Below are 57,172 nucleotides of genomic sequence, written 5' to 3'. Positions count from 1 at the left end.
CTGACGCAGCGGCTGCACAGCTCCGGATGGCGCGGATCGCTGCCGACGCTGGCCTGGTGGTGCCAGCAGCGCACGCACTTGGGCTTGTTGGTCGGCTGCGCGCTGACGAACACCTCATCGGTCGTCGCTGCCCGCACCTGCACGTCGCCGCTGATGAACAGGAAGCGCAGCTCGTCGGCCAGCGGTTGCCAGCGCTCGGCCTGTGCCTGGCTGGCGGCCACGGTGATCTCCGCCTCCAGCGCCGCGCCGATGGCGCCGTTGGCGCGCATCGGTTCGAGTACCTTGGCCACTTGCTCGCGCAGCGCCAGCAGTTGATCGACCTCGGACGCGCTCAGCGGCGCCTCGGCCGGCATCGGCGCCAGACCGTCGTACCAGGTGGTGAACAGCACGTTGCCGGCACGCTCACCCGGCAGATAGCCCCACAGCTCGTCGGCGGTGAAGCTGAGGATCGGCGCGATCCAGCGGGTGAACGCCTCGGCGATGCGGTACATGGCGCTCTGCGCCGAGCGCCGGCCGTGCGAATCGGTCGGCATCGTGTACAGCCGGTCCTTGGTCACGTCCAGGTACAGCGAGCCCAGATCGACGCTGCAGAAGTTCAGCAGCAGCTGAACGATCTCGGCCATGTTGTAGCTGTCGTAGGCCGCCTTGATCTTTTCCTGCAGTTCGAAGGCGCGATGCACGATCCAGCGATCCAGCACCACCATGTCTTCGAGCGGACGCAGGTGCTGCGCCGGATCGAAGCCGTCCAGGTTGCCCAGCAGGAAGCGCGCGGTGTTGCGCAGACGCCGGTAGGCATCGGCATTGCGCTTGAGGATCTCCTGCGACAACGACATCTCGTTGCTGTAGTCGGCCGAGGCGATCCACAGGCGCAGGATGTCTGCGCCCAGGGTCTTCATGATGTCCTGCGGCTCGATGCCATTGCCCAGCGACTTGGACATCTTGCGGCCGTGCTCGTCCACGGTGAAGCCATGGGTGAGGCACTGCTTGTAGGGCGCCGCCTTGTCGATGGCCACGCCGCTGAGCAGCGAGGACTGGAACCAGCCACGGTGCTGATCGGAGCCTTCCAGGTACAGGTCGGCCGGCTTGCCCAGGCCGCGCGCCAGCAGCACGCCCTCGTGGGTGACGCCGGAATCGAACCACACATCGAGCGTGTCGGTGACCTTCTCGTACTGCGTCGCGTCGGCGCCCAGCAGTTCGGCCGGATCCAGCGCATACCAGGCATCGATGCCGCCGGCCTGCACGCGATCGGCCGCCTGTCGCAGCAGCTCCACGCTGCGCGGATGCGGCTCCCCGGTCTCGCGATGGATGAACAGCGCGATCGGCACGCCCCAGGTGCGCTGGCGCGAGATCGTCCAGTCCGGCCGGCCCTCGACCATGCCGGCGATGCGCGCCTTGCCCCAGCCGGGGAACCAGCCCACCGTCTCGATCGCCTGCAAGGCGTCGCGGCGCAGATGCGCCTTTTCCATCGAGATGAACCATTGCGGCGTGGCGCGGAACACCAGCGGGGTCTTCTTGTGCCGCCAGCAGTGCGGATAGCTGTGCTGGATGTCCACCGCCGCCAACAGCGCCCCCTCGGTGCGCAGCAATTCGATGATGGCGTGCTGCGCCTTCCAGATGTGCTGCCCGGCCAACACCAGCTCACCGGCCGGCGGCGTGGACGGCAGATACAGACCAGCGCCGTCGACCGGATTGAGCTGGGCCGCGGTGTAGCGCTCGACCACGCCGTACTTCAGGCTGACCGCATAGTCTTCCTGGCCGTGACCAGGCGCGGTATGCACCGCACCGGTACCTTCGGCATCGGACACGTGTTCGCCATTGAGCAGCGGGATGTCGCGCTCGGGATAGAACGGGTGCGCCAGCAACAGGTTTTCCAGCGCAGCGCCGGTCGCGTGGCCGTGCACCACCAGCGTGTTCACGCCGTAACGGGCCAACGTGCGCTCGGCCAGGGTGGATGCCAGCACCAGCCAGCGCGGCCGGCCTTCATGCACCGGCCCTTCGGCCAGCACGTAGTCGATTTCCGCACCCAGCGACACCGCCAGCGAAGCCGGCAGTGTCCATGGCGTGGTGGTCCAGATCGGCACCGCCACCTCGACACCGTCCGGCAGCGCCACGCCAAAGGCGGACGCCAGTTGGCGGCTGTCGCGCGCAGCGTAGGCCACATCGATCGCCGGCGAGGTCTTGTCGTGGTATTCGATTTCCGCTTCGGCCAGCGCCGAACCGCAATCGAAGCACCAGTACACCGGCTTGGCACCGCGCACCAGGTGACCATTGGCCACGACCTTGGCCAGCGCACGGATCTCGTTGGCCTCGAACTCGAAGCTCAAGGTCTTGTATGGGTTGTCCCAATCGCCGATGACGCCCAGCCGCTTGAAATCGCGGCGCTGCAGATCGATCTGCTCTTCGGCGTATTCGCGGCACTTCTGCCGGAACGCCACCGCGTCCAGCTTGGTGCCGACCTTGCCCCACTGCTTTTCGACCGCGATCTCGATCGGCAGACCGTGGCAGTCCCAGCCTGGGATGTAAGGCGCATCGAAGCCAGCCAGATAGCGCGACTTGACGATGATGTCCTTGAGGATCTTGTTGACCGCATGGCCGAGATGGATCTGGCCATTGGCGTACGGCGGGCCGTCATGCAGCACGAACAACGGACGCCCGGCCGCCTGTGCGCGCAGTTGCGCGTACAGGCCCTCGCGCTCCCAGCGCTCGAGCATCGCCGGCTCGCGCTTGGGCAGGTCGCCGCGCATCGGGAATTCCGTTGCGGGTAGATGGAGGGTGGCTTTGTAATCTTGGGTCACGGGGATCTACCGTTGCGCTGCTGTCGTTGAAACGCCAGCACCCCAGGGTGCGGACGCTTGCGCGGGAGTCGCGCCTTCACCGCCCGTCGAAGACGCGGGCGCGTGCAAAGAATGGCTGACCTGGCGAGCGGTCGCAGCGGCGCGTCCGCCGAGCAGCGCGCGTGCCTGTGCGGCGTCGCGATGCATCTGCGCGGTCAGCGCGTCCAGGCCATCGAATTTTTCCTCGTCGCGCAGCTTGGCGACGAATTCCACTTCGATGTGGCGACCGTAGAGATCGCCCTGAAAATCGAACAAGTGCGCTTCCAGCAAGGGCTCCACACCGGCCACGGTCGGCCGGGTCCCGAAGCTGGAGACCGACGGCCAAGGCTGGTCGGCAACGCCGTGCACCCGCGTCGCATAGATGCCGGACAGCGCCGGTGTGCGCGGGAACCGCAGATTGGCGGTCGGATAGCCCAGCGTGCGACCCAGTTGCTGGCCGCGCACCACCCGTCCACCGATGGCATACGGCCGCCCCAACAGCTCGGCGGCATGCGCGAAGCGGCCAGCCACCAGCGATTCGCGGATGCGGGTGGCGGAAATCCGCTCGCCATGCAGGTGCACCGGTGCAATCTCGTCAGCGACGAAGCCGTGCTGGGCTCCCAACGCACGCAACAAGGCGACATCGCCCGCCCGGCGATGGCCGAAGCGGAACTCCGGTCCGATCCAGACCTCGCGCGCGGCCAGGCGACCGACCAAGGCCAGGCGGACGAAGTCCTCGGCACTGAGCGAGGCCAACCGGCGATCGAAGCGGATCATGCCGACGCTGTCGACGCCGAAGCGGTACAGGCCCTCGACCTTGCTGCGCGCCAGGGTCAACCGCGGCGGCGGTGCGGATGGGGCGAAAAACTCGCGCGGCAAGGGCTCGAAACTGATCGCCACCGCCGGCACATCCAGCGCGCGTGCGCGTGCCACCGCGTGCTGCACCAGCGCGCGGTGGCCCAGGTGCAGGCCGTCGAAGGCACCGATGCAAACCACGCTTCCGCGCGGACACAGCACCTCACCGTCGACGTCTCTAAACAGCCTGCTCATTGCTCGTTCCAAAGCGACACCGGCCCGCGGCCACCCTCATTGATGCGTAACCCCCGAGTATAGCCGGGGCTGTCAAGCCACGAGCCCGCCGCCGGCCAAGCGACGCCGGCCACAGATGCCGGCGTTGGTGCGAGGCAGCGACCACGACTAATGCTCGCGCAGGTGCCGCGGCCGCAATCCAAGCGCCAGCTGCGCTACCAGATAGGTCAGACCACCGCTACCGACCAGCACCGCCAGCCAGCCGATCCGCTGCCACTTGTCCATCGCGGTGAAGGACGGCAGCCACCACAGCAGCCCCAGCAGCACGCAGACCATCGCCAGAGAGGCTAAGAACAGTCGCAGCGCGTAGCCCGCCCACCCGGGACGCCGCTGATAGACCCCGGACTTGCCCAGCCAGTACCACAGCAGGCCGAGATTGAGGTAGCTGGACAGCGCACTGGCCAGGCCCAGCGCCAGATGCAGACCCGGCTGCTTGCCCACGGCTGCCATCACACCCTGCGCGCGCAACTCCGCCGGCACCATCAGGTGGTAGAGCACCGCCAGGAAGGCGAAGTTGAACACCATGTTGGCGACCAATGCCGCCACGCCGGCGCGCACCGGCGTGCGGGTGTCCTGACGCGCGTAGAACGCCGGCAGGAGCACCTTGAGCATGGCGTAAGCCGGCAGGCCGAAGCTCAGGCCATACACCGACAGCGCCGTCATGCGGGTATCGAAGGCAGTGAACTGGCGGTACTGGAACAAGGTGGCCACCAGCGGCTCGGCCAACAACAACAGGCCCAGCATCGCCGGCATCGCGATCAGCAAGGTGGTGCGGAAACCCCAATCCAGCGCCCCGGAGAACGCAGCGCGGTCGGTCTTGACGTGATGGCGCGCCAGCGCCGGCAGAATCACGGTGCCCAGCGCCACCCCGAACACGCCCAACGGCAATTCCAGAAAACGATCGGCCAGCGACAGCCACGATTGCGAGCCGTCGCTCAGGCGCGCGGCGATGACCGTGTCCAGCATCAGATTGATCTGCGCGATCGACGAGCCGAACAAGGTCGGGATCATCAAGGTCAGCACCTTGCGCACATCCGGGTGATGCCAGCCCCAGCGCGGCAGGGTCAGCAGGTCGATGCCCTTCAGCGCCGGCAATTGGAACAGCAACTGCAACGCGCCGGCGACCAACACTGCCCAGCCCAGCGCCAGAATCGGCACCTCCAGCCGTGGCGCCAACCACAGCGCGCCGGCGATCATGCACAGGTTGAGGATCACCGGCGTCAGCGCCGGGATGGCGAAGCGCTGAAAACTGTTGAGCGCCCCGCCGGCCAGCGCAGTCAGCGAAACGAACAGCAGGAACGGAAAGGTCAGCCGCAGCAGATCCATCAGCAAGCCATACTTCGCTGGGTCGGTCGCTGCACCATCAGAGAACACCGAGGCCAGCTGCGGGGCGAAGATCAAGCCCAAGGCGGTCACCAGCAACAACATGCCGCCGAGGGTGCCGGACACGCGCGCCATCAACTCGCGCAGGTCGGCGTGCGGACGGGTCTCCTTGACCTCGGTGAACACCGGCACGAACGCGGTGGCGAAGGAGCCTTCGGCGAACAATCGGCGCAGGAAATTGGGGATGCGGAACGCTACCCAGAACGCATCGGTGACGGCATTGGCCCCGAACGTGGTGGAGATGGCCTGATCGCGCACCAAGCCCAGCACCCGCGAGACCATGGTCATGCTGCTGAACGAGAGCAGCCCCCTCAACATGCGAGGAGCGCTCACTGATAACCCCTCTTGACAACTGACTTGACGTACATATCTGGTTCCATCATACTTTCGCGCTTGCTTTTTCCACTACACCGATTCTTCAGGAAACCACCACCGTGGCCAATATCAAGTCCGCCAAGAAGCGCGCCAAGCAGACCGTCGTGCGCAACGAGCGCAACACCGGTCAGCGTTCGATGCTGCGCACCGCCGTCAAGAAGGTGATCAAGGCCCTTGACGCCAACGATGCTGCCGGCGCCGAAGCCGCTTTCGCCGTCGCCCAGCCGATCCTCGACCGTTTCAGCGCCCGTGGCCTGATCCACAAGAACAAGGCTGCTCGCCACAAGAGCCGCCTGACTGCGCGCATCAAGGCCATCAAGGCCGCCGCCTAAGCGCTCAGCGCCGGCATCGTTGCGCGCCTGGCGCGCAGCGGCACAGAAAAACCCGGCCTTGGCCGGGTTTTTTGCGTGCCCAGCCACCCGCTCAGCCGGCATCGCGCGCCTCCAGCGCCGCTTCGCGCTGACGATCGAAAAAGGCCATCACGTCCTTCATGATCGGGAAGGTACCCTCGCGACCCAAGGCCGACACCAGGTACCAAGGCCCCGTCCAGCCGAGCTCGGCCACGATCGCCTCGGCAGTCGCCCTCGCCTCGTCCTCGAACATCAGATCGGCCTTGTTCAACACCAGCCAGCGCGGCTTGTCCAGCAGCTCCGGGTCGTGACGCTGCAGCTCGCGCTCGATCGTGCGCACCTGATCGGCTGGCGAGACCGCATCTACCCCACCCTCCTCGTAGACGCCGAGCGCCGGCGAGATGTCCACCAGGTGCAACAGCAGGCGGGTGCGCTGCAGATGGCGCAGGAACTGGGTGCCAAGGCCGGCGCCATCGGCAGCCCCCTCGATCAATCCAGGCACGTCGGCAATGACGAAGCTGCGATGCGCCTCGACGCTGACCACGCCCAGATTGGGATACAACGTGGTGAACGGATAGTCGGCCACCTTCGGGGTCGCCGCCGACACCGCACGGATCAGCGTGCTCTTGCCGGCATTGGGGAAACCCAGCAGGCCAACGTCGGCCAACAACTTGAGTTCCAGCTTGAGCAGGCGCTCCTCCCCCTCTTCGCCCGGGGTCGCCTGGCGCGGCGCGCGGTTCACCGAGCTCTTGAAATGCATGTTGCCCAGCCCGCCCTTGCCGCCACGGGCCACCAGCAGGCGGTCGCCATGCTGGGTCAAATCGCCAATGACCTCGTCGGTCTGTACGTTCATCACCACCGTGCCGACCGGCACCGTGATGATGCGGTCCTCGCCCGCCTTGCCGTACATCTGCCGCCCCATGCCGTTCTCGCCGCGCTGCGCCTTGAAGCTGCGCTCATGACGGAAGTCGACCAGGGTATTGAGGTTCTCGTCGGCGATCAGCCAGACGCTACCGCCATTGCCGCCGTCACCACCATCCGGCCCACCCAACGGAATGAACTTCTCGCGGCGGAAGCCGACACAACCGTTGCCGCCATTACCGGCGGTCACCAGGATTTCTGCTTCGTCGACTAACTTCATGGGATTGGCTTTCGTAGTTTGAAATGAATGACAACGCGACAGCGCGGGCCTTGCCGGCATGCCAACAGCAACAGACGAGGGCCTACCGCAGCCGGGATCCGCATGCGCATCCCACTCCGTCATCGCCCCTCGCTGCCGTCAAACGAAAAACCCCGCCGAAGCGGGGCTTTCCGTCGCATCCGCCGGGCAATGCGCCTGACGGAGTCCTGCAGGGCGCGGGCGATTACGCCTCAGCGACCACGCTGACGGTGCGACGCTTCTTCGGGCCCTTGGTGGAGAACTCCACCTTGCCATCGACCAGCGCGAACAGCGTGTGGTCGCGACCCAGGCCAACGCCGGCGCCCGGATGGAACTGGGTGCCACGCTGACGGACGATGATGTTGCCAGCCTCGATGGCCTGGCCGCCGAACATCTTCACGCCCAGGTACTTCGGGTTGGAGTCGCGGCCGTTGCGCGAGGAACCTACGCCTTTTTTGTGTGCCATGACTGCTTCTCCTTACTTCTTGTCGCCACCGGCAATGCCGGTGATCTCGATTTCGGTGTAATGCTGACGGTGTCCCTGACGCTTCATGTGGTGCTTGCGGCGACGGAACTTGATGATGCGCACCTTGTCGGCGCGGCCGTGGGCCACGACCTTGGCGGTGACGGTGGCGCCCTTGAGCGCGTCGCCCACCTTGATGCCATCGCTGTCGCCCAGCATCAGGACGGTGTCGAACGTGATCTCGTTGCCAGCTTCGGCCTCGAGCTTTTCAACGCGGAGCGTTTCGCCCTGCGCGACGCGGTATTGCTTACCGCCGGTTACCAGAACTGCGTACATGACCAGGTGTTCCTCTGTAGTTATTATGGTCGCCTGCCATGCCCGACCCGGGCAGACAGGAGCGGAATCATAGCCCCCTAGCGGGTTTGCGGTCAAGTCGCAAGCCCGTCTGCCGTCCGTGCCGCCCATCCCGCCGATGGAACGGATCATCCAGCCACCACCACCGCCCCGCCAGCCTGGTGTTTGCGGCAATTGCCCTCACCTAGGTCGGCGGGTAGGCTGGTCGATTGCCACCCAATCCCTGCTGAGCACGCTCGCACCACGCCGGTTCGCCGGCCCGACATCGGATCCCCCATGGCGATGGATTTCATCCGCATCCGCGGCGCGCGGACGCACAACCTCAAGAACATCGACCTCGACCTGCCTCGCGACAAACTGATCGTGATCACCGGCCTGTCCGGCTCGGGCAAGTCGTCGCTGGCGTTCGACACCATCTATGCAGAAGGCCAGCGACGCTATGTCGAGTCGCTGTCGGCGTATGCCCGCCAGTTCCTCAGCGTGATGGAAAAGCCCGACCTGGACCACATCGAGGGTCTGTCGCCGGCCATTTCCATCGAGCAGAAGTCCACCTCGCACAACCCGCGCTCCACCGTCGGCACGATCACCGAGATCTACGACTACCTGCGCCTGCTGTACGCACGGGTCGGCCAGCCGCGCTGCCCGGACCACGGCTTCCCGCTGGAAGCGCAGACCGTCAGCCAGATGGTGGACCACGTGCTGGGCCTGGATGCCGAGCAGCGCTACATGCTGCTGGCACCGGTGATCCGCGAGCGCAAGGGCGAGCACGCGCAGGTGTTCGAGCAGTTGCGCGCGCAGGGTTTCGTGCGCGTACGCGTGGACGGCGAGCTGTACGAGATCGACGCGGTGCCGGCGCTGGCACTGCGCCAGAAGCACACCATCGAAGCGGTGATCGATCGCTTCCGCCCGCGCGAAGACATCAAGCAGCGGCTGGCCGAAAGCTTCGAGACCGCGCTCAAGCTCGGCGATGGCATGGTGGCGGTGCAGTCGCTGGACGATGCGACCGCCGGCCCGCACCTGTTTTCGTCCAAGTACAGCTGCCCGGTGTGCGACTACTCGCTGCCGGAGCTGGAACCGCGTCTGTTCTCCTTCAACGCACCGGTCGGCGCCTGCCCCAGCTGCGATGGCCTGGGCGTGGCCGAATTCTTCGACCCCGAGCGGGTGGTGGTGCATCCGGAGCTGTCGCTGTCGGCCGGTGCGGTGCGCGGCTGGGACCGGCGCAACGCCTATTACTTCCAGTTGATCGCCTCGCTGGCCAAGCACTACAAGTTCGACGTCGATGCGGTCTGGAACTCGCTGCCGGCCAAGGTGCGCCAGGCGGTGCTGTACGGTAGCGGCGATGACGTCATCAGCTTCACCTACTTCACCGACGCTGGCGGGCGCACCACCCGCAAGCACCGCTTCGAGGGCATCCTGCCCAACCTGGAACGGCGCTACCGCGAGACCGAATCGCCGGCCGTGCGCGAGGAGCTGACCAAGTACATCAGCCAGCAACCCTGCCCGGCCTGCCAGGGCACCCGCCTCAATCGCGCCGCGCGCAACGTGTTCGTCGCCGATCGCCCGCTGCCGGACCTGGTGGTGCTGCCGGTCAACGAGGCGCTGCGCTTCTTCCGCGAGCTGGCGCTGCCGGGCTGGCGCGGCGAGATCGCTGCCAAGATCGTCAAGGAGATTGCCGAGCGCCTGGGCTTTCTGGTCGATGTCGGCCTGGATTATCTGACCCTGGAGCGCAAGGCCGACACCTTGTCCGGCGGCGAGGCCCAGCGCATCCGCCTGGCCAGCCAGATCGGTGCCGGCCTGGTCGGGGTGATGTACGTGCTCGACGAGCCGTCGATCGGCCTGCACCAGCGCGACAACGAGCGCCTGCTCGGCACGCTGACCCGGCTGCGCGACCTCGGCAACACGGTGATCGTGGTCGAGCATGACGAGGATGCGATCCGGCTGGCCGACCACGTGCTGGACATCGGTCCGGGCGCAGGCGTGCATGGCGGCGAGATCTGCGGCCAGGGCAGCCTGCAGGACATTCTCGATTCGCCGCGCTCGCTGACCGGCCAGTACCTGTCGGGCAAGCGCCGGATCGAAATCCCCAGCCAGCGCCACAAGCCCAATCCGAAGATGATGCTGCATCTGCGCGGGGCGACCGGCAACAACCTCAAGAATGTCGATCTGGACATCCCGGCCGGATTGTTGACCTGCATCACCGGCGTCTCCGGCTCGGGCAAGTCGACCTTGATCAACGACACCTTGTTCTCGCTGGCGGCCAACGAGATCAACGGCGCCTCGCACCCGGTGGCGCCGTACCGCGAGATCGACAACCTGGATCTGTTCGACAAGGTCGTGGACATCGACCAGTCGCCGATCGGACGCACGCCGCGCTCCAACCCGGCCACGTACACCGGCCTGTTCACCCCCCTGCGCGAGTTGTTCGCCCAGGTGCCGGAGTCGCGCGCGCGCGGCTACTCGCCGGGCCGCTTCAGCTTCAACGTGCGCGGCGGACGCTGCGAGGCCTGCCAGGGCGACGGCTTGATCAAGGTGGAGATGCACTTCCTGCCGGACGTGTATGTGCCCTGCGACGTCTGTCATGGCAAGCGCTATAACCGCGAAACCCTGGAGATTCTCTACAAGGGCCACACCATCAACGACGTGCTGGAAATGACCGTCGAAGACGCGCTCAAGCTGTTCGAGCCGGTGCCGGCGATCGCGCGCAAGCTGGAGACCCTGGTCGATGTCGGCTTGAGTTACATCAAGCTGGGTCAAAGCGCGACCACGCTGTCCGGCGGCGAGGCGCAGCGCGTCAAGCTGTCCAAGGAGCTGTCGCGTCGCGATACCGGCCGCACCCTGTACATCCTCGACGAGCCGACCACCGGCCTGCACTTCCACGACATCGAGGCCTTGCTGGGCGTGTTGCACAAGCTGCGCGACGAAGGCAACACGGTGGTGGTGATCGAACACAACCTGGACGTGATCAAGACCGCCGACTGGATCGTCGACCTGGGCCCGGAAGGCGGCCACCGCGGCGGCACCATCCTGGTGTCCGGCACACCGGAACAGGTCGCCGCCGAACCGGCGTCCTATACCGGACAGTTCCTGGCCAAGATGCTGCCGTCGGTGAAGGCGCGCGAGACCCGTCCGGCGGCGATGGCCAACAAGCCCGATGCTCGCCCGCCACGCAAGAGCAAACCCGAGAAGGCGACCAAGGTCGCCAAGTCCGCCAGCAAGAAGACCGCAACGAAAAAGGCAAGCCGATGAGCGAACACAAGACCCTGGCCCGCATTCCGATCAGTGTGCGCTGGCGCGACATGGACAGCATGGGCCATGTCAACAACGCCAAGTACATCTCCTACCTGGAGGAAGCGCGTGTGCGCTGGATGCTGGGCGTGGACGGGGTCGCGATGACCGATCGCATCGCGCCGGTGGTGGCGGCGGCCAACGTCAACTACAAGCAGCCATTGGTGTGGCCCAACGACATCGTGGTAGAGCTGTTCGTCGAACGCCTGGGCACCAGCAGCGTCACCATCGGCCATCGCATCGTCGACCAGCAACGCGCCGAGGTGCTGTATTCGGACGGTAACGTGGTGGTGGTGTGGATCGACACCCAGACCGGCAAGAGCGCGCCGCTGCCAGACGCGGTCCGCAGCGCCTGCGGCTGACGCAGGGGCGGCAACATCGGCACGGCGGCATCCACGGATGCCGCCGTTGTCGTTTCTGCAGTGCGATCTGCGTCATGCGTGCAACCGACGCCAACGATCAGGCGAGCGATACGGCGCGCCGATCAACGGCCGGCGGGCCTGCGCAGCGCTTAGGGCGTGCGCACCTGCAAGGCGCCCTGGATCTTCTGGCCATCGTCCAGCACAAAGCGCACCGGCACGCTCTGACCGGCCTGCACCGGCTTGCCCGGATCCATCAGCATCAGGTGCAGACCGCCCGGCGCCAGCGTCACCGCGCCACCGGGCGGCAGCACCAGCGCCGGCACTGCGCGCATGCGGCTGACGCCATCGACCAGCGTGGTCTCGTGCAACGACACATCGGCGAACGCGCTGCTGCTGACCGAGGTCACCCGCACAGGCTGCTTGCAGCCATTGTGGAAACTGCCGAATCCTGCCGCCATTCCCATGCCGCCCGGTGCCGGCAGGCGAATCCAGCCATCCTTGAACTCGGGCAGGCAGGCCGCCGCCGCGCCCGCACTGACCAACCATGCCACCGCACCCAGCAACGCGATGGCGCCGATACGTCGCCGGCTTTGACTGCCGTCTATCATGATCCGATCTCCAGGAGCCCCGAATGAGCATCCAGATCTTAGACCATGGCCGCGTCCGCGAAATCCGCCTGGCACGCCCGCCGGTCAACGCGCTCGATACCGCGCTCTGCCAGGCACTGACCGCTGCGGTACAGCAGGCTGCCGATGAGACCGACGGCATCGTGCTCTCGGGCAGTGAGCGGATCTTCTCCGGCGGCATGGACGTGCCGCACCTGCTGTCGCACGGCAACGATCGCGTCGCCCTGCTGGCCAGTTGGACCGCCTTCTTCCAGGCGGCGCAAACGCTGGCCAACAGCCCTGTGCCGGTGGTGGCGGCGATCGGAGGCCATGCACCGGCCGGTGGCTGCGTACTGGCATTGTGCTGCGACTACCGGGTGATGGCGCGCAGCGCCGATGCCACCCGTCCCTACGCGATCGGCCTGAACGAAGTACAAGTCGGGCTGGCGGTGCCGGAGGGCGTGCAGCGCCTGCTGCGACGCGTGGTCGGTGCGCACCAGGCCGAGCGCCTGCTGGTGGCGGGCGCGATGGTCCCGGCCGAACAGGCGGTCAAGCTGGGACTGGTCGACGAATTGGTCGACGGCGACCTGGTGACCGCACGCGCGGTCGCCTGGCTGCAGGAACTGCAGCAACTGCCGCGCCAACCGATGCTGGCCACCCGCGAGGTCGCCCGTGCCGACCTGCGTGCCGCGCTGACCGCCGAACTGATCGCACTGGATCGCTTCGTCGACGGATGGTACGCAGCAGACGCGCAGGCCGCCTTGCGGGCGCTGGTGGCACGGCTACAGAAGGCTTGAGGCCGCTGGCAGCGACCGATGGCCCGCTATAATCGCCGTCTGTCGCATCTGTAGGGCTGTCCCTTGTCCGCCTCCGCCGCACCCGTGGTCTCCGAACTGATCAGCCTGCTCTCGCTGGAGCGGCTGGAAGACAACCTGTTCCGCGGGCAGAGCCGCGATATCGGCACCAAGTACGTGTTCGGCGGACAAGTGCTCGGCCAGGCGCTCGCCGCCGCGCAGGCGACGGTGACCAACGGCCGCCAGGCGCATTCGTTGCACGCCTACTTCCTGCGTGCCGGCGACATCGAGCACCCGATCGTCTACGACGTGGATCGCACGCGCGATGGCGGCAGCTTTTCGGTGCGTCGCATCACCGCGATCCAGCACGGCAAGGTGATCTTCTTCTGTGCGGCGTCCTTCCAGCAGCACGAGGACGGCGCCCAGCACCAGTCGGCGATGCCGGTCGTGCCGCCGCCGGAAGACATCGCACCGACCGCGCCGTTGGCGCCGGAAGTCCTGGCCACCTTGCCGGCGAAGGTGCAGCGCTGGCTCTCGCGCGGCGGCCCGTTCGAATTTCGCCACGTGTTCCCACGCGACGAACTCGATCCCCCCAAGCGCCCGCCATTCCAGCAGATGTGGCTACGGTTGAACGACCCGATCGGCGACGACGTCGGCCTGCACCAGGCATTGCTGGCCTACGCTTCGGACTTCCAGTTGCTCGGTACCTCCACCTTTCCGCATGGCATCAGTTACTACACGCCGAACGTGCAGATGGCGTCGCTGGATCATGCGTTGTGGTTCCATCGTCCGTTCCGCACCGACGACTGGTTGCTGTATTCGCTCGACAGTCCGACCGCGCAGGGCTCGCGCGGATTGGCGCGTGGACAATTCTTCACCCGCGACGGTGTGCTGGTCGCCAGCACCACCCAGGAAGGCTTGATCCGGGTCGTGCACGACGGCAGCGCCAGCGCCGTCCCGGCCAAGGACTGAACCATGCGCAAGATCTTCAGCAGCCAGCGCATCGAAACCGCCGAAGGCGTCGCCGAGCTGTTGCGCGATGCCGGCATCGAAGTGCGAATGAGCAATGGCCGCTCCTACCAGAGCAAACGCAGCGGTCAGTTCAGCTATCTCGACCAGGGCAATGGGCAAGCCCATCCCACCGTGTGGATCGTGCATGCCAACGATCAGCCGAAAGCACGCGAATTGCTGCGCGAGGCACGCTTGCTCGACACAACACGTCGCGACCTGCCGCATGCCGAATACACCTTCCGCGACGGCGAGACCGGCTCGAGCACCAGCGCGCGCAGCTGGGCCTGGCGCATTCGCCTGGCCTTGCTGGTGGTGATCGCCGGCGTGGCGATGGTGGTGGTCCTGCGCCATCGCGGCGCGTCGGCGCCCGCCGCCACGCCGCAGGTCGCACCAACCGCCCAGCCGCAGCGACCTCCCCCAGCACAACAGCCACCCGCCGATCAGGACGAGGAACTGCGCGTGCGGATCCAGCCCACGCGCTGAATCCACATCACCAGCGGCCCGTACTCCCACCCGGTGCGCAGCGTCGATCGTCGGCAGGCCACGCAACGGCGACGCGCCATGCGCGATGCCGCCCGACTCTCGCGCACACGGTCGTCGCAACGGCGGCCATCGATGATCGCGCACGGCGCAGGCTATTGCGCAGTCCGAAGCGATGCGCCCGCATCCGATGACAACCGACATCGGGCACGAGCGCCGATGCTATAAGCACCCGGAGTCCACCAGTTCGGGAGCATGGGAGTGAGAGCAAGCATCGTCACCAGTCTGCTGATGATGGTCAGCATGAGCGCCGGCGCGGAGGGGCTGACCAGTTCCCCCGACGGCAAGACCCTGGCGGTCAGCTTTGGAGCACCGACCTTCAAACAGGTGCTGCACTACCGGAAGATGTACGACAAGAAGCCGTTCCCCGATGCGGAGATCTATTACTTCAGCAACGGCCTGTACAAGATCATCTCGCAGGGCGAAAACCACTACGGCGTCTACGTGCTGCAGGGCGCGTTCGAGGACGAGACCTATACGATCCGGTTCATCTCGCTCCCGTCGGAGGACTGGGGCAACAAGACCGCATTCCACCAGCTGACCTTCGTGCGTGGCGGCAAGGAGAATGTGTTCATCCAGAACGCCATCGTCGATACCGGCGAGGCGATCGCCCAGCAGAACGGCACCTACACGCTGGAGAAGAACACCGTCACCAATCCAGTGCCGACGAAGTGGAAGCAGGACTGATACCACCATCGCCCTCGGCCGCCAAACCTAGAGCGTGCGGTGTCCTTTGAGGTGAGTGCGACGCGTCCTGTGGCGCGTGGAGACAATACATGCGGCTTGCATTGGCGCCCGCCAAGCCTGCGCCAGGCAGCACCCGCTCCGCACCGCAGGCGGCCAACGCCTCTCATCTCAAAGTGCATGACGCGCCCTAAGTGCCCTCCCGCGACAGCGGGAGGGCACGGTCGATCGGCGCCTTGTGACGTACAACGTGTTGCCTGCTGCATTGGACCGACGCAGCACCCCTGAAATCCAGGCCGTCGATGACCGGCCTGGACAATGCGCACTCAGCGATTGGTCGCAGGTGCCGGCGGCGGCGCGCCGTTGCCATGGTCGCCGTGCCCCTGCATGCCACCCGGGCCATGGCCGCCGCGCCACTGCGAGGCCGCGTCGAATTCGGCCTTGCTCAACTTGCCGTCCTTGTCGGTGTCGGCCTTGGCGAACCAGGCGTCGCGTTGCTGCTGCATGCGCAGCTGTCGATCGGTGCGATCGACATAGCCGTCCTTGTTGAGATCCATGCGGTCGAAACGCTTGGCAAAAGCAGGATCGGCCTGGGCCTCCTGGCGACTGATGCGACCGTCCTTGTTGACATCGAGCTTGGCGAACCAGGCGTCGGGGCCGCCGCGTCCGTGACCCCAGCGATGGGGACGCTCGTCGGGCGAGAGCTTGCCGTCCTTGTTGGTGTCCAAGGCATCGAAGCGCGCGGCCAGGGCCGGATCGGCAGCGGCCTCGCTGCGGTCGATCATGCCGTCGCCGTTCTTGTCGAGCTTGCTGGGCGGCGGCATATCGCCGGTCGTCTGCGGTGTCGCAGCCAGCACCGAGCCGGTGGACAGGGCGGCCACGATGGCCAGTACGAGAAGCGGTTTGCGGGACGTCATGGGACACTCCTGGAAGATGGGAACCACACGGCCCGTGCATGGGCCGCCGTGCGCAGATGCCAGACCGGGATCGCCCGAGCGCTGTCACCAACACCCTCATCAACGGGCGGACAGCCACTGCGTTGACGCCGGACACGTGCCGATTCATTCGGCGGACAGTCGCCGCCGCTGCGACGCGCAAGCGCTATCCTGCACGCATGGCCATCCATGCCGACGCCCACGACGACCTGCGCCTGTTCCAGACCGGCGAGCACCCCTGCGGCTATTGGGCCGACCGGCAGGCGCGCGACCTGGTGCTCGATCCGCACGATCCTCGTCTGGGCGCGATCTATCCGCAGGCACTGGCCTGGGGCTTCCGCCGCTCCGGGGATCTGGTCTATCGCCCGCATTGCGCGCAGTGCCGCGCCTGTGTGCCGGTGCGCATCGCAGTGGACGCCTTCCATCCGGATCGCAGCCAACGTCGCTGCCTGGCACGCAACCAGGATCTGGTGGTGCGCGTCGTCGCCGCCGAACGCACCGCCGAACAACTGGCGCTGTATCGTCACTATCTCGGTCAACGCCATCCCGGTGGCGGCATGGATACGCATGGTGCCAACGAGTTCGACCAGTTTCTGATCGGCGGCTGGTCGCATGGCCGCTTCCTGGAGATCCGCGCGCCAGCCGTCGATCATGCGCCTGGTCGCTTGCTGGCGGTGGCGGTGACCGACGTGACCGAACACGCCTTGTCGGCGGTCTACACCTTCTACGCACCGGAAGTGGCGCAGCGCAGCCTGGGCACGTTCGCCATCCTGCAACAGATCCAGTGGGCGCGCCGCGAGCGCCGTGCGCACCTGTATCTGGGGTACTGGATCGACGGGCACGCCAAGATGCACTACAAGCGGCGCTTCAGCGCCTTGGAAGCCTACGATGGCCGCCAGTGGCGTGACCTGCCCGCGCCTGCCGCCAATTGAGTCGCCGCCGACCTCGGCATGCCACATTGGCATGCGAGAATGCCGCGATGATCAGACCCCTCTTGTTGCTTGCGCTGGGTGTGCTGTGCACGGCCTGCGCCCATCGCGCCGCCACGCCGGCAACCAGCGCCGATACGCCGGCAGCGGGCACGCTGCGCGTGGCCACCTACAACACCTCGTTGTACTCCGACGAGGCCGGCGGCCTGGTACGTGAGCTCGAAGGCGATAGTGCGCATGCGCGCAAGATTGCCGCGGTGCTGCAACGGGTGCGCCCGGATGTGGTCCTGCTCAACGAGTTCGATTTCGACCCGCAACATCGCGCGGCCGACCTGTTCCAGCAGCGCTATCTGGAAATCGCCCAGGCAGGCGGTGGCGCCGCGTTGCGCTATCCCTACCGCTATCTGGCAGCGGTCAACACCGGCGTGCCGAGCGGCTTGGACCTGGACGGCAACGGCAGCGTCGGCGGCGAAGGTCGCAACCGCGGCAATGATGCCTGGGGTTACGGCTTGCATCCCGGTCAATACGGCATGTTGCTGCTCTCGCGCTATCCGATCGACGCGCAGGCGGTGCGCAGTTTCCAGTTGCTGAAATGGAGCACCCTGCCCGGCGCGCTGCGGCCGGTGGATCCGGCCAGCGGCCGCTCGTTCTACAGCGATGCGGTATGGGCGCAGTTGCGGCTGTCGTCGAAGTCGCATTGGGACGTCCCGGTGCGCACGCCGCTGGGCGTGGTGCATGCACTGGTCTCCCACCCCACCCCTCCGGTCTTCGACGGTGCCGAGAAGCGCAACGCCGCGCGTAACCATGACGAACTGCAGCTCTGGCGCGCGTATCTGGACAATGCTGCCAACGCGCAATGGCTCTGCGACGACCAGGGCCGTTGCGGCGGACTGCCGGCCGACGCGCGCTTCGTGATCCTTGGCGATCTCAATAACGATCCGGTCGATGGCGACGGCCGCCATGCAGCGATCCGCGCCCTGATCGATCACCCACGGGTGCTGCGCTATCCGCCGCCGCGCAGTGCTGGCGGACCGCAGAAGACCGCCGAATACGCCGCCAAGGGCGTGGTGCACATGGGCGATCCACAGCAGGTGACCGGCGACTTCGGCCCGCAGGCGGGCACGATGCGGTTGGACTATGTGCTGCCTTCGCGGCAGTTCACCCTGGTCGGCAGCGGCATCTTCTGGCCGGCCGACGACAGCCCGGATGCGGCGATCGCCGATGGCAGCGATCACCATGCCGTGTGGTTGGACCTGCGCTAAGCGTGGCTGCACCGATCGGTTGAATCCAGCGGCGGCACCGCGCGCCCGCGCATCACTGCGCAGCGTTCATGGCTCCAGGCGTATCTGTAACGCCTCCGCCGCTGCGCGTGCCTTCGCGCGTGCGGTCTCCACGTCCTGCGCCCGTGCCAGGGTGACGCCGACGCGCCGCTGGCCTTCCACACGCGGCTTGCCGAACAGCCGCAGAGCGGTATCCGGGTCGCGCAGCGCGTCGGCGACGTTGTCGAACACCGGCACGCCGCTGCCATGCGCCAACAGCGCGCACGATGCCGACGCGCCGCTGTGGCGAATCGTTCCGCCGGCGTCGGCTCCCACCGGCAAGCCGAGAATGGCACGCGCATGCAGCGCGAATTCGCTCAACTCCTGCGAGACCAGGGTGACCAGGCCGGTGTCGTGCGGGCGCGGCGAGACCTCGCTGAACCACACCTCGTCGCCCTTGACGAACAACTCCACGCCGAACAAGCCCCAGCCACCGAGATCGTCGGTGATGGCCAGGGCAATCGCCTGCGCACGCTGCAACGCGGCATCGGACATCGGCTGCGGCTGCCAGCTCTCGCGATAGTCGCCGTCCTTCTGCCAGTGGCCGATCGGAGCGCAGAACGCGGTGCCGCCGGCATGCCGCACCGTCAGCAAGGTGATCTCGTAATCGAAGTCGATGAAGCCCTCGACGATGCAACGGCCGGCACCGGCACGCCCGCCGGTTTGTGCATACGCCCACGCGGCCTCGACCTGGTCGGCACTGCGCACCGTGCTCTGGCCCTTGCCCGAGGACGACATCACCGGCTTGACCACGCACGGCAGCCCGACCGCAGCGATCGCAGCGCGGTACTCCTCGACGGTATCGACGAAGCGATACGGCGAGGTCGGCAGGCCCAACGTCTCGGCTGCCAAGCGGCGGATGCCTTCGCGGTCCATGGTCAGGCGGGCGGCGCGCGCGGTCGGGATGACCCGCTGGCCCTGCTCGCGCTCCAGCGCGACCAGCGTCTCGGTATGGATCGCCTCGATCTCCGGCACGATCAGGTGCGGACGTTCGTGCGCGATCAACGCGCGCAGCGCCTCGGCGTCGAGCATGTTGAGCACGTGCGAACGATGGGCGACCTGCATCGCCGGCGCATCGGCATACCGATCGGCGGCGATCACCTCCACCCCGAACCGCTGCAATTCGATCGCCACTTCCTTGCCCAGTTCCCCCGAGCCCAGCAGCAGCACACGCGTGGCGGAGGAAGACAGCGGCGTACCGAGCGTGGTCATGGCGATTCCAGCAGCGAAAGGGATCCCGATTCTACCGGCTAGGACCGATCAGGCCGCGCCAGCGCGCTAGTTGGCAGCTGCAGCGGCGCGGCTGCCGCTGGCTGGCCTGGCTCAGGGAGCACGGACGCACCGGCTGGCACAGCCGATCACGGCAGTCCGGCCGACGGACGGCATGCACACCTGATATCAATCTGATATCTTTTTCTCAAACCCCAAGGACGCTCCGCCATGAAAGAGAAGTCGCTCGGTTCGCTCTCCGGCATTCCGGTGATCGCCGTCAGTGTCGTCGTGCTGCTGCTGTGCGCCGCGGCGATGATTGCTGCGGGCATGGACCGCCTGCCCCCGCTGGCGATGCTTCCCGCCATCCTGCTGGCTGCCGTCAACATCTTCATCCTGGTCGGCCTGTACACGCTGGAGCCGAATCAGGCGGCGGTGCTGAGCCTGTTCGGCAAGTACGTCGGCACCGTCAAGGACCCTGGCATGCGCTGGAACAACCCGTTCCTGGCCAAGCGCAAGGTCAGCCAGCGCGTGCGCAACTTCGAGAGCGGCCGGCTCAAGGTCAACGAACTGGATGGCAGCCCGATCGAAATCGCCGCCGTCATCGTCTGGCAGGTGCTGGACGCCTCCGAGGCGGTCTACAACGTCGACGACTACGAGAGCTTCGTGCATATCCAGTCCGAGGCCGCGCTACGCGCGATGGCGACCAGCTACCCCTACGACCAGCACGAACCCGAGCAGATCTCCCTGCGCAGCCACCCGGCCGAGGTCAGCGAGCAGCTCAAGCGGCACCTGGACGAACGTCTGACCCAGGCCGGCGTGGACGTGATCGAGGCGCGCATCAGCCATCTGGCCTACGCCCCGGAGATCGCCCAGGCCATGTTGCAACGCCAGCAGGCCAACGCGGTGATCGCCGCCCGCACCCGTATTGTCGCTGGCGCGGTGGGCATGGTGGAAATGGCGCTGGCCGAACTGCACAAGAGCGGCGTGGTCGCGCTGGACGAGGAACGCAAAGCGCACATGGTCAGCAACCTGCTGACCGTGTTGTGCTCGGACCGCGGCACACAGCCGGTCGTCAACACCGGATCGCTGTACTGAGGCCGGCCGCATGAACATCCTGGTTCCGCTGGCAGTCGCGCTGTCGGCCCTGCCGGCGCTGGCGATCGCCGCTTCCATCGGCGCCGATTCCGACGATCGCGCACGCGGCCTGGGCCTGCGCTGGGCGCTGCTCAGCCTGGTCATCCTGCTGGGTGCCGCCGCCCTCTACTGGGCCGGCGACAACCACCTGGGCGTGATCGCCGTGGTGGTCGGCATGATCGTCGGCGTCAACGCGCTGATCGTCTCGATGGTGCTGCATCTGCGCCGGCATGCCCGTGGCGGGGGACAGCGGTGAGCGAAAAGAAGGCCTATCCGTTACGCATCAACGCCGAGGTCCTGGCCGCGGCGCAACGCTGGGCCGACGACGAACTGCGCAGCCTCAACGCGCAGATTGAATACGTGCTGCGCGACGCGCTGCGCAAGGCTGGGCGGTTGCCCAAACCGCGAGACGACAAGGAGCCCGAACCATGAGCAAGCGCTGGGAATACCTCACCCTGGAGGCCAAGACCAATCTGATGCTGGGCCTGAAAGTGGAAGAGCTGCAGGCCGATCTGAACAAGCACGGCAAGCTCGGCTGGGAGCTGGTCAACGTCGTCGCACTGCCGGGCACCAAACCGCTACTGATGTTCAAGCGGGAGGTCTGACATGCGCCCGCAGCGGCGCCTCGCGCCGGCAATGGTGGCGCTGCTGACACCGCTCGCGGGGCTGGCCGCGGTGCCGCAACAGACCGCCAGCGCGCTGCTGGATCGCCTGCAGGCCGGCGACCTCGCCGCGGTCGAAGCCGAGTTCACCCCGGCGATGGCCAAGGCGGTGCCACCCGACAAGCTGGCCGAGGCCTGGCGCACGCTGTCCGCACAACTGGGCACCTTGAAGCAGCGCGGCCCGGCCAGCGAACGCCAGCAGCACGGGCTGCGCGTCATCGAACAGCGCCTGCAGTTCGAGCGCGGCGCGCTGCTGGCGCATGTCTCGATCGATGCGGACGGCAAGATCGCCGGCCTGCTGTTCACCCCCGCACCGCCGCCGGCGCCTCCACCGCCCGCCGCCGATGCCGGCTTTACCGAACAGGCGTTCGCGGTGGGCCCGCTGCCGGGCACGCTGGCGCTGCCGGCGGGCAAGGGGCCGTTCCCGGCGGTGGTGCTGGTGCATGGCTCGGGCCCGCAGGACCGCGACGCGACGATCGGCCCGAACCATCCGTTTCTCGACGTCGCACGCGACCTGGCCGCACAGGGCATCGCCGTCCTGCGCTACGACAAACGCACCTTCGCCCTGCCGGAGAGCTTTGCCGGGCGCATCGACGAGGGGTTCACCATGGACGAGGAAACCACCGACGACGCCGTCGCCGCGGTGGCGGCGCTGGCGCGCACGCCCGGCATCGACCCTGCGCGCATCGTGGTGATGGGTCACAGCCAGGGCGGCATGCTTGCCGGCCGCATCGCACGCCGCTCCGGCAAGACCGCCGGCATCGTGCTGTGGGCGGCGCCTGCGCGACCATTGCTGGACCTGCTGATCGAGCAGAACCGCTACCTGCTGCGCCAGGAACATCCGCCGTCGCCACAACGGCAGGCGGCGCTGGCCGAGATCGAGCGCCGCGTCGCCAAGGTCCGCGGCAGTGGCGAGGTGGCACGCAGCGATTCGCCCATGGACGTGCCCGCCGGCTACTGGCGCGCGATCGAACAGGTCGATCCGGTCGCCGACGTCCGCGCGCTCGGGCAGCCGGTGCTGTGGCTGCAGGGCGAGCGCGATTTTCAGATCACCGCACCGGACTGGCAGCGTTGGCAGCAGGCATTGGCGCAGGATCCCAAGGCGACCCTGCGGCGCTATCCAGCGCTGAACCATCTGGGTATTGCCGGCAGCGGGCCGCCGGGCCCCGCCGACTATGCACACGCCGGCCACGTCGATGCGGCACTGATCGCCGATGTCGTCGCATGGATCCGTGCCTTGCCCGCCGCCTCCGGAGCATTGCCATGACAGCGCGTCCCGCTTCCATGCACGATCGCGCGTATCCGGTGGTCGCGCCGACGGGGCTGGGTCTGCTGCTTTGGCTGGGGCTGCCGCTCCTATTTGCCGCTCTGCTCATCGGCGGCATGACGCTGCACTCGGCGCATCGCGGCGCCAGCGGCGTCCATATCGGCCTACTGATGCTGATCGCGGTGGTCTGCGGCGCCTCGTGGGCACGGCGACAGGTGTTGCTGCGCGGTGACCGGCTGGAAGTGCGTGCAGGATTCCTGCGCCGCCGCGTCGCGGTGGCCGCGATGCGGCTGGAGGGCGCTCGTGTCATCGACCTGGGCGAACGCATCGAGTTCAAACCCGGACGGAAACTGTTCGGCTTCGGCTATCCGGGCTTCCATGCTGGTTATTTCCGCACCCGTGGCGGCCACAAGGCGTTTTGCCTGCTCACCGCCGAGCGCGCGCTCGCCATCCCGCTGCACGACGGGCGCTGGTTGCTGCTGAGCGTCGAACAACCGCGAAGGCTGCTGGAGGATCTACATGCCACAGCAGCACTGCAGGTGCCGGTGGCGGCTGTCGCTGGCCGTGTGCAGCACCGGCATTGAGCCTGGCCCACGGGCGACACCGAGCGCGGCCCGCTGCCGCGAACAGCGTGACTGGCCGCGCATCGCCATTGGCCCTACCCTGTCGCGATGCGCTCCGTTCCAGCCCTGTTGCTCAACACCGCCCGTATCGAATTGCTGCCGGCCGCATTGCTGCGCGCGCGCAGCAATGCCGACGCCCGCCAACTCGCGCAGGCCACCTGGCTGCTGCGGCGCAAGCGCGATGGTCGCTATCTGGCGACCGCGAGCCGCCATGGCGTGCACGCACTGGTGCCGCGCCTGAGGCACGAAGCCGGCATCGACGCCGCCCTGGATTGTCTCGATCGCCTGCACGGCAGCCCGCGCGCGGCGATGACGGCCGCGATGCCCTTGCCGGTGACCACACTGCAACAGCAGTTGGCCGAGCTTGGGCTGGAAGCTGCAGCGTATGCACGCGCGACCGGGCTGGCATTGCAGGCCGAACCGAGCCTGCTGCATGCGGCCGGCCGCGATCGTTATGCCCGCCCGCTGTGGCTGAGCGCCGGCGCGGCACGCGCATGGCGCGCGCTACGCCATGCCGCTGCCGGCAATGGCGTGGTGCTGGAAGCGATCTCCGGGTATCGCAGCCACGACTATCAACTCGGCATCTTCCAGCGCAAGTTCGCCCGCGGCCTCGCGCTGGCACAGATCCTCGCCGTCAACGCCGCACCGGGCTTCAGCGAGCACCATAGCGGCGATGCACTGGACATCGGCACACCCGGCGAGCCACCTGCCGAAACCTCGTTCGAGGCGACGCCGGCATTCGTCTGGCTGAGTGCTCACGCCGCCCGTTTCGGCTTCCGCTTGAGCTATCCACGCGACAATCCGCACGGCATCGTCTACGAGCCCTGGCATTGGCGTTGGCACGGGTAACACCGCCCGGTGGGCCTGCAACGGCGCAGAGCGCTCAGTCCTGCGAGCGATTGGTCGGCACTGCCGCCGCCGCGAAATCAGCGATCCGCCACAGATACAGGGCCGCATAGCTGCGGTAAGGCGCCCAGCGTTCGCCGCGCGCAGCCAGCTCCAGTGGCGTCGGCAAGCGCGCCTGGTCGTCCACGCGCTGGGCGCCCTTGCGGATACCCAGATCGTCGATCGGCAGCAGGTCCGGGCGACCCAGCCGGAACATCAACATCATCTCCACCGTCCAGCGACCGATGCCGCGTACCGGCAGCAAGGCCTGCACGATGGCCTCGTCATCCATCCAGGCCAGTTTGCGCAGCGACGGGATCTCGCCCTGCAGCTCGCGTCGCGTCAGATCGCGCAACGCCAGCGTCTTGTTGGCCGACACGCCACACGCGCGCAGGGCGACATCGTCGAGACGCCCCAGTGTGTCGGCATGCAGCCGGCGTGCACCGATCGCGGCCTCGACACGTCCGACGATGGTCGCAGCGGCCTTGCCGCTCAACTGCTGGAACAGGATCGCGCGCGCCAATGCGTCGACCGGATCGAAACTGCTGCGCCAGCCGGCAGGCGCAGCCAGCGGCCCGATACGCCGCATCCACACCGCCAGCGCGCGATCGCGCCGCGCCAGATGGGCGTAGGCGCCGGCGACATCGAAACCGCGCGCATGGTGTGGCATTCAGCGCCTCAAGGCAGCGATCGCCAGCACCAGCCAACCGAGCATGAGGCATACGCCCCCGACCGGGGCCAGGCTGGTCGGCCACTGCAACAATGCCGCACCGACCAGGCTGCCAGCGAACAGCACGGTCCCCAGCAACAACAGCGACAAGCCGGCCTTGGCCAGGGTTCGTGTCTGCGCTGGCGCCAGCACCGCCAGCACGGCGCCATGGCCAAAGGCGTAGTACGCCGCCAGTTGCAGCCGCGACTGCACCACGGCATCGCTCACGCCATGCGAAGCGTAGGCAGACAAGCCGATGGCGGTGGCCGCCAACAGGGCGCCAACGCAGGCCAGCAGCGATGGGGGATGCTTGCGACGATCGAGCAGGGACATGGCGGGATCCACGGGCGGAGACGACAGCAAGGGCAAAAAAAAACGCGCCGCAAACATGCGGCGCGTCTTCGTCTGGGTCAAGCCATCCTGGGATGGTTACTTGATCGCCCAGTACACATCGTAGGTGCCGTCCTGGGTGAAGGACTTGTCCACGCCACCCTTCCATGCTTCGTACGGACGGTCGGTCACGTCCTGGCCGGTGGTGGCGGCCCAGGCGCGCAGCGAGTTGCGCACTGCATCCAGGCCCGCCATGTGACCGGCGTAGGTCGCGAAGGCAGAGCGATGCGGCTGGGTACGCTCGTACTTGACCGGCGCATCGGACGGGATGTTGACCTTCAGCGGCTCGCCCACAGCGGCCACAGGAGTCGCATCGACCGGTGCGGCGGGAGCGGCGGGAGCGGCGGCGTCCTTGTCCTTCTTGGCATCATCCTTGGCGGCATCGGCCGGCTTGGACGCACCACCGGCCTTCTTGCGCACCGGCTGCACCACGTCGAAGGCGTACTTGTCGCTCGCGAAGTCGGTGGTGACGATGCGCACCGGACCGGCCGTTTCCAGGCCGTTGGCATCCATCACGCGCTTGATCCATTCCTGGTTGTCCTTGATGGACTTCTTGATGGTCTCGTTGTCGCGATCGATGTTGCCGGCGGTGACCACCAGCAGATCCTCGGCGGGCACGTCGACGATCTTCAGATCGCTCAGCACCGGCTTGCCGTCGAGCTCGGCGCGGTAGTCGAAGTTCGGCACCGTGGCCAGCGTGTTGGCCAGGCGGCTCAGACCCAGCTTCAGGTCGTCGCCGACGTGGCGGCTGACGTAGAGGCCGGCGTAACGACCAAACAGGTTCCAGCCGTACTTGACGCTGTAGTCCTGGGTGATCTTGACGTTACGGTTGTTCTTGCCGGTCGGAGCGAGAACGAAGTGGGTGACCTTGTCGTAGCCCTTGGTGGGATCCTGGATCGCAATCTCCACGCGCTCGTTCTTCACGCTATTGGTGATCTCCCAGCTGCCCTGGCCAATGTAGCCTTCGGTGGAGCTGTAGTCGACGCGTGCACCCTTGCCCTCTTCCGGGCCGGCCAGCTTCAGCTGGATCTTCGGGTCGCGCAACACCAGCGGGTTCCAATCCTTGAAACGACGGAAGCTGTTCACGGTGTCGTAAACGATCGTCATCCTGCGGTTGGTCTCGACACTCTCGGACATCTGCCGTTCCGAGGGCAGCACCAGGCCCACCACGACAAACAAGCCAGCCACGATCCCCAAGGCGATCAGGAACTCGATAATACGGGTCATTCAGGAGGTCTCCGGGGCCGATCCCACGGCCGGGTTGAGTGAAGCGAAGCCACCATCCTAGCAGGCTTCGGGACAGATGTTCAGTTGTGCGACGGGCAGCGCGGTCCTGCGGTGTCATCGCGCCGCACCAGCGCTAGCGCGATCGTGCGCAACGTCAATGACGGCAAGGCTTCCACCGATCGGCCGGGGCTCATCATGCATATGGACGCGTGCGGGCGTGTGAGCACGTGGCCCCTCGTACAGGCGTGTGCCATCGGCCCCGTCCGGCAGCAGACACGGTCGACCGCCGTTTCGATCATTGCCATCGACGGGCAATCACTGGGTGGACCACCGACCGAGTGCAGCGTGAAGGCTTCAGGCCTGTCCTGCGGCGGGCCGTTGCTCGCATGCCCGCCGCAGCGAACGCTCTGACGGACCGGAACGCGCGACCGCGCGCCGGACCACCTCCCCGCCGTTCGGCGCTGCTCGCCGTCGCTAGACGAGTTGCAGTTCGAACGCCTTCAGCACCGCCCGGGTGCGGTCGCGCACGCCGAGCTTGGACAGAATGTTGGACACGTGGTTCTTGATCGTGCCCTCGGCCACGCCCAATGAGTTGGCGATCTCCTTGTTGGAGAAACCGCTGGCCATCAGGCGCAGGATCTCGGTCTCGCGATCGGTCAACGGGTCGGGCCGGTCCAGGCTGACGAATTCGTTGCGCATGTGCTCCAGGCCCGACAGCAGCCGCTGGGTCACCGCCGGTTGCACCAGCGAGCCGCCATCGGCGACGGTGCGGATGGCGCCGACCAATTGCTCCAGCGAGACGTCCTTGAGCAGATACCCCTTGGCCCCGGCCTTGAGCCCGGCCAGCACCAATTGATCGTCGTCGAAGGTGGTCAGGATGATGGTCGGCGGCAGTGTGCCGTTGCGCGAGAGGGTCTGCAGCGCCTCCAGCCCGGACATCACCGGCATGCGCATGTCCATCAGCACCACGTCCGGCTGGATCTGCGGGATCTGCTCGACCGCCTGACGGCCGTCGGCCGCCTCGGCGACCACCTCGATGCCGTCGTCCAGCGCCAACAGCGAGCGGATGCCCTGCCGCACCAGGGTTTGGTCGTCGACCAGGCAGACACGGATCATCAGGACACTCCTTGGGTCACGGCCACCGGCATCAGTGCCGGCGCGCCTGGAACGGAAATGCGCAGGCCAAAGCCCTCGCCCCTCCGGCTTTGAATCTCGAGCTGGCCACCATATTGGCTGAGCCGCTCGCGCATACCGCGCAGTCCGTTGCCGGGCGCCACCGCGTCGGCGCCCTGACCATCGTCGCGGGCCTCGATCAACACGCTGCCGCCATCGCGGCGGACCTGGATCCAGAGGTTGCGCGCACCGGCATGGCGGACGGCATTGGTGATGATTTCCTGGGTGCAGCGCAGCAGCACGTGGGCGCGCTCGGGATCGTCGACGGTGATCGGCTGGGCGATATCCAGGTGAATGTCCAGTGCGGGCACCCGCGTCACCAGCGGCCGCAGCGCCGCCTCCAGGTCGATGGCACCGCTCTCGCGCAACTGACTGACCGCTTCGCGCACATCGGTCAGCAACAGCTTGGCCAGGGTATGCGCCTGGCGCACATGCTCCTGCGCCTGCCCTTCGGTGATGTGCCCAGCCACTTCCAGGTTCAGGCTGAGCGCGGTCAGGTGATGGCCGAGCAGATCGTGCAGCTCGCGCGAGATGCGGGTGCGTTCGTTGACGCGTGCGCTTTCGGCCAAGAGCGCGCGGGTGGCGCGCAACTCGGCGTTGAGCCGGCGTTGCTCGTCGCGGCCCTCGGCCTGCTGCCGTGCGACCAGGCTGGTCACGAAGATGAACATCGAGAAACCGCCGTACAGCAGCGATTGCATGACCGCGGCAAACATCGGGATGCCCAGCAACAGGTAGTAGACCGGCAACACCGCCAGCTGGCTCAGCACCAGCCAGACCACCCCGACCCGCAGCGGCAGCAGCCAGGGAATGACGCCGGCGGCCACCATCATCAGGATGCTGCCGAGCCCGGTCCGGGTCAGATAGCTCACTGCCAACGCGCAGATCGTCAGCAGCAGCAGGATCAAACGGTCGTACCAATGCGCGTGGCCACCGCTGCTCAGCCCACGGGTCAGCCAGAAGTAGCTGGCGCCGAAGCCGACGAAGAACGCCGACATCGCCATCGCCTCGCGCAGACTGCGGTGATCGCCGTCCTCGGCCGGCCCCCAATAGGTGTACACCAGCGGCATGGCGATCATGGCCCAGGTGAACAGGCCGGCGAGGCGCAACACGCGCGTATGACTGAGGTGTCCCAACATGCACGCATCTTAGGTCAGCCCCCCGCGTGCCCCCTCGTCCCGGAAGTCATGGATGGGGCCGGGTCGCCGCTTCAGGCCACGCATGCAATAATCTGCCGCAGATCCGGTTTTCGGGTCGACCGCGTTACCCCACGGAGTCCCAATGTCGATCGTCATCCGCGACGTGCGCGAGCACGAGCTCGATTCCGTCCTGGCCCTGAACAACAATGCCGGACTGGCGATCCTGCCGCTGGATTCAACCAAGCTCCATCGCTTCTACGCACAGGCCGAATACTTCCGCGTCGCCGAGCGCGACGGCAACCTGGCTGGCTTCCTGGTCGGCTTCGGTAGCGGCAGCGCTCACGACAGCAGCAATTTCGCCTGGTTCCGCGACCGCCACCCGGAATTCTTCTATATCGACCGCATCGTCGTGGCCAGCCGCCGGCGCGGCGGCGGTGTCGGACGGGCGTTCTATGCCGACGTCCAGAGCTATACCGAGCTGCGCTACCCGCAGCTGGCCTGCGAAGTCTTCCTGGATCATGGCGCCGATGCCGCCCTGCTGTTCCACGGTAGCTTCGGCTTTCGCGAAGTCGGCCAGAACACCATGCCGGACGTGGATGTGCGCGCCAGCATGCTGATGAAGGACATGTGCAGCTATCCCTGGGTCAAGGAGACCTACGGTGGCAAGCTGCCCGAAGAACTGCCCTGGGTGGGCCGCCCGCGCGCGTTGGTGGCCGACAACCGTTCGACGGGGACCTGAGGCGTGGCGAGCGTAAATCTGGATTTCGAACAGGCCGGCGAGCTGAAGATCGGCCAGGTCGGCATCGCCAACCTGCGCATCCGCACGCTGGACGTGCCGCGGCTGGTCCGCGAGATGCAGGAGCGGGTGAGCCGCGCGCCCAAGCTGTTCGGCCGTGCCGCGGTGATCCTGGACTTCGGTGGGCTTTCGCAAACGCCTGACGCGGCCACCGCGCAGGCCTTGCTGGATGGCTTGCGTGGTGCCGGCGTCCTGCCGGTGGCGCTGGCCTATGGCACCAGCGAGATCGACCTGCTCTCTCAACAGCTCGGGCTGCCGCTGCTGGCCAAGTTCCGTGCCCAGTACGAGACGAGCGCGGCGACCAGTCCACCGCCACCGCCGCCACCGCCCGCGCGGGCCGAACCGCCAGCCCCGGCCGCCCGGCCCTCGCCCGGCCGCATGCAGCGCAATGCGGTGCGCTCGGGCCAGCAGGTGTACGCCGAACATTGCGACCTGACCGTCCTCAATACGGTCGGCGCCGGTGCCGAGGTAATCGCCGACGGCAGCATCCATATCTACGGTACCCTGCGTGGCCGCGCCTTGGCCGGTGCGCAGGGCAATCCCGATGCGCGCATCTTCTGCCGCGACTTCCACGCCGAACTGGTCGCCATCGCCGGCCACTACAAGGTGCTGGACGATGTTCCCATGGACCTGCGTGGCAAGGCCGTCCAGGTCTGGCTGGAGCAGGATCAGATCAAGATCGCTGCGCTTGATTGACGCAGCTCAACCACAGAAATATTCGGAGAGATCCTTTGGCTGAAATCATCGTAGTCACCTCTGGCAAGGGCGGCGTCGGCAAGACCACCACCAGCGCGAGCCTGGCCTGCGGACTGGCACGACGCGGCAAGAAGGTTGCCGTCATCGACTTCGACGTCGGCCTGCGCAACCTGGACCTGATCATGGGCTGCGAGCGCCGCGTGGTGTACGACTTCGTCAATGTCGTGCACGGCGAAGCCACGCTCAAGCAGGCGCTGATCAAGGACAAGCGCTTCGAGAACCTGTACGTGCTGGCCGCCTCGCAGACCCGCGACAAGGATGCACTGACCCAGGACGGCGTGGAGAAGGTGCTCAAGGACCTGGCCGCCGACGGCTTCGACTACATCGTCTGCGATTCGCCGGCCGGTATCGAGAAGGGTGCGTTCCTGGCGATGTATTTCGCCGACCGCGCGGTGGTCGTGGTGAACCCGGAAGTGTCCTCGGTGCGCGACTCCGACCGCATCATCGGCCTGCTCGATTCCAAGACCCGCAAGGCCGAGAACGGCCAGAACGTGCCGGCCTTCCTGCTGCTGACCCGCTACAGCCCGGGCCGGGTGGAAGGCGGCGAGATGCTCAGCATCACCGACGTGGAAGAAGTGCTGGGACTGAAGGCCATCGGCGTGATTCCCGAATCCGGCGATGTGCTCAATGCCTCCAACAAGGGCGAGCCGGTGATCCTGGACACTGAATCCCCGGCTGGCCAGGCCTATGAAGACGCGGTCGCCCGCATCCTGGGCGAAGAGCGCCCGATGCGATTCACATCCGTGGAGAAGAAAGGCTTCTTCAGCAAGCTGTTCGGAGGGTAAGCATGGGCCTGCTCGATTTCTTGAAGAGCAAGAAGAACACCGCCGAGACGGCCAAGAACCGCCTGCAAATCATCATCGCGCAGGAGCGCAACCACCGCGGCGGGCCGGACTACCTGCCGCTGCTGCAACGCGAACTGCTGGAAGTGATCAAGAAGTACGTCAACATCGATGCCGATGCCGTCCGCGTGGACCTGGTCAAGGATGGCGAACACGACGTGCTCGACATCTCCGTGGCCTTGCCCGAGGACAGCGACAAGTAAACCGCGGCGGCAGCGTGTCCGCACGTTGCCGCCGACGCTTGTCCTACTGCTGACACCTGCGACCCCACCGCGTGAACAGCTCCCCTGCTTCTCTCGAAGATCCCGCCGACCGCGTGCTGCGGATTGGCGACATCGGCCTGGACGCTCCCGCGGCCTTGCTCGCCGGCTACGGCCTGCGCCTGCACCGGGTCGCGGACGACGCCGCCATCCCGGGCAGCTTCTGGGGCGAACCGGAGGCCGGCATCATCGGCTGCGATGTCTATGTGCGCGACGACACCCCGGTGCACTCACTGCTGCACGAAGCCGGTCATCTGATCGTATTGCCGGCCGAACGGCGTGCGGCAGTACATACCGATGCCACCGATTCGGTCGAGGAAGAAGACGCGACCTGCTATCTGCAGATCCTGCTCGCCGAGCGCCTGCCCGGCGTCGGCAGCGCGCGGCTGATGGCCGACATGGACGCCTGGGGCTATACCTATCGATTGGGCTCCACCCGTGCCTGGTTCGAGCAGGACGCCGAGGATGCCCGTCGCTGGCTGCAGGAGCGCGGTCTGCTGCCTCGGTGAGGCGCCCCTGCGCGGCGCGCCCATGCTGACCGAACCGTCCCGCGCTGCGAATGCCAGCTTCAGGCGGGCACAGGCGCCGGCAGCTGAATCGACGCGGACAGATCCAGCATGGCCACCGTACCCTGCCCCTCCCTGCCATCCAATTGCAAATGCCAGCCCAGGTGCTCGCACAGCCGGCCGATCAGTTCCAGCCCGATGCCGTCGCCCTGCCGCGCCTTGCGACGCGCCATGCGCGCGTAGATGGCACTGATTTCCTCCGGGCTCATGCCATGGCCGGGATCGGCGATGCGCACCACCCCCGGTGCCGGCAGGGTGATGCTGACCACACCGCGGTCGCTATGTTCGATCGCATTGCGCAACAGGTTACCGATCGCGGTCTGCACGATCGCCAACGGCGCCAGCAAGGTGCAGGGCTGCAGCGCCTGCATCTCCACCCGCAGATCCTTGTCGGCGCACAGATGCGCGTGATCGGCGACGATCTCCGGCAACAACTGCTCCAATGCCACCGCCTGGCTGCTGCGCGCCAGCCGCGCCGGATCCTTGGCCAGGACCAGCAACAGCCCGATCAACTGCTCCACCGCGGCACTGGTCTGCGCGACGCGTTGTAGTTGGTGACGGACGAGGTCCGGCGTATCCGGCTGCTCCAGCGCCAATTCGGCCGCGTTGCCGATCACCGCGATCGGGGTGCGCAGCTCGTGGCTGGCGCTGTCGATAAAGGCGCGTTCGCGCTCGACGAACTGGCCATTGCGCTCCAGATAGTCGTTGAGCGCATCGGCGATGACGTACAACTCTGCGCTGCCCTGCCGGCCGACCGCCACGCGCTGGTCGCGGCGCCCCGGACGCAAGGCACCGATGTCGCGCGCCAACTCGGCCAGCGGGCGCACCAGCCGGTCCATGGCAAAGGTGCCCATCAACACGGTGATGACGATCAGCGCGACGCCGGCCACCAGCATCCAGCGATTCAGGAAGTGCTCCAGCGCCTCGAAGTCGGTGATGTCCAGCGCCAGCACCAGCCGCCCGGCGTGCGGCGTATCGCGCACAACCACTGCGTTCTGTCGGCCCTGGAGCTCCACCCCGTCATGCAGGCCCGGATGCAGGGTCCGCAATTGCGCCGGCACCTCGGCACCGCCCGCGAGGCGATACAGCCGCAAGGTGTCCGAGTCCTGCCAGTGATAGGCCGGATCCCGCGCGCTGCGCTCCAGGATGCTGTCCAGCTCCGAGTTGAGCAGCGCGCGCCACACGCCGTGCTCGGCGCGCTCGTGCAGGTACTGCGCAGTGCTGAACACCGCCAGCACCATCAAAAAACTGTAGCCGAGCAGCCAGACCAGCACGCGCCGCCCCAATGGCCGCCGGCTAGCCATCGGACGACTCGTCGGCGACCGGGGCCAGGCGATAGCCCAGCCGCGGCAGCGTATGGATCAGTTTGTGTGCGAACGGGCCATCGACGCTGCGGCGCAGTTCGTAGATATGCGAGCGCAACATGTCGCCGTCCGGCGGGTCGTCGCCCCACAACGCGTGTTCCAGGCGCTGGCGACTGACGGCTGCCGGGCTGGCCTGCATCAGCAGTTCCAGCAGCTTGCGGCAGGCCGGGTACAGATGCAGCGGCTGGCCGCCACGGGTGGCCGCCAGCGTCGCCAGGTCCAGGCGCAGATCGGCCACCTGCAACAGCTTGCCGCGCCGGCGCCCTTGCGCGCGCGCCAGCAGAGCCTCCAGGCGAACCTCCAATTCGGGCAGTGCGAACGGCTTGGTCAGGTAGTCGTCGGCACCGGCGCGGAAGCCGGCGATCTTGTCCGGCAGTTCGTCGCGGGCAGTGAGCATGATCACCGGCAGCTCGCTGTGGTGTTCCTCGCGCAGCCGCCGCAACACTTCCGGGCCGTCCATGCGCGGCATCATCCAGTCCAGCACCAAGACATCGTAGTGCTGGGTGGTGGCCAGATGCAGGCCGGTGACGCCATCGGGTGCGGCATCGAGCGTATGGCCGCGCGCTTCGAAGTAGTCGAAGAGATTGGCGACCATGTTGCGATTGTCTTCGATGACCAGCAGCCGCATGCGCGGGGTTCCAGAGCGGCCCGACAGGGACGGTGTGCGCATCCTACCCGAGGCCGCCGACCGTGGTCGTCCCTGCCACCTCGCCCGGGTGGCCGGCATCCGACAACTTTCCGACCCGCTTGCCAGTTATCGTGCGGACCTTTTTAATGCGGTCGTGCGTGTGTCGCCTGCCAGCGTTTCCAGCCTATCGCGCACCACCGCGCTGCGCGTCGCATTGTTGCTCATCGTCCTCAGCCTGCTGGCCGGACTGGGCCTGCGCCAGCCCAATCCTCCCGACGAGCCGCGCTTCGTGCTGGCGGCGCGCACCATGGTCGATACCGGCCACTGGCTGCTGCCGCACCGCGGAAGCGAGCTCTACGCGGAAAAGCCGCCGGTGTTCATGTGGTTGCAGGCAGCGACCTACGAGCTCGTACCGCATTGGACGGTCGCCTTCCTGTTGCCCTCGCTGCTGGCCGCGCTGGCCACGCTGTGGCTGACCTGGGACCTGACCCGGCGGCTGTGGAATCGGCGCGTGGCCAGCACTGCGGTGTTGGCGCTGTTCGCAGTGCTGCAATTCGGCCTGATGGCCAAGCGCGCGCAGATCGACATGGTGCTGGTGGCGCTGACCACGCTGTCGCTGTGGGGGATGCTGCGCCACCTGCTGCGCGGCCCGGACTGGCGCGCCTGGACGCTGGGACTGTTTGCGGCCGGCGTGGGCACGGTCACCAAGGGTGTCGGATTCTTGCCGCTGCTGCTGTTGCTGCCGTGGATGGCGCTGCCGCGCCGGCACTGGAGCGTGCTGCCGGCACGCGCCCGGGCCGGGCGCAGCTGGCTGTTGGTGCTGCCGGCGTTCGTGGCCGGTACCGCGGTGTGGCTGGCGCCGCTGGGCATCGCGCTGTTGCACAACGACGATCCGCAGCTGCACGCCTACGCGCACGAGCTGTTGTTCAAGCAGACCGGCACGCGCTATGCGCATGCCTGGCATCACGTCAAACCGTTCTGGTACTACCTGCAGGTGATGGCCACCTTGTGGCTGCCAGGCTGCCTCCTGTTTCCCTGGCTGCTGCCGGCCTGGTGGCGGCGGTTACGGCGCGGCGACCCACGCTATGTCTTGTTGCTGAGCTGGAGCCTGCTGGTGCTGCTGTTCTTCAGCGCCAGCCCGGGCAAGCGCGAGGTCTACATCTTCCCGATGCTGCCGGCGCTGTGCATGGCCGCCGCGCCGCTGTTGGCGGGGTTGCTGCGCCGCCGGGGCGTGCAGGTGCTGCTGACCGGCTATGTCGCCCTGCTGGCACTGGCCGGGCTGCTGCTGGGCGGCGGCATCGCGCTGCATCTGCAATGGGCGCAAAACGTGGCAGTCAAACGCGGAATGGAGCTGGCCTCGCTGCAGGCGGTGGGCGGCTGGTTGATCGGCCTGGGCGTGGTCGGCCTGGCGGCGCTGCTGTGGTCGCGCGGCAAGCGCAGCGGCACCGCGGTGGTGGTGGTGACCGCCGCGTTGTGGGCGGTGTACGGCCTGAGAATGATGCCGGCGCTGGACCCTTATAGTTCGTCGTCGCGGCTGATGCAGCGTGTGGGGCAGCGGATCGGCCCGGACGCGGAGCTGGGCATGCTGGCCTGGCGCGAACAGAACCTGCTGCAGGCCGATCGCCCGGTGACCGACTTCGGCTTCAAGGCCAGTTGGCCGGAACAATGGGCCAAAGCCGGCCCCTGGCTGGCGCAGGCGCCGGACAGGCGCTGGCTGTTCGTGCTCAAACAGGCGGTGCCGGCCTGCATCGACCCGGCGCAACGGATCGATATCGGCGAATCCAACCGCAATCAGTGGCAGCTGCTGCCCGGCACGGCCTGGCACGCCGGTTGCATCGCCACCGCGTCGGACCCCGACAGCAGCAGCGGCGAGAGCGAGGCAGACTGAACGCCCCGTATCGCATTAACGGCTGAGCAACCCAGGTCCGACCGCTTTCCGACATCGCGCTTTTGAAGATGCCGGCCATACCGACGGTCTTGACCCAATCAATGAGTACGTTTCCCGTATTCGCTCCTGCGCAGGAGCGCATTGCCACTGTGACGCAACCACGCTTCCTGGCCCGCCATCTATGGTGGCCGCTGCTCTGCGTGCTGCTGCTCAGCGGGCTGCTGATGGGTGCCGGCGGCGACCAGTGGATTGCCGACAGCCTGTATCGGTTGGAGGGCGGGCACTGGTTGCTGAAGGACTATTGGTTCACCAGCGGCGTGATCCATCACGTCGGCAAGTGGCTGAGCACCGGCGCCGCGATCAGTGTGCTGGTGCTGGCCATCGTCGCTTGGTGCAAGCCAGGCCTGCGGGCGCTGCGCTGGCCGGCGACCTATCTGGTCAGCGCGATCGCGGTCTCGACGTCGCTGGTCTCGCTGCTCAAGTCGTGGACGGGGATGGATTGCCCCTGGGATCTGAGCCGCTACGGCGGCACCCGGGCAATGATCGGGTTGTTCGAATCGCGCCATGGCCTGGCCGCCTCCGGCTGCTTTCCGGCCGGGCATGCCAGCGCCGGCTATGCGTGGGTCGCGCTGTATTTCTTTGCGCTGGCACTCCGTCCTGCATGGCGTTTTGCAGGTTTGTTCGTAGGTTTGGCAGCAGGTCTCATTTTTGGTATTGCACAACAACTGCGCGGCGCGCATTTTCTGTCACACGATCTGTGGTCGCTGGCCGTGTGTTGGCTGACCGCGCTTGCGTTGTACGCCGTGATGCTGGCGCGGCAAGGTCGCGCTGACGATTCGATGTTGCTCTCGGGGGATGCAGCATGAGCACCTGGATACCGGAACCGCGCGGGCGCGACGCCGCGCGCGGGCTGACTTGGAGCATGCGGCCGACCGTGTCGACCGACCTGCTGGTCCTGCTGGCGAGCCTGTTTTTCGCCCTGGCGTGCAATCAGCTGTTCTGGCGCACCGCCATGGCCACACATCCCGGCAGCATTGGGTTTGCCATTTCGTTGATGGCCTTGCTGGTGTCGGTGCATGCCCTGCTGCTTGGCTTGCTGGTGTGGCGCTGGAACGCCAAGCCGCTGCTGACCCTGTTGCTGTTCACCACCGCGCTGGCCGCGCACTACATGGACAGCTACAACGTGTATCTGGATGCGGACATGCTGCGCAATGTGCTGCATACCGATCACAAGGAATCGCGCGAACTGCTCACGCCGGGCCTGATCCTGCCGATGCTGGGCTACTTCCTGATCCCGGCCACGTTGCTGTGGCGCGTCCGCTTGCGTCAACGCAGCGTGGGCAAGGCGCTGCTGCTGCGTGGCGGTTTCCTGCTGGCAGTGGCGGTGGTGGGCGCGGCCGGCACCATGCTGTCGTTCCAGGACATTTCTGCGTTGATGCGCAACCACCGCGAAATCCGCTACCTGGCCACGCCGATCAACTACATCGTCGCGCTGCGGCAGAACTTCAAGTCCGACTCGCCGATCAAGCGCGCACCCAAGCAGCCGATCGAGCACGACGCGATGGCCACGCCGCGGGCCACCGGCAGCCGTCCGCGGCTGCTACTGATCGTGCTCGGCGAGACCGCACGCGCGCAGAACTGGGGCTTGAACGGTTATGCGCGCCAGACCACGCCGGAGCTGGCGCAGGCTGGCGTGATCAATTTCCCCGACATGCATTCCTGCGGCACCAGTACCGAAGTGTCGGTGCCCTGCATGTTCTCGCCGTATGGCCGCCGCGACTACAACGAAGACATGATCCGCGGCCACCAGTCGCTGCTGCATGTGCTGGAACATGCGGGCATCTCGACCCTGTGGCGCGATAACCAGTCCGGCTGCAAGGGGGTCTGCGAAGGCTTGACGCTGCAGCAGCTGGACGATGCCACCACCCCTGGCCTGTGCGCCGACGGCCGCTGCATGGACGAAATCCTGCTCAGCGACCTGGCCGCGCAGGTCCGCGCCAAACCCGGCGATCGGGTCGTGGTGCTGCACCAGCTGGGCAGCCATGGGCCGAGCTACTTCCAGCGCTACCCGGCGCAGTTCGAACGCTTCCAGCCGGTCTGCAAGACCGCCGACCTGGGCAGTTGCAGCCGCCAGGACATCGTCAACGCCTACGACAACTCGATCACCTACACCGATCACTTCCTCAATCAGGCCATCCACACCTTGCGTGGCCTGCAGGACTACGACACCGCGATGATCTACCTGTCCGACCACGGCGAGTCGCTGGGCGAGAAGGGCTTGTACCTGCATGGCGTGCCCTACGCCATCGCGCCGAAGGAGCAGACCCACGTACCGATGGTGATGTGGTTCTCGCCGCAGTTCGCGCAGGACCGCGGCATCGACGAGGCCTGCCTGCGCCATCGTGCCGGCCAATACACCGACCAGGATGCGCTGTTCCCCTCGGTGCTCGGCCTGATGCAGGTGAAGACCAGCGTGTATGCCCGCGAGCGCGATCTGTTCGCGCAGTGCGCCCGCTGACGCGGCAGTAGACGCCCAGGCTTCCGCGGCCGCGCCCTGCGCGGCGGCGCTTGCCCTGAATCCCGGCGCGCTCTAGCCTTCGCCGGAGTTCACCGCAAGGACCACCCGTGCCTCTTCGTCTGTTGTTGCTGGCGGTTGCCGTCGCCGGGACGCTGTCGCTGTCGGCCTGCCGCCGGGATGCGGCGCCGCCCGCCAAGCCTGCCGCCGAGCGGCCGGCCCCGCGCGAAAGCGCCGACCAGTTCGTTGCGCGCATCAGCGCCGAGTACAAGGCGCAGTACCCGGAAACCACCGCCGCGCAATGGCTGTCGTCCACCTATATCGGCGACGACTCGCAGTTGCTGGCGGCCAAGGCCAACGAGCGGGCCCTGGCCCAGCTCGACGGCTGGATCGCCCAGGCCAAACAGTACACCGGCACGCCGATGTCGGCCGATACCGCGCGCGCGCTGCAGTTGTTGAAACTGATGAGCGCGCTGCCGGCACCGCGCGACCCGGCCAAGCTGGCCGAGCTGACCCGCATCGCCGCCAAGATGGAGGGCGACTACGGCGCTGGCCGTTATTGCGTTGGCGAGGGCGAACAGCGGCAATGCCGCCAGCTTGGCGAGCTGGAGCAGGTGCTGGCCAGCAGCCGCGACTACGCCGCGCAACTGGATGCCTGGCAAGGCTGGCACGCCACCGCGCAACCGATGCGCAAGGACTACCAACGCTTCGTCGAACTGGCCAACGAAGGCGCGCGCGGACTGGGATTTGCCGACGTCGGCGCGATGTGGCGCAGCGGCTACGACATGCCGCCAGCGCAACTGGCCAGCGAAACCGACCGGCTGTGGGAGCAGGTCAAACCGCTGTACACGCAGCTGCAGTGCTATGCGCGCGGCAAGCTGGACGCCCAGTACGGCCAGGACAAGGGCGAATTGCCCGGCGGCCTGCTGCCGGCCCACCTGATGGGCAATATGTGGCAGCAGGACTGGAGCAATCTGTGGGATCTGCTGGAGCCCTACCCGCGCGCTGGCGATCTGGACATCACCGCTGCGCTGGAAAAGCAGTACCAGGGCAACCTGAGCGCGGCGCTGGCACGCGCAAATGGCGGCGCTGGCGGCGCCGAGGCGCGCTTCCTGGCCGAGCGCGAGGCGCAGCTGCGCACGGCCCGGCAGATGACCGAGCGGGCGCAGGACTTCTACACCTCGCTGGGGATGCCCAAGCTGCCGGACAGCTATTGGCAGCGCTCGCAGTTCATCAAGCCGCTGGACCGCGACGTGGTCTGTCATGCCAGCGCCTGGGACATGAACCTGGGCGGGGATGCGAGCCGCGGCATCGGCCCGGACGTGCGTACCAAGATGTGCATCAAGCCGACCGAGGAAGACTTCACCACCATCTACCACGAGCTCGGCCATGTCTATTACGACCTGGCCTACAACCCGTTGCCGCCGCTGTTCCAGGGCGGTGCCAACGACGGCTTCCACGAAGCGATCGGCGACACCATCGTCTTGGCGATGACGCCGGCATATCTGCAGTCGATCGGCATGGTCGGCGAACAGCAGGCCGGCCGTGAGGCCTTGATCGATGCGCAGATGCGCATGGCCTTGAGCAAGATCGCGTTCCTGCCGTTCGGCCTGATGATCGACCGTTGGCGCTGGGGGGTGTTCGACGGCTCGATCCCGCCGGAGCGCTACAACCAGGCCTGGTGGGAGTTGAAGGCGCGCTACCAGGGCGTGGCGCCGGTGCAGCCGCGCGACGAGAGCTTCTTCGACCCCGGCGCCAAGTACCACGTGCCGGGCAACACGCCCTACACGCGCTACTTCCTGGCACACATCCTGCAATTCCAGTTCTACAAGGGCCTGTGCGCAGCGGCCGGCCACCAGGGGCCGCTGTATGCCTGCAGCTTCTACGACAACAAGGAGGCCGGGCAGAAGTTCTGGTCGATGCTGCAACGGGGCGCCAGCCAGCCCTGGCAGACCACGCTGAAGGAGCTGACCGGCAGCGATCGCCTGGATGCCGGCCCGATGCTGGAATACTTCGCGCCGATCAATGCCTGGCTGGTCGAACAGAACCACGGGCGGATGTGCGGCTGGCAAACCGACGCACCCGCCACCGCGACAGCGACCGCCCCGGCAATGTCGCCCTCGCCGTCACCCCACTGACGCGCCCCCGGGGTTGGCAGCGCGCCACGTCAGTTGGGCTTGGCGCCCTGGATGCGCTCGCTCAACCGGGTCTTGAACTGCTCGAACTCCATGCCGTCGGCGCGCGCTTCGGCATGGGCGGCGTCCTTGAGCGCGTCCGAGTAGGTCAGCCGCACCGGCGTGCCCTGCCGCTCGTGCAGCTCGGCCGCGCGCATGATCAGCGCCAGCACCTGCGCCGCGCTGGTGCTTTCGCCGGCGATGCGGCCGTCCATGCCCAGCACCCATTCGCCATCGCGGCGCACGATACCGGCCAGCAGCGTGCGCTGCTGGTCGCGCAATTCCGCATGCGGTTCGATCGGCGAGGCCGGCACGGCCTGTGCGGTAGCCTGATTGCGCTCGCGCTCGGCGGTCCGCTTGCGGGCATCACGGCGCAACTTGGAATCGATGGACATGCAGGCTCCAGATAAGGTCAAAGATGGGCGGCCGGCTCGACCGGCATCGCCTCGGCCGCCTGCTGCCGTCGCAGGCGGCGGCCGCTGCGGCGCTCCCACCGCCAGAATAGCCATCCCAACAGAAAAAAACCGGCCATCCCGAGCGCCAGATGGTGGGGGTCGGTGCTGAGCAGCGGCGACAGCACCCCGGCCACCAGCGTATTGGTCATCAACTGCGTGAACGCCTGCAGCGACGACGCCAGACCCCGCTGCTGCGGGTACATGTCCAGCACCGCCAGCGCCAGGATCGGGAAGATCAATGCCATCCCCAGCCCGGCCAGGAAGATCGGCAACACTGCCCACGGCAACGCGATCTGCGTCACCACGAACGTATAGGCCAGATTGACCACTGCGGCCACCCCGCAGCAGATGAAGCCGATGCGGATCTGCCGCACCGGCTCGATGCGCCCGGCCATGCGGCCGGACAGGAACGAGCCCAGGGTCATGCCGCCGATGGTGGGCACGAACAACCAGGCGAAATCGCCCTCGCCCAGCTTTAGATGCCCCATGATCAGCACCGGCGCCGAGGCGATGTAGAGGAAGATCCCGGCGAAGTTGAAGGCGCCGGCGGCGGCCAGCCGCTGGAAGCGCGGGTTGAAGCCGATCCGCACGTAGTCGCGCAACAGCCGGCCTGGGCGCAGCGCCGTGCGCGCCTGCGGCGGGTGGGTTTCCGGCAGCCAGATCAACGTGGTCAGCGTCAGCACGACGGCAAAGCCGGTCAGGAACCAGAAGATCAGCGGCCAGCCAGCACCGGTGAGCAACAGCCAACCGCCGATGATCGGCGCGATGGCCGGGGCGATGCCGAAGATCATCGACACCTGGCTCATCAGCCGCTGCGCATCGTGGCCCTGGAACAGGTCGCGGATCACCGCGCGGCCGACGATCATCCCGACCCCGGCCGACAAGCCCTGCAGCGCGCGAAAGGCCAGTAGCGTGGGCAGATCGCGCGACAGCGCGCAGCCAATCGAGCCGGCAACGAACAGCAACAGCCCGCCCAGGATCACCCGCTTGCGGCCCCAGGCATCCGATAGCGGCCCGTGCGCCAGGCTCATCAGCCCATAGGCGAGCAGGTAGACGCTGATGGTCTGCTGGATCGCCACTTCGTCCACCGCCAACCGACGACTCAGCTGTGAGAACGCCGGGAAGATGGTGTCGATCGAGAAGGGACCGAACATCGACAGGCCTGCCAGCAGCAGCGCCATGCGACGGGTGGAGGGAACAGCAGAAGTCATGCGCAACGGTATCCGGAGGACTCCCCACGCGCTGGCACCGGCAGCGGCGCTCAGGCCAACGACCGCAGCGGCAGGCACGGGGGCAAAGAAGCCGACACTTTACGCCAACTGCCACCGCATGCGCCCAGCGATGGAGCGCATGCGCGGCACGCGGACACGCAATCGCCGTCGCGCCCGCTTCGTCCTAGCACGGCATGGTCATCCTGCCCAGCCGAGCGGCTGCGCATCCGGCAATGACGGCGCCGGCCGTGCTCGGCGCCAGTGGACCAACGCCAGCGATCAGTCGGCTGCAGCGGAGCGCTCCTGCAGCCGCTGCCAATCGGCGATCGGCTGATCGCTCACCACCCGTCCCCGTTCCAGGGTGATGACGCGCGCGGCCATGGCCACGGTTTCGCGCCGATGCGCCACGATGATCCGGGTGACCTGCATGGCCTGGATGGCGCGATTGACGCGCTGCTCATTCATGACGTCCAGATGGCTGGTGGCCTCGTCCAGCACCAGGATGCGCGGCGACCTGTACAGCGCGCGCGCCAGCAGGACGCGCTGCCGCTGCCCGCCCGACAACCCGGTGCCCGCCTCGCTCAACAACGAGGCGTAGCCCAGCGGCATCTGCTCCACCTCCTGGTGCACGCCGGCGATGCGCGCGCAACGTTCGATCTGCGCCTGATCCGGCTCCGGGTCGAAGAAACTGATGTTTTCGCTGACCGATCCGGTGAACAGCAGATCGTCCTGCATCACCGTGCCGACGATGGCGCGATAGTGCGTCAACGCCGCCTCGCTCAGCGGGCGCCCGCCGATCTTCACGTGCCCGGCGCTGGGTTTCAGCAGCCCGAGGATCACCTTGACCAAGGTGGTTTTGCCGCACCCGGACGCGCCGGTGATGGCCACGCATTCCCCGCTGGCGATGCGCACACTGACGTCTTCGAGCACCGCTGGGGTATCGTCGGCGTAGCGGAAGCCGATGCCGCACAGTTCGATGGTGGTGTCATTCCAGACCGGTGCATCGATGCGCTGATCGGCCTCCTCGCGCGGCTGGTGGACGATATCGGCCACCCGCTCCAGATGGACGCGCAACAGGCGGAACTCCACCAGCCGATCGATCAGCTCGGACAAGCGCATGGCGAACTGCTCGCGATAGGCCATGAAGGCCAGCAGCATGCCCAGCGAAAGCTCTGCGCGCAGGATCGCGAACGCGGCGAGCCAGATCACCAGCACCCGCTCGCATCCGAACAGCAGGCGCTTGAGTGACGACTGCCAGACCTCGCCCTGCGCCAGGCGCAGTTGTGCATTGGTCTGTTCGGCCAGCAGATGGGTCCAGTCCATGCGCCGCACCTGCTGGCGACCGAACAGCCGCACGCCTTGGATGCCACGCACGCTCTCCAGCAGGTGGGTGTGCTGGCGCGCATCCCACAACAACTGCTCGGCGGCGGCTTCGCGCATCCGCCGCAGCCACAGCCACCGTGTCGCCGCATACAGCGCGACCGCCACCAGCGTAATCGCGCTGAGGCCGACGCTGTAGACCAGCATCAGGCCGAGGGTGCCGATCACCAGCACGCCATCGACCAGGGTCTGGGTGAATCCGGTGGTCAAGGTGCGTTGCACCTGCGCGATCGAGGCGAAGCGCGACTGGATGCCGCCGAGGTGACGCTTCTCGAAATACGCCAACGGCAGCGCGAGCAGGTGCGCGAACACCTGTCCCATCCATTGAAAGCCGAGCTGGGCCGACACGCTGGCGATCAGCCATCCGCGCAGCAGGGCGATGCAGGATTGCAGGACCACCAGCAACAGGAACCCGGCGCCAAGGACATGGATCAACCCGATGTCGGCCGACGGCAGCGCCTGATCGACGATCCACTGCAGTTGGAACGGCATCCCCAGGCTGAGCACCTCGAGCGCGAATGCCAACGCAAGCACCTGCCACACCGCCCGTCCAAGTCCGTGGACGCGACCGATCAACGAGGACAACGCCACTGCCGGCGCCGCAGCGTGCGGACGGAAGTCCGCGGCCGGGCTGAGTTCCAGCGCGATCCCGGAGAAATGGCGAGCGAATTCGCCCGGCGTCAGGCTCCGTGGCCCGCTGGCCGGATCGTGGATCTGCAGACGACGGGCGCCCACCCGCTTGAGCACGACGAAATGATTGAGATCCCAATGCACGATGCAGGGCAGCTGCAACTCCGGCAGCGCTTCCATTTCCAGCCGCAACGCGCGCGCCTGCAGACCGAGCGCCTGCGCGATCGCGACCAGATTGGCCAGGTTGGTGCCCTGCCGCGACAGCAGGAACCGGCGGCGCAGTTCGGCCAGGCCGATGTGGCAACCGTGATAGTGGGCGATCATGGCCATGGCCGCCAATCCGCATTCGCCGACTTGCCCCTGCAGGATCATCGGCAACGCACGCACGCCGGACGCTCGGCGCAACTGCGCCCACCAGCGGCTCATCGCAGCGTGCCGTGCAAACTGGACAGCGGCTCGAACGCCCACTGCGAGAAACGTCGCCATTCCAATGGCAGCGAGCCCTGCACGCGCATGCCTGGCCGCAGGACCGCGGTGCGTCCTGCACGCAGCGCGGCATCCCCGGCCAGGCGCACCCGCACGCGGTACAACGGTTCGCTCCCCGACGTGGAATCGACACGCGGCGGCTCGGGCGCGGCGGCGATCTCGACCACCCGCCCGGCAAACTGACCGTAGTGCTGGTAGGGCAAGGCATCGAAGCGCAGTTGCACCGGCATCCCGGGCCCAATCAGCCCGGCGGCCCGGGAGGGCGCATACAACACGACCTCGGTCGCCATCGACGTCGGCAGCAGATCGGCCAGGCGTTGCCCCTGCGCGACCGCCTGGCCGATCTGCAGCGGTCGCAGCGCCACCCGCCCGGCACGCGGCGCGCGCACTTCCCAACGCGACGCGGCCGCCTGCTCGATCGCCGCACGCCGATCCTCCTGCAAGCCGGCACCGGCCACCGCCAATTGTTGGCGCAAGCTCGACGGTAATTGCTGCACTTCGGCCTGGGCCTGCGCAAGCGCATCGGCCAAGGCCATGCGCTCGCGCTGCAGCTCCAGGGTATGCGCGCGCTGGTCAAGCACGTCGGCCTGCTTCTCGTCGACGAATTGCTGACTGACCAGGCCGCGCGTCAGCGCGGTGCGGTAACGCTGCTCGATCGATTGGGTCAGCTGCTGCCGATGGCGCAGCAAGTCCAGCTCAGCGTCGATCTGCTGCAGGCGATCGCGCAGGCCGGCCAGCGCCCGCGCAGCCGCCTGCTGCTGCACGCGCCCCTGGTCACGCAGCTGCGCCATCGCCTCGACGGCCAGGCGCTGCTGTTCGGCCAGCACCGCAGCAGCGCGCTGGGTCGGCCGCCCGCGATCGTCGCGATGCTCGGCCGACAACACGAACAGCAGCTGGCCCGCAGCGACGCGCTGGCCCTGCACGGCGCCGACCTGCACCACCACGCCCGACTGCGGTGTGGTGACGGCGATCAGTCCGCCCGCCGGCACGAGCGTGCCATACAAGGTCTCGCTACGGGCGAAGCCCAGGCGGAAGAATCCGACCAGCAGCAGGATCACGGTCGCCATCAGCAGGCCGACGCACCAACGCAGCGCGCCATGCTGGCGCAGCACCACCGGCCCGAGCCGACTGCGCTGCCGGTAGTCCATCGCCTCGCGTCGGAACAGGGTCGTCATCCGCCAGCGGCCACCGACGCCCGCCCCTGCCGCCCATGCTGCCCGCCTGCTCGGTGCCGCCGCTGCCGCGCCGCCGTGCGCTGCCACGCCACGCGCCTGCTCATACCAGCAGGGCTCCCTGCGAGGGCCCGCGTTCCCAGAAGGCCAGCTCCTGCAAGCGTTCGAACAGCGCCGGCGGCAATACGCTGCGCCGGGGGACGTACTGCACCCCGCGACGGACGCGATGCAGGCCCGGCATCTGCAGCGCGGCATCGAAGCGTTCGGCCTCGGCCTGGACATCGGCATAGTCGTGCGCGAACGCCGGCAGTTGCAGGAAGGCGTAGATCTGCTCCATCGCCTGCGCCGGCCGCTGCGCCAGCGTGTCGTAGCGCAACAGCAGCAGGCGATCGGCATGTTCGCCGTAGAACGCCTGGCGCAGCCCATCCAGCGCATAGCCCACCACGCCGCGCGGTGCGGTCAGCAGGTCCGCGCGCAGCGAGACCGAGTCTTCCGGGTCGTAGCCGAACAACGCCGACAAGCGCAGTGGCTGGGTCTGCGCCAGGCGCTCGAAGCTATCGACGACCCAGCCGACATCGCGGACGCAACAGATGACGCGGCTGTGCGGAAACAGCGTCGCCAGACCCGTCAGGCGGCTGCACCAGGCGCGGTTGGTGTCGAACACCGTGCCCAGCCCCTGGCGATCCTGGTAATAGGCGTCGAATACCGAACGCAGCAGCCGCACCCGCTGTGCGTCGTCGATCTGCACGTTGGAGGGATGTTCCTCGCTCATGCCCATCAGCATCGCCGCGTACAGTCGCGCGACCGGCGAGGTGACATCGGCGTGCACGTGCGGGTTCTGTCGCAGCAACGCGGCCAGCAAGGACGAGCCCGCCCGCGGCAGCCCGGAAATGAAATGGTAGTTCACCGCGCGCCTCCCCTGTCCGATGTCGGTCGGCGGCGGCATGCCGGCGAGACGCATCGCCAGCCAAGCCTGCATCGTGCGCCACGGCACATGCAGACACGCTGCGCAAAGGCGCTGCGCTATGCGAATGCCAGCGATCCGCCTGGGCGGTCGGGAGCGCTTGCGGTGACCGGCATCACATCGCCGCGTACCGGCATGGACCTGGCGGATGCGACGTTCGCTACCGCGCACACACCATCGTGCGCCGGCCCTGGGTCGCAACGGCACCCGCGCACGCTGGATCGCATGGTCCTGTGCCCGGCTCTGCGGTCCAGCGACCACTGTCGTCTCACCGGCCACCGGGCAGATGGCCGAGGCGGTCACGCAGTCGTCCCTTCGGGCGGCGTGACGCTGCGTACGAAGGGCACAACCTGAGAGGACGTCAACATGAACCTGTCGAAGAAATCGCCAACCTATGGCGCGCAATCGCTGCAGCGGCCCGCCGGGGCCAAGGGCCGGCTGGAGCCCCTGGACCAGCGTCTGTGGAAGCATGTCGGCGGTGGGGACTATCCCCCGCCGGGCGCGAACGACCGCCACAACCCGCCACCGCCGCCGTCCAACGGCGGACACCACTGAACCGCCTGCGCTTGCAGGAGCGAGCGGGCGCTGCCGTTGCCGGACCACCCGGTAGCGGGGGGACAGCGCCCCCTTAGGACCCGGAGACCGGACGAGGCGCCTCGCCCGGTCTCTGGCGGTTCATGGCGCCGCGCAGCGTTTCGCCAAGCGGCCGGGCGCTGGCTATACTAGCCAGGCAACACGGTGGGAGAAGCGGCACTGCCGCTGCCGAAGGCGCAACAGCCCGTAATCGCTCAGGCCCGATACCATCTTCAACACAACTCTGGAGAGACCGGCCGCGGCCGGCGCCGAAGGGGCACGGAATGCAGGCAGGCCAGGTGCCATGCCGCGTTCCTAAACTCTCAGGCAAAAGGACAGAGGGGCGCGAGGAAGACCGCCGCTGCGGCAGGTCGTGGCGCGCGCATGCGCGTCATACCGGTCGTGGTGCTTCCGACCTTTCGCATGCCCTCTGCTCCGGATGCCCGCCATGTCCCAGACCCCGTCTTCCCTGCGCGACCTCGAACACCACAGCGCGTTCGTCGAACGCCATATCGGCCCCAACGACGCGGAAATCGCCCAGATGCTGGACGTGGTCGGCCACGCCTCGCTGGATGCGCTGACCGATGCCATCGTACCGGGCAACATCAAGTCGCCGGCGCCGCTGGCGCTGCCCGAGGCGATCACCGAAGAAGAAGCGCTGGCCAAGATCCGCGCCATCGCCGACAAGAACACCGTGTTCCGCAACTTCATCGGCCAGGGCTACTACGGCACCCACACCCCGAAGGTGATCCTGCGCAACATCCTGGAAAACCCGGCCTGGTACACCGCCTACACGCCGTACCAGGCGGAAATCTCGCAAGGCCGCATGGAGGCGCTGATCAACTTCCAGACCCTGTGCGCCGACCTCACCGGCATGCAGATCGCCAACGCCTCGCTGCTGGACGAAGCCACTGCCGCGGCCGAAGCGATGACGCTGGCCAAGCGCTCGGCCAAATCCAGGTCCGATACCTTCTTCGTGCACGATGCAGTGCATCCGCAGACGCTCGAACTGCTGCGCACGCGCGCTGAGCCGCTGGACATCGTGCTGCGTGTCGGCACGCCGGAAGAAGCGTTGCAGGCCGAGTGCTTCGGCGTGCTGCTGCAGTACCCGGACAGCTTCGGTCATATCGGCGATCACGCTGCACTGGCAGACGCCGTGCACGCACAAGGCGGACTGGTCGCAGTGGCCACCGATCTGCTGGCGCTGACCTTGATCGCCGCCCCGGGTGAGTGGGGTGCGGACATCGTGGTCGGCAACTCGCAGCGCTTCGGCGTGCCGTTCGGCTTTGGCGGCCCGCATGCCGCCTTCATGGCCTGCCGTGACGCCTACAAGCGCTCGATGCCGGGCCGTTTGATCGGCGTGTCGATCGATGCCGCCGGCAACCCGGCGTATCGCTTGACCTTGCAGACCCGCGAACAACATATCCGCCGCGAAAAGGCCACGTCCAATATCTGCACCGCACAGGTGCTGCTGGCGGTGATGGCCTCGATGTATGCGGTCTACCACGGCCCCGATGGCCTGACCCGGATCGCACGCCGCACCCATCGCCTGGCGACGATCCTGGCGGCGGCACTGCGCAGCGCCGGCGTGACCGTCGGCGAGCGCTTCTTCGACACCTTGCACGTCAAAGGGATCGATGCCGATGCCATCCATGCGCGTGCGCGTGCGGCCGGCATCAACCTGCGCGCCATCGACAGCGAGGCGCTCGGCATCAGCCTGGACGAAACCACCACGCGGGCCGATGTGGTCGCGCTGGCCGGCCTGTTCGGTGCACATGCGGACGTGGATGCACTCGATGCGGCCACCGCCGATGCCTTGCCGCAGGGCCTGCTGCGTACCACCCCGTTCCTGACACACCCGGTATTCAACACCCACCACAGCGAACACGAACTGTTGCGCTACATGCGTTCGCTGGCCGACAAGGACCTGGCGATGGATCGCACCATGATCCCGCTGGGCAGCTGCACCATGAAGCTCAACGCCACCGCCGAGATGATTCCGGTGACCTGGCCGGAGTTCGGCGCCATCCACCCGCTTGCACCGGCCGAGCAATCCGCTGGCTACGCGCAGTTGATTGACGAGCTGGAAGCGATGCTGGTCGAGTGCACCGGCTACGATGCGGTGAGCCTGCAACCCAATTCCGGCGCGCAAGGCGAATACGCCGGCCTGCTGGCGATCCGCGCCTATCACCGCGCACGTGGCGAAGGCCATCGCGACATCTGCCTGATTCCCGAATCGGCGCATGGCACCAACCCGGCGTCGGCGCAGATGTGCGGCATGACCGTGGTGGTGACCAAGTGCGATGCCAACGGCAATGTGGACGTGGATGACATCCGCGCCAAGGCGGAAAAATACTCCGAGCGCCTGGCGGCACTGATGATCACCTACCCGTCCACCCACGGCGTGTTCGAAGAAGACGTGGTGGCGATCTGCGAAGCGGTGCATGCGCATGGCGGCCAGGTCTATACCGACGGCGCCAACATGAATGCCCTGGTCGGCGTCGCCAAGCCCGGCAAGTGGGGCTCGGACGTGTCGCACCTCAACCTGCACAAGACCTTCTGCATCCCGCACGGCGGCGGCGGCCCGGGCGTGGGCCCGTGTGCGGTGAAGTCGCACCTCGCCCCGTACCTGCCTCGTGCCGGCATCCATGGCGGCGGATTCAACTCCGAAAGCGGGAGTGGACACTCCTCGCGCATCGGCGGCATGGTCAGCGCGGCGGCCTACGGTTCTGCCTCGATCCTGCCGATCAGCTGGATGTACGTGACCATGATGGGCAGCGCCGGTCTGCGCAAGGCCACGCAAGTGGCATTGCTCAACGCCAACTACATCGCCAAGCGCCTGGCGCCGCACTACAAGACGCTCTACACCGGCCGCAATGGGCTGGTGGCGCACGAGTGCATTCTCGACGTACGCCCGCTGGAAAAGACCAGCGGCATCGGCGCCGAAGACATCGCCAAGCGGCTGATCGACTTCGGCTTCCATGCCCCGACGCTGAGCTTCCCGGTCGCCGGCACGCTGATGGTGGAGCCGACCGAAAGCGAATCGCAGCACGAGCTGGACCGCTTCATCGACGCGATGATCCAGATCCGCGAGGAGATCCGCGCGATCGAGGACGGGCGGCTGGAGCGCGAGGACAACCCGCTCAAGCACGCCCCGCACACCGCCGCCCAGGTCTCGGCCAGCGAGTGGACGCATGCCTATCCGCGCGAACTGGCGGTGTTCCCACTGCCGTCGCTGAAGCAGCAGAAGTATTGGCCGCCGGTGGCGCGCGTGGACAACGTCTACGGCGACAAGAACGTGATGTGCGCTTGTATCCCGGTGGATGCGTACAAGGACGACGTGGTGGCATAACTGCCGTCATCGCTGGTCGCTCTCGAACCCAGCCGCGCAACCCGCGGCTGGGTTTTTTTGCGCCTGGGATACATCAAGCAATTGCAGGGCCACGACCGCATCCTGTCGATCTCGGTGATCCACGGCTTCATGGCTGGCGACGTTCCCGACATGGGCACGCAACTATTGGTCGTCACCGACGACGCGCAGGCACAGGGACAGCAACTGGCGCAAACATTGGGACGGGGACTGTACGCGCTGCGTGGCCGCACCATGATGCGTCAATACGGCATCGACGCCGGCCTGGACCTGGCACTGCAAGCGGTGGCCGCTGCACCGGACCGACCGGTGGTGGTCGCCGACGTGTGGGACAACCCGGGCGGCGGAGTGGCCGGAGACGGGACCTTGATCCTGCACCGCATGATCGAACGCGGCATCGACAACCTGGCGCTGGCTCCGCTGTGGGACCCGGTCGCAGTCTCGTTCTGCCACGCCGCCGGCGTCGGCGCGCAGTTGGCGCTGCGGTTTGGCGGCAAATGCGGCCCCACCGCTGGTGCACCCATCGATGCGGACGTGCAGGTCCTGGCGCTGTCCGACGACGCCTGGCAGAGCTTCGGCGACAGCCGCGTGCCGTTGGGCAGCTCGGCCACCGTGCGCGTGTGCGGCACCCAGATCGATGTGGTGCTGAGCTCGCACCGCGCCCAGACCTATTCGCCGGACGCCTTCTCCAACCAAGGCGTGGACATTGCCGGCAAGTCGCTGCTGCTGGTCAAGTCGACCAATCACTTCCACGCGGCGTTCGCGCCGATGGCCGCCGACGTGATCTATATCAATGCCGGTGCCCCCTATCCTTCCGATCCGCGCCACACCCGGTATCGCAAGCTGACGCGTCCGATCTGGCCCCGCGCCGAGAATCCGCACCAGCTTGCCGAACCCACGATCGCGCCCAACTGACGGCTACCTGCCTGCGCGCAGTGGTGCATGCGTGCATGCAATGGCGCATGCGCTGGCCAAACGATGCAGCAAGGCCGCGGCTTCTTCGGACGGCCTGGCGTGTATGGCGACACACCGTTGACAGTGTGGCCCGGCAGTATCGGCATGGTGCCGGACGTCGCTGCCGAGCACCGCTGTGCGTTCCGTCGAGCACACATCACGGTAACGCCACGGTCGGCGCATCCGCCGGCACCGCGACCGACATCGCCCACGCAATCAACACCGAGGAGCTGTCCATGTCCACTCCCGCCGCCGCCGTTTGTCCACAGGTGCATTTACGCAACGGCCAACAGGTACCGGCACTGGGCATGGGCTCCTGGAATCTGGGCCAGCAGCGCCACCCGGCAGCGCAGGAAATCGAAGCGCTGCAGACCGGCCAGGCGCTGGGTCTGCGACTGATCGACACCGCCGAGATGTATGGCGATGGCCGCTCGGAACGCTTGATCGCGCAGGCGATCGCCGGGACAGCGCAGCCCTACCTGGTATCCAAGGTGCTGCCCAGCAATGCCAGCGCGCGCGGCATCGCACGCGCCTGCGACGCCAGCCTACAACGGCTCGGCGTGGCGACATTGGACCTGTATCTGCTGCACTGGCGCGGTGGCAGCGATCTTGCCGAAGTGGTGGATGCGTTCGAAGCCTTGCGCGAGGCCGGCAAGATCCGCGACTGGGGCGTGTCCAATTTCGATGTCGACGACATGGAAGACTTATGGGCGATCGACGGCGGCTCGCATTGCCTGGTCAATCAGGTGCTGTATCACGCCGGCAGCCGTGGCATCGAATACGCTCTGCTGCCGTGGTGCGCCGAACATGCGGTCACGGTGATGGCGTATTCGCCGCTGGGCAGCCGCGCCCTGCTCGATCATCCGGTGCTGCACGCCATCGGCGCACGCCACGGCGTCGCCGCCACCGCGGTGGCATTGGCCTGGGCTATTCGCAGCGGCGAAGTGATCGCCATCCCGGAATCGGGAACCCCGGCGCATGTACGCGCCAATGCAGACGCATGCGGCTTGCAATTGGACGCGCGGGATCTCGCCGAGCTGGACCGTGCGTTCCCAGCACCCACGCGCAAGCAGCCGCTGGACCTGCTCTAACCCCGTGCGCGCGTTGCGCCAGCCGCTGGTAGAACTGCCGCATCGCACGCGTTTGGCGACTGCATCTGCATTGCAGGATGTGTGCTTGCACACGCTTTGGCGATAGTGCGCACCGACATGTGAGCATGCGCTTCGCATGCTGACACATCCAGTTAACGGCAATGCTCCCAGGCTCGAGCAGATCGCCCGCATCTCAGCCCGCCAACGTGGAGTCCCCATGGCCAAGTCTTCCGGCAAACCTGCATCCGCCGTCTCCGTCGACCGTTCCGCGAGCGCGCCTGATGCGCGCGGCACAGGCGACGAACTGCACCAGAAGGCAGGCGGCACGCACCCGGCATTGACCACCAATCAGGGCATCCCGATCGGCGACAACCAGAATTCGCTACGTGCCACCCCGCGCGGACCGACCCTGCTGGAAGATTTCATCCTGCGCGAGAAGATCACCCATTTCGACCACGAGCGCATTCCCGAGCGCATCGTGCATGCGCGCGGCAGTGCGGCGCATGGCTATTTCGAGCTGACCAAATCCTTGGCGCAGTACACCACGGCCAAACTGCTCACCGAAGTCGGCGAGAAGACCCCGGTCTTCACCCGCTTTTCCACCGTCGCCGGCGGCGCCGGCTCGGTGGACACGCCGCGCGACGTGCGCGGCTTCGCGGTCAAGTTCTACACCAAGGAAGGCAACTGGGATTTGGTCGGCAACAACATCCCGGTGTTCTTCATCCAGGATGCGATCAAGTTCCCCGACCTGATCCATGCCGTGAAGATGGAACCGGACCGCGGCTTCCCGCAGGCCGCCAGCGCGCACGACACGTTCTGGGACTTCATTTCGCTGACGCCCGAATCGATGCACATGGTGATGTGGGCGATGAGCGACCGCACCATTCCACGCTCGCTGCGGATGATCGAAGGTTTCGGCATCCATAGCTTCCGCCTGCTCAACGACAAGGGCGAAAGCACCTTCGTCAAGTTCCATTGGCGCCCAAAGCTGGGCCTGCAATCCACCATCTGGGACGAAGCGGTGAAGCTGGCTGGCGCCGATCCGGATTTCCAGCGCCGCGATCTGTTCGAGGCCATCCAGAAGGGCGACTTCCCCGAGTGGGAGTTGGGCGTCCAACTGTTCACCGAAGCCGAGGCCGAGGCGTTCCCGTTCGATCACCTGGACGCGACCAAGATCATTCCCGAGGAGCTGGTGCCGTTGCAGATCGTCGGCCGCATGGTACTGGATCGCTGGCCGGACAACTTCTTTGCCGAGACCGAACAGGTCGCCTACTGCCCGGCGAACATCGTGCCGGGCATCGACTTCAGCAACGATCCACTGCTGCAGGGCCGGCTGTTCTCTTACCTGGACACGCAACTGAGCCGGCTCGGTGGGCCCAACTTCCACCAGATCCCGGTCAACGCGCCGAAGTGTCCGTTCGCCAACAACCAACGCGACGGCCATATGCAGATGGGGCGCCCCAAGGGACGTGTCGCCTACGAACCCAGCTCGCTGCAGGCCGATGCACCGCGCGAAGCGCTGCGCGGCTTCCCCAGCCACGCCACCCCGGCCGAGAACGGGAGCAAGGGGCGCGTGCGCGCCGAGAGCTTTGCCGACCACTACAGCCAGGCCCGTCTGTTCTACCGTAGCCAGACGCCGCCCGAGCAGGCGCATCTGGCCTCGGCGCTGGTGTTCGAACTCTCCAAGGTGGACACCGCGCACGTCCGCGAAGCCATCGTGGGCCATCTGCGCCACATCGATCCGCAGCTGGCCCAGCGCGTGGCCGATGGCATGGGCATGCGCACGCTGCCGCCAGCGCCACCGGCGGCCGTTGCGCCGATCGACATGCCACCGTCGCCGGCCATCCAGCTGATCGGCAAGATGAAGGACACCTTGCAGGGCCGTGTGGTCGGCATCCTGATTCACGATGGCTCCGATGCTGCCGCGATCAAGACTATCCGCAAGGCTGCCGAAGCGGCCGGGGCCACGGTGAAGATCGTCGCGCCCAAGCTGGGCGGCGCCACGCTCAGCGACGGCAAGTTGCTGGCAGCCGACGGTCAACTGGCGGGCACACCGTCGATCGTGTTCGATGCGGTGGCGGTGCTGTTGTCTTCGGAGGCGGCCAAGCAACTGACGCGCGAATCGGCCGCGCTGGATTTCGTCAGCAATGCGTGGGCGCATCTGAAGGCGATTGCCTTCGACGAGGGCGCGCAATTGCTGCTGAAGGCCGGCAATGTGGGCAAGGATGCCGGCATCGTGCCAGCGACCGACAGCAAGGCCTTCATCGCCGCGGCCAAGACCCGGCAGTGGGCGCGCGAGCCCAAGGTCCGCATGCTGGCCTGAGTGGGACATGCGACCGGCGCGACCCGAGCGGGGTCGCGCCGGAGCGTGGACAGATCGTATTCCGTGCGCTGCGCGCCAACGTGCTCCAGACGGTCGCTGCGAGCGTCTTGCAGTTGAACCGCCACCGCAGCGAAACACGGCCGTCGCCGACGGCTACGACTCGATCCGGCCAACCACCGCTTCCAGCGCCACTTCCCTGGGCACCCCGCCATTCCTGGCCAGTTGCCGGTAGTCGCGCGGCGTCATGCCGGTGACGCTCTTGAATTGCCGGGTGAACGCGCTCTGGTCGCTGAAGCCGCACGCATGTCCGATCTCGGTCACGCTCTTGTCGCTGTGCAATAGATGCATCGCCATCTGTAGGCGCAACTTGGCCAAGACCTGCTGCGGCGTGAGCTGGAAGACCTTGCGAAACGAGCGCTGCAGCTTGGACATCGAGAAACCGGTGATATCGACCAGTGCCTGCATGCGGACGTTCTGCGCATAGTTGGCGTTGAGATAGGCCAGCGCCAAGCGCAGCTTTTCGTACTGCGATTCCTGGCCATCCTGCGGCCCAAGATCGCGCGAGATGCCGATGATGCCCTGGACCTGGCCATCCACCCGTAACGGCCGTTTGCAGGTCAGGCACCAGCCCGGTTCGCGATTGGCGAACAGATGCAGTTCCAGCAGGTTGTCGATGACCTCGCCGGCCAACACCTGCTCGTCCTGGTTGGCATAGTTGGCGCCCAGACCGCTGGGGTAGACCTCGGCCACGCGCTTGCCGATCAGCTCCTTGCGCGACTTCAGGCCCAAGCGCCGCAGCATGGTCTGGTTGACGTGGGTGTAGCGGCCCTGCCGGTCCTTGACGAAGAACAACACGTCCGGCACCGCGTCGAACAAGGCTTCCAGATCGGCGGGATCGACGTACTTCATGCGGGACGCAGGGCTCGGACGAGGAAAGATGCATCGGCGCCGCTGCGGCAGATCGACCGCAACGACGCACTGCCACGCATGATAGCCGCCGTTGCAGCGGCCAGTGCCGGAATCAGCGCGATTGCTGGGCCGTGGTCACCGGCGTCGATGTCGACGTGCTTGTGGCATTGGACGCCGTGCTGCCACCGAGGCGATCGGCCTGCACCTGCCGCGCACGCCACCCCTGCACCACTGCCGCACCAGCCTGCGACCCGATCTGCACACGCAGACGCGGCCCCGGCGTGGGCGGAAGAAACTCGATTTCGCAATCGCCTGCCGCCATGCAGCTGTCGGCGGCGATCGGGTCGACGACCTGCCAGCCCTGGTCCAGCAAGGTCTGCGCAAATGGGCGATATCCCATGCCGGGCTTGAGCACGCCCGGCAGCACGATCGCAGCGTCGCTGGCGGCGACATCGGTGGCTGCTGCCGCCGGCGCGGACGGCGGCGCAGGCATGGCCTGCCGTGCGGCGCACCAGGCAGTGCTGCTGATCAGGGCGAGCCCCAACAACAAGGAGGGATACAGCGTGCGCATGCAAACGTCCTTGCGATCCTGCAGGGAACTGGGGGAAGAGAGAGCCGGCATTTTGCCATGCCGCAGCGCAATACGGCAGTACGCCCGCGCACGGACAGGCGACCGCAACGACGCAATGCGCCGCGCAAGCGAACTCATCGTTGCAGCGGCACCTGCTGCGGCACCGCAGCTGGTGGCTCGTGTGCCGCACACCGGCATCGATGCGATGACGCCTGCAACGACGTCGAGACAGCGATCGCATGACGCCATCCGCGCGCCCGATCCACGGCCGTTCGCCCACCTGCGCACCAGTACGCCGCCTTGCGCGGCGCACCGGTCGATCACGCGCTGAATTTAGAGCGGCCAACAAAACGTAGCGAGCAGCCGCCAGGTGGGCGTGGACGGCGCGCAGGAACCGCAGTGTACGCGTGGTACATGAGGCTTCCG

At 67.0% G+C, this 57,172-nt stretch carries 52 protein-coding genes, 1 other RNA gene, 2 pseudogenes and 1 riboswitch (1 of these 56 cut by a window edge); of the genes and pseudogenes, 31 read left to right on the top strand and 24 right to left on the bottom strand.

The features are described 5' to 3' along the window. The 3 genes from ileS to murJ form a co-directional block, all read right to left on the bottom strand. Window positions 1–2,795: the 5' portion of an isoleucine--tRNA ligase gene (gene ileS, locus CKY51_RS17385; protein ID WP_031340225.1), read on the bottom strand. It extends 40 nt beyond the left edge of the window; the window shows 2,795 of its 2,835 coding nt (coding positions 1–2,795); it begins with the start codon at window positions 2,793–2,795; its stop codon lies off the left edge, out of view. 6 nt (window positions 2,796–2,801) lie between these two features. Then, window positions 2,802–3,863, bottom strand: coding sequence for a bifunctional riboflavin kinase/FAD synthetase (locus tag CKY51_RS17380; RefSeq protein ID WP_022973194.1), 1,062 nt, complete (start codon window positions 3,861–3,863; stop codon window positions 2,802–2,804). A gap of 147 nt (window positions 3,864–4,010) precedes the next feature. After that, on the bottom strand, window positions 4,011–5,603 hold the full coding sequence (murJ, locus tag CKY51_RS17375; RefSeq protein ID WP_152249555.1) for a murein biosynthesis integral membrane protein MurJ: 1,593 nt from the start codon (window positions 5,601–5,603) through the stop codon (window positions 4,011–4,013). Between the two features lie 116 nt (window positions 5,604–5,719). Between murJ and rpsT the strand changes: the two genes are divergently transcribed. Beyond that, complete coding sequence (rpsT, locus tag CKY51_RS17370) at window positions 5,720–5,992, top strand: 30S ribosomal protein S20 (protein WP_152249554.1); 273 nt, start codon at window positions 5,720–5,722, stop codon at window positions 5,990–5,992. 91 nt (window positions 5,993–6,083) lie between these two features. Here the strand turns inward: rpsT and obgE are convergent, their stop codons facing one another. The 3 genes from obgE to rplU form a co-directional block, all read right to left on the bottom strand. Then, window positions 6,084–7,151 (bottom strand): GTPase ObgE, encoded by a 1,068-nt coding sequence (gene obgE, locus CKY51_RS17365; protein WP_022973197.1) that lies wholly within the window; start codon window positions 7,149–7,151, stop codon window positions 6,084–6,086. Between the two features lie 223 nt (window positions 7,152–7,374). Further along, entirely contained in the window at window positions 7,375–7,635 is a 261-nt protein-coding gene (gene rpmA, locus CKY51_RS17360; protein ID WP_022973198.1) for a 50S ribosomal protein L27, read from the bottom strand. A gap of 12 nt (window positions 7,636–7,647) precedes the next feature. Next, a complete protein-coding gene (rplU, locus tag CKY51_RS17355) occupies window positions 7,648–7,968 on the bottom strand; it encodes a 50S ribosomal protein L21 (RefSeq protein ID WP_031340230.1) in 321 nt (106 codons plus the stop codon). A 294-nt stretch (window positions 7,969–8,262) separates the two neighbouring features. Here rplU and uvrA point away from each other — a divergent pair, with 294 nt between their 5' ends. Continuing rightward, window positions 8,263–11,232 (top strand): excinuclease ABC subunit UvrA, encoded by a 2,970-nt coding sequence (uvrA, locus tag CKY51_RS17350; protein ID WP_022973200.1) that lies wholly within the window; start codon window positions 8,263–8,265, stop codon window positions 11,230–11,232. Next, entirely contained in the window at window positions 11,229–11,633 is a 405-nt protein-coding gene (locus CKY51_RS17345; protein WP_022973201.1) for an acyl-CoA thioesterase, read from the top strand. Before uvrA ends, CKY51_RS17345 begins: the two co-directional genes overlap by 4 nt. Before the next feature lie 149 nt (window positions 11,634–11,782). On the opposite strand, the gene CKY51_RS17340 is transcribed toward CKY51_RS17345, so the two are convergent. Next, window positions 11,783–12,241 (bottom strand): copper chaperone PCu(A)C, encoded by a 459-nt coding sequence (locus CKY51_RS17340; RefSeq protein WP_022973202.1) that lies wholly within the window; start codon window positions 12,239–12,241, stop codon window positions 11,783–11,785. A 23-nt stretch (window positions 12,242–12,264) separates the two neighbouring features. On the opposite strand from CKY51_RS17340, the gene CKY51_RS17335 reads away from it, so the two are divergent. From CKY51_RS17335 to CKY51_RS17320, 4 genes are all read left to right on the top strand, one after another. Continuing rightward, entirely contained in the window at window positions 12,265–13,035 is a 771-nt protein-coding gene (locus tag CKY51_RS17335; protein ID WP_022973203.1) for an enoyl-CoA hydratase/isomerase family protein, read from the top strand. 63 nt (window positions 13,036–13,098) lie between these two features. Then, window positions 13,099–14,004: an acyl-CoA thioesterase II gene (gene tesB / locus CKY51_RS17330; RefSeq protein ID WP_022973204.1), complete on the top strand. Its 906-nt coding sequence runs from the start codon at window positions 13,099–13,101 to the stop codon at window positions 14,002–14,004. A gap of 3 nt (window positions 14,005–14,007) precedes the next feature. Beyond that, a complete protein-coding gene (locus CKY51_RS17325) occupies window positions 14,008–14,526 on the top strand; it encodes a putative signal transducing protein (RefSeq protein ID WP_022973205.1) in 519 nt (172 codons plus the stop codon). Between the two features lie 258 nt (window positions 14,527–14,784). Further along, window positions 14,785–15,270: a hypothetical protein gene (locus CKY51_RS17320; RefSeq protein ID WP_211904907.1), complete on the top strand. Its 486-nt coding sequence runs from the start codon at window positions 14,785–14,787 to the stop codon at window positions 15,268–15,270. 323 nt (window positions 15,271–15,593) lie between these two features. On the opposite strand, the gene CKY51_RS17315 is transcribed toward CKY51_RS17320, so the two are convergent. Next, on the bottom strand, window positions 15,594–16,184 hold the full coding sequence (locus CKY51_RS17315) for an EF-hand domain-containing protein (protein WP_031340234.1): 591 nt from the start codon (window positions 16,182–16,184) through the stop codon (window positions 15,594–15,596). Window positions 16,185–16,381: 197 nt separating this feature from the next. On the opposite strand from CKY51_RS17315, the gene CKY51_RS17310 reads away from it, so the two are divergent. Together CKY51_RS17310 and CKY51_RS17305 are read left to right on the top strand one after the other, a co-directional pair. Then, the gene (locus tag CKY51_RS17310) at window positions 16,382–17,134 is read left to right on the top strand and encodes an arginyltransferase (RefSeq protein WP_022973208.1); all 753 of its coding nucleotides are present in this window, start codon (window positions 16,382–16,384) and stop codon (window positions 17,132–17,134) included. Beyond that, window positions 17,091–18,393 (top strand): annotated as a pseudogene (locus CKY51_RS17305) (endonuclease/exonuclease/phosphatase family protein). Before CKY51_RS17310 ends, CKY51_RS17305 begins: the two are co-directional and overlap by 44 nt. Window positions 18,394–18,459: 66 nt before the next feature. Here the strand turns inward: CKY51_RS17305 and purT are convergent. Continuing rightward, window positions 18,460–19,662, bottom strand: a complete 1,203-nt coding sequence (gene purT, locus CKY51_RS17300; RefSeq protein ID WP_022973210.1) for a formate-dependent phosphoribosylglycinamide formyltransferase — start codon at window positions 19,660–19,662, stop codon at window positions 18,460–18,462. A gap of 228 nt (window positions 19,663–19,890) precedes the next feature. Here purT and CKY51_RS17295 point away from each other — a divergent pair, with 228 nt between their 5' ends. From CKY51_RS17295 to CKY51_RS17265, 7 genes are all read left to right on the top strand, one after another. After that, window positions 19,891–20,757, top strand: a complete 867-nt coding sequence (locus CKY51_RS17295) for an SPFH domain-containing protein (RefSeq protein ID WP_022973211.1) — start codon at window positions 19,891–19,893, stop codon at window positions 20,755–20,757. A 10-nt stretch (window positions 20,758–20,767) separates the two neighbouring features. Continuing rightward, entirely contained in the window at window positions 20,768–21,052 is a 285-nt protein-coding gene (locus tag CKY51_RS17290) for a hypothetical protein (protein WP_022973212.1), read from the top strand. Continuing rightward, a complete protein-coding gene (locus CKY51_RS17285) occupies window positions 21,049–21,228 on the top strand; it encodes a type II toxin-antitoxin system antitoxin (RefSeq protein WP_022973213.1) in 180 nt (59 codons plus the stop codon). Before CKY51_RS17290 ends, CKY51_RS17285 begins: the two co-directional genes overlap by 4 nt. Then, a complete protein-coding gene (locus CKY51_RS17280) occupies window positions 21,225–21,401 on the top strand; it encodes a DUF4177 domain-containing protein (protein ID WP_022973214.1) in 177 nt (58 codons plus the stop codon). Before CKY51_RS17285 ends, CKY51_RS17280 begins: the two co-directional genes overlap by 4 nt. A gap of 1 nt (window position 21,402) precedes the next feature. Continuing rightward, a complete protein-coding gene (locus CKY51_RS17275) occupies window positions 21,403–22,725 on the top strand; it encodes an alpha/beta hydrolase (protein ID WP_031340238.1) in 1,323 nt (440 codons plus the stop codon). Next, window positions 22,722–23,309 (top strand): PH domain-containing protein, encoded by a 588-nt coding sequence (locus tag CKY51_RS17270; RefSeq protein ID WP_152249553.1) that lies wholly within the window; start codon window positions 22,722–22,724, stop codon window positions 23,307–23,309. Before CKY51_RS17275 ends, CKY51_RS17270 begins: the two co-directional genes overlap by 4 nt. 87 nt (window positions 23,310–23,396) lie before the next feature. Beyond that, the gene (locus CKY51_RS17265) at window positions 23,397–24,197 is read left to right on the top strand and encodes a M15 family metallopeptidase (RefSeq protein WP_022973217.1); all 801 of its coding nucleotides are present in this window, start codon (window positions 23,397–23,399) and stop codon (window positions 24,195–24,197) included. A 34-nt stretch (window positions 24,198–24,231) separates the two neighbouring features. On the opposite strand, the gene CKY51_RS17260 is transcribed toward CKY51_RS17265, so the two are convergent. The 5 genes from CKY51_RS17260 to CKY51_RS17240 all read right to left on the bottom strand — a co-directional run bounded on the left by CKY51_RS17260 (window position 24,232) and on the right by CKY51_RS17240 (window position 28,868). Next, entirely contained in the window at window positions 24,232–24,903 is a 672-nt protein-coding gene (locus CKY51_RS17260; protein WP_022973218.1) for a DNA-3-methyladenine glycosylase family protein, read from the bottom strand. Further along, entirely contained in the window at window positions 24,904–25,275 is a 372-nt protein-coding gene (locus CKY51_RS17255) for a DUF423 domain-containing protein (RefSeq protein WP_038221846.1), read from the bottom strand. It lies immediately after the preceding gene. 96 nt (window positions 25,276–25,371) lie between these two features. Beyond that, window positions 25,372–26,559: a polyketide cyclase gene (locus tag CKY51_RS17250; protein ID WP_152249552.1), complete on the bottom strand. Its 1,188-nt coding sequence runs from the start codon at window positions 26,557–26,559 to the stop codon at window positions 25,372–25,374. 474 nt (window positions 26,560–27,033) lie between these two features. After that, window positions 27,034–27,675 (bottom strand): response regulator, encoded by a 642-nt coding sequence (locus tag CKY51_RS17245; RefSeq protein ID WP_022973221.1) that lies wholly within the window; start codon window positions 27,673–27,675, stop codon window positions 27,034–27,036. Beyond that, window positions 27,675–28,868, bottom strand: coding sequence for a sensor histidine kinase (locus CKY51_RS17240; protein ID WP_022973222.1), 1,194 nt, complete (start codon window positions 28,866–28,868; stop codon window positions 27,675–27,677). The genes CKY51_RS17245 and CKY51_RS17240 overlap by 1 nt, the downstream gene beginning before the upstream one ends. A 142-nt stretch (window positions 28,869–29,010) precedes the next feature. On the opposite strand from CKY51_RS17240, the gene CKY51_RS17235 reads away from it, so the two are divergent. From CKY51_RS17235 to CKY51_RS17215, 5 genes are all read left to right on the top strand, one after another. After that, window positions 29,011–29,607: a GNAT family N-acetyltransferase gene (locus tag CKY51_RS17235; protein ID WP_022973223.1), complete on the top strand. Its 597-nt coding sequence runs from the start codon at window positions 29,011–29,013 to the stop codon at window positions 29,605–29,607. A 3-nt stretch (window positions 29,608–29,610) separates the two neighbouring features. Continuing rightward, the gene (gene minC, locus CKY51_RS17230) at window positions 29,611–30,360 is read left to right on the top strand and encodes a septum site-determining protein MinC (RefSeq protein WP_152249551.1); all 750 of its coding nucleotides are present in this window, start codon (window positions 29,611–29,613) and stop codon (window positions 30,358–30,360) included. Between the two features lie 35 nt (window positions 30,361–30,395). Further along, a complete protein-coding gene (gene minD / locus CKY51_RS17225) occupies window positions 30,396–31,205 on the top strand; it encodes a septum site-determining protein MinD (RefSeq protein WP_152249550.1) in 810 nt (269 codons plus the stop codon). Window positions 31,206–31,207: 2 nt separating this feature from the next. After that, window positions 31,208–31,465 carry a cell division topological specificity factor MinE gene (gene minE / locus CKY51_RS17220; protein ID WP_152249549.1) on the top strand — a complete coding sequence of 86 codons (258 nt, stop codon included), beginning with the start codon at window positions 31,208–31,210 and terminating at the stop codon, window positions 31,463–31,465. A gap of 71 nt (window positions 31,466–31,536) precedes the next feature. Continuing rightward, window positions 31,537–32,031 carry a hypothetical protein gene (locus tag CKY51_RS17215; RefSeq protein ID WP_031340967.1) on the top strand — a complete coding sequence of 165 codons (495 nt, stop codon included), beginning with the start codon at window positions 31,537–31,539 and terminating at the stop codon, window positions 32,029–32,031. A 59-nt stretch (window positions 32,032–32,090) separates the two neighbouring features. Here CKY51_RS17215 and CKY51_RS17210 read toward each other — a convergent pair whose 3' ends face one another. Together CKY51_RS17210 and CKY51_RS17205 are read right to left on the bottom strand one after the other, a co-directional pair. After that, window positions 32,091–33,392 (bottom strand): sensor histidine kinase, encoded by a 1,302-nt coding sequence (locus CKY51_RS17210; protein WP_031340968.1) that lies wholly within the window; start codon window positions 33,390–33,392, stop codon window positions 32,091–32,093. After that, window positions 33,385–34,080 carry a response regulator transcription factor gene (locus CKY51_RS17205; RefSeq protein WP_022974523.1) on the bottom strand — a complete coding sequence of 232 codons (696 nt, stop codon included), beginning with the start codon at window positions 34,078–34,080 and terminating at the stop codon, window positions 33,385–33,387. Before CKY51_RS17205 ends, CKY51_RS17210 begins: the two co-directional genes overlap by 8 nt. Window positions 34,081–34,234: 154 nt before the next feature. Here CKY51_RS17205 and CKY51_RS17200 point away from each other — a divergent pair, with 154 nt between their 5' ends. The 4 genes from CKY51_RS17200 (at window position 34,235) to CKY51_RS17185 (ending at window position 40,621) form a co-directional block, all read left to right on the top strand. Next, a complete protein-coding gene (locus tag CKY51_RS17200) occupies window positions 34,235–35,968 on the top strand; it encodes an ArnT family glycosyltransferase (RefSeq protein WP_022974524.1) in 1,734 nt (577 codons plus the stop codon). Between the two features lie 101 nt (window positions 35,969–36,069). Next, window positions 36,070–36,834 carry a phosphatase PAP2 family protein gene (locus tag CKY51_RS17195; protein WP_022974525.1) on the top strand — a complete coding sequence of 255 codons (765 nt, stop codon included), beginning with the start codon at window positions 36,070–36,072 and terminating at the stop codon, window positions 36,832–36,834. Next, window positions 36,831–38,486 carry a phosphoethanolamine transferase gene (locus tag CKY51_RS17190; RefSeq protein WP_022974526.1) on the top strand — a complete coding sequence of 552 codons (1,656 nt, stop codon included), beginning with the start codon at window positions 36,831–36,833 and terminating at the stop codon, window positions 38,484–38,486. The genes CKY51_RS17195 and CKY51_RS17190 overlap by 4 nt, the downstream gene beginning before the upstream one ends. A gap of 119 nt (window positions 38,487–38,605) precedes the next feature. After that, window positions 38,606–40,621, top strand: coding sequence for a M2 family metallopeptidase (locus tag CKY51_RS17185; RefSeq protein ID WP_031340969.1), 2,016 nt, complete (start codon window positions 38,606–38,608; stop codon window positions 40,619–40,621). A 29-nt stretch (window positions 40,622–40,650) separates the two neighbouring features. On the opposite strand, the gene CKY51_RS17180 is transcribed toward CKY51_RS17185, so the two are convergent. From CKY51_RS17180 to raxST, 5 genes are all read right to left on the bottom strand, one after another. Next, window positions 40,651–41,052 carry a hypothetical protein gene (locus CKY51_RS17180; RefSeq protein ID WP_022974528.1) on the bottom strand — a complete coding sequence of 134 codons (402 nt, stop codon included), beginning with the start codon at window positions 41,050–41,052 and terminating at the stop codon, window positions 40,651–40,653. A 17-nt stretch (window positions 41,053–41,069) separates the two neighbouring features. Continuing rightward, entirely contained in the window at window positions 41,070–42,323 is a 1,254-nt protein-coding gene (locus CKY51_RS17175; protein ID WP_031340970.1) for a multidrug effflux MFS transporter, read from the bottom strand. A 279-nt stretch (window positions 42,324–42,602) separates the two neighbouring features. After that, window positions 42,603–44,759 carry a peptidase domain-containing ABC transporter RaxB gene (gene raxB, locus CKY51_RS17170; RefSeq protein WP_022974530.1) on the bottom strand — a complete coding sequence of 719 codons (2,157 nt, stop codon included), beginning with the start codon at window positions 44,757–44,759 and terminating at the stop codon, window positions 42,603–42,605. Next, window positions 44,756–45,994 carry an HlyD family secretion protein gene (locus tag CKY51_RS17165; RefSeq protein ID WP_022974531.1) on the bottom strand — a complete coding sequence of 413 codons (1,239 nt, stop codon included), beginning with the start codon at window positions 45,992–45,994 and terminating at the stop codon, window positions 44,756–44,758. The genes raxB and CKY51_RS17165 overlap by 4 nt, the downstream gene beginning before the upstream one ends. A 100-nt stretch (window positions 45,995–46,094) precedes the next feature. Then, window positions 46,095–46,898: a RiPP modification sulfotransferase RaxST gene (raxST, locus tag CKY51_RS17160; RefSeq protein WP_031340971.1), complete on the bottom strand. Its 804-nt coding sequence runs from the start codon at window positions 46,896–46,898 to the stop codon at window positions 46,095–46,097. A gap of 423 nt (window positions 46,899–47,321) precedes the next feature. Between raxST and raxX the strand changes: the two genes are divergently transcribed. The 6 genes and pseudogenes from raxX to CKY51_RS17135 all read left to right on the top strand — a co-directional run bounded on the left by raxX (window position 47,322) and on the right by CKY51_RS17135 (window position 55,266). Continuing rightward, window positions 47,322–47,510, top strand: coding sequence for a RaxX family RiPP (raxX, locus tag CKY51_RS17155; RefSeq protein ID WP_022974533.1), 189 nt, complete (start codon window positions 47,322–47,324; stop codon window positions 47,508–47,510). A 252-nt stretch (window positions 47,511–47,762) separates the two neighbouring features. Beyond that, window positions 47,763–47,877, top strand: a riboswitch (glycine riboswitch). 90 nt (window positions 47,878–47,967) lie between these two features. Further along, the gene (gcvP, locus tag CKY51_RS17150) at window positions 47,968–50,880 is read left to right on the top strand and encodes an aminomethyl-transferring glycine dehydrogenase (RefSeq protein ID WP_022974534.1); all 2,913 of its coding nucleotides are present in this window, start codon (window positions 47,968–47,970) and stop codon (window positions 50,878–50,880) included. 57 nt (window positions 50,881–50,937) lie between these two features. Further along, a complete protein-coding gene (locus CKY51_RS17145; protein WP_022974535.1) occupies window positions 50,938–51,813 on the top strand; it encodes an MlrC C-terminal domain-containing protein in 876 nt (291 codons plus the stop codon). Window positions 51,814–52,088: 275 nt separating this feature from the next. Further along, on the top strand, window positions 52,089–52,943 hold the full coding sequence (locus tag CKY51_RS17140) for an aldo/keto reductase (RefSeq protein ID WP_031340974.1): 855 nt from the start codon (window positions 52,089–52,091) through the stop codon (window positions 52,941–52,943). Window positions 52,944–53,186: 243 nt separating this feature from the next. Then, a pseudogene (locus tag CKY51_RS22995) lies at window positions 53,187–53,225 on the top strand (hypothetical protein). 55 nt (window positions 53,226–53,280) lie between these two features. Beyond that, window positions 53,281–55,266 carry a catalase gene (locus CKY51_RS17135; RefSeq protein WP_425479910.1) on the top strand — a complete coding sequence of 662 codons (1,986 nt, stop codon included), beginning with the start codon at window positions 53,281–53,283 and terminating at the stop codon, window positions 55,264–55,266. Between the two features lie 153 nt (window positions 55,267–55,419). Here the strand turns inward: CKY51_RS17135 and CKY51_RS17130 are convergent, their stop codons facing one another. The 3 genes from CKY51_RS17130 to CKY51_RS17120 all read right to left on the bottom strand — a co-directional run bounded on the left by CKY51_RS17130 (window position 55,420) and on the right by CKY51_RS17120 (window position 57,162). After that, window positions 55,420–56,175: an AraC family transcriptional regulator gene (locus CKY51_RS17130; protein ID WP_022974538.1), complete on the bottom strand. Its 756-nt coding sequence runs from the start codon at window positions 56,173–56,175 to the stop codon at window positions 55,420–55,422. Between the two features lie 112 nt (window positions 56,176–56,287). Then, on the bottom strand, window positions 56,288–56,746 hold the full coding sequence (locus CKY51_RS17125; RefSeq protein WP_022974539.1) for a hypothetical protein: 459 nt from the start codon (window positions 56,744–56,746) through the stop codon (window positions 56,288–56,290). Between the two features lie 340 nt (window positions 56,747–57,086). Beyond that, window positions 57,087–57,162, bottom strand: a non-coding RNA gene (locus CKY51_RS17120) — sX9 sRNA. Window positions 57,163–57,172: the final 10 nt, after the last annotated feature.

It is taken from the genome of Xanthomonas maliensis, from assembly GCF_009192945.1.
GTDB classification, from domain to species: domain Bacteria; phylum Pseudomonadota; class Gammaproteobacteria; order Xanthomonadales; family Xanthomonadaceae; genus Xanthomonas; species Xanthomonas maliensis.
Note: the sequence above shows the minus strand (reverse complement) of the source record. Positions and strands in the feature narration are given on the sequence as shown.

Coding starts and splice junctions, on each gene's coding strand:
- obgE (WP_022973197.1), bottom strand. CDS start 7,151: ATGAAGTTAGTCGACGAAGCAGAAATCCTGGTGACCGCCGGTAATGGC.
- CKY51_RS17315 (WP_031340234.1), bottom strand. CDS start 16,184: ATGACGTCCCGCAAACCGCTTCTCGTACTGGCCATCGTGGCCGCCCTG.
- CKY51_RS17280 (WP_022973214.1), top strand. CDS start 21,225: ATGAGCAAGCGCTGGGAATACCTCACCCTGGAGGCCAAGACCAATCTG.
- CKY51_RS17240 (WP_022973222.1), bottom strand. CDS start 28,868: ATGTTGGGACACCTCAGTCATACGCGCGTGTTGCGCCTCGCCGGCCTG.
- CKY51_RS17210 (WP_031340968.1), bottom strand. CDS start 33,392: ATGGCTAGCCGGCGGCCATTGGGGCGGCGCGTGCTGGTCTGGCTGCTC.
- CKY51_RS17255 (WP_038221846.1), bottom strand. CDS start 25,275: ATGTCCCTGCTCGATCGTCGCAAGCATCCCCCATCGCTGCTGGCCTGC.
- CKY51_RS17310 (WP_022973208.1), top strand. CDS start 16,382: ATGGCCATCCATGCCGACGCCCACGACGACCTGCGCCTGTTCCAGACC.
- CKY51_RS17180 (WP_022974528.1), bottom strand. CDS start 41,052: ATGTCCATCGATTCCAAGTTGCGCCGTGATGCCCGCAAGCGGACCGCC.
- CKY51_RS17335 (WP_022973203.1), top strand. CDS start 12,265: ATGAGCATCCAGATCTTAGACCATGGCCGCGTCCGCGAAATCCGCCTG.
- CKY51_RS17140 (WP_031340974.1), top strand. CDS start 52,089: ATGTCCACTCCCGCCGCCGCCGTTTGTCCACAGGTGCATTTACGCAAC.
- CKY51_RS17270 (WP_152249553.1), top strand. CDS start 22,722: ATGACAGCGCGTCCCGCTTCCATGCACGATCGCGCGTATCCGGTGGTC.
- uvrA (WP_022973200.1), top strand. CDS start 8,263: ATGGCGATGGATTTCATCCGCATCCGCGGCGCGCGGACGCACAACCTC.
- CKY51_RS17250 (WP_152249552.1), bottom strand. CDS start 26,559: ATGACCCGTATTATCGAGTTCCTGATCGCCTTGGGGATCGTGGCTGGC.
- murJ (WP_152249555.1), bottom strand. CDS start 5,603: ATGTTGAGGGGGCTGCTCTCGTTCAGCAGCATGACCATGGTCTCGCGG.
- CKY51_RS17275 (WP_031340238.1), top strand. CDS start 21,403: ATGCGCCCGCAGCGGCGCCTCGCGCCGGCAATGGTGGCGCTGCTGACA.
- CKY51_RS17235 (WP_022973223.1), top strand. CDS start 29,011: ATGTCGATCGTCATCCGCGACGTGCGCGAGCACGAGCTCGATTCCGTC.
- CKY51_RS17195 (WP_022974525.1), top strand. CDS start 36,070: ATGAGTACGTTTCCCGTATTCGCTCCTGCGCAGGAGCGCATTGCCACT.
- CKY51_RS17190 (WP_022974526.1), top strand. CDS start 36,831: ATGAGCACCTGGATACCGGAACCGCGCGGGCGCGACGCCGCGCGCGGG.
- CKY51_RS17295 (WP_022973211.1), top strand. CDS start 19,891: ATGAAAGAGAAGTCGCTCGGTTCGCTCTCCGGCATTCCGGTGATCGCC.
- CKY51_RS17265 (WP_022973217.1), top strand. CDS start 23,397: ATGCGCTCCGTTCCAGCCCTGTTGCTCAACACCGCCCGTATCGAATTG.
- CKY51_RS17175 (WP_031340970.1), bottom strand. CDS start 42,323: ATGACTTCTGCTGTTCCCTCCACCCGTCGCATGGCGCTGCTGCTGGCA.
- gcvP (WP_022974534.1), top strand. CDS start 47,968: ATGCCCGCCATGTCCCAGACCCCGTCTTCCCTGCGCGACCTCGAACAC.
- CKY51_RS17325 (WP_022973205.1), top strand. CDS start 14,008: ATGCGCAAGATCTTCAGCAGCCAGCGCATCGAAACCGCCGAAGGCGTC.
- CKY51_RS17125 (WP_022974539.1), bottom strand. CDS start 56,746: ATGCGCACGCTGTATCCCTCCTTGTTGTTGGGGCTCGCCCTGATCAGC.
- CKY51_RS17260 (WP_022973218.1), bottom strand. CDS start 24,903: ATGCCACACCATGCGCGCGGTTTCGATGTCGCCGGCGCCTACGCCCAT.
- CKY51_RS17130 (WP_022974538.1), bottom strand. CDS start 56,175: ATGAAGTACGTCGATCCCGCCGATCTGGAAGCCTTGTTCGACGCGGTG.
- CKY51_RS17380 (WP_022973194.1), bottom strand. CDS start 3,863: ATGAGCAGGCTGTTTAGAGACGTCGACGGTGAGGTGCTGTGTCCGCGC.
- minE (WP_152249549.1), top strand. CDS start 31,208: ATGGGCCTGCTCGATTTCTTGAAGAGCAAGAAGAACACCGCCGAGACG.
- raxB (WP_022974530.1), bottom strand. CDS start 44,759: ATGAGCCGCTGGTGGGCGCAGTTGCGCCGAGCGTCCGGCGTGCGTGCG.
- rplU (WP_031340230.1), bottom strand. CDS start 7,968: ATGTACGCAGTTCTGGTAACCGGCGGTAAGCAATACCGCGTCGCGCAG.
- CKY51_RS17165 (WP_022974531.1), bottom strand. CDS start 45,994: ATGACGACCCTGTTCCGACGCGAGGCGATGGACTACCGGCAGCGCAGT.
- CKY51_RS17290 (WP_022973212.1), top strand. CDS start 20,768: ATGAACATCCTGGTTCCGCTGGCAGTCGCGCTGTCGGCCCTGCCGGCG.
- CKY51_RS17345 (WP_022973201.1), top strand. CDS start 11,229: ATGAGCGAACACAAGACCCTGGCCCGCATTCCGATCAGTGTGCGCTGG.
- CKY51_RS17205 (WP_022974523.1), bottom strand. CDS start 34,080: ATGCGGCTGCTGGTCATCGAAGACAATCGCAACATGGTCGCCAATCTC.
- CKY51_RS17340 (WP_022973202.1), bottom strand. CDS start 12,241: ATGATAGACGGCAGTCAAAGCCGGCGACGTATCGGCGCCATCGCGTTG.
- purT (WP_022973210.1), bottom strand. CDS start 19,662: ATGACCACGCTCGGTACGCCGCTGTCTTCCTCCGCCACGCGTGTGCTG.
- CKY51_RS17245 (WP_022973221.1), bottom strand. CDS start 27,675: ATGATCCGTGTCTGCCTGGTCGACGACCAAACCCTGGTGCGGCAGGGC.
- rpmA (WP_022973198.1), bottom strand. CDS start 7,635: ATGGCACACAAAAAAGGCGTAGGTTCCTCGCGCAACGGCCGCGACTCC.
- raxX (WP_022974533.1), top strand. CDS start 47,322: ATGAACCTGTCGAAGAAATCGCCAACCTATGGCGCGCAATCGCTGCAG.